The organism is Micromonospora sp. NPDC023814 (assembly GCF_040639595.1).
In the GTDB taxonomy this organism is placed as follows: domain Bacteria; phylum Actinomycetota; class Actinomycetes; order Mycobacteriales; family Micromonosporaceae; genus Micromonospora.
On the sequence record NZ_JBFAAF010000007.1, the window covers coordinates 1 to 55,147 of the forward strand.

58 protein-coding genes and 1 pseudogene are annotated in these 55,147 nt (G+C 74.2%); 33 read left to right on the plus strand and 26 right to left on the minus strand.

What is annotated here, in order from left to right; all coding sequences use genetic code 11:
• The first annotated feature begins 400 nt into the window (after positions 1-400).
• Complete coding sequence (locus tag AB0G14_RS05300) at positions 401-1,282, plus strand: trypsin-like serine protease (RefSeq protein WP_357693951.1); 882 nt, start codon at positions 401-403, stop codon at positions 1,280-1,282.
• A gap of 163 nt (positions 1,283-1,445) precedes the next feature.
• Here AB0G14_RS05300 and AB0G14_RS05305 read toward each other — a convergent pair whose 3' ends face one another.
• Positions 1,446-2,045 carry an ATP-dependent Clp protease proteolytic subunit gene (locus tag AB0G14_RS05305; protein WP_357693953.1) on the minus strand — a complete coding sequence of 200 codons (600 nt, stop codon included), beginning with the start codon at positions 2,043-2,045 and terminating at the stop codon, positions 1,446-1,448.
• 135 nt (positions 2,046-2,180) lie between these two features.
• On the minus strand, positions 2,181-2,705 hold the full coding sequence (locus AB0G14_RS05310; protein ID WP_357693956.1) for a helix-turn-helix transcriptional regulator: 525 nt from the start codon (positions 2,703-2,705) through the stop codon (positions 2,181-2,183).
• A gap of 259 nt (positions 2,706-2,964) precedes the next feature.
• Between AB0G14_RS05310 and AB0G14_RS05315 the strand changes: the two genes are divergently transcribed.
• Both AB0G14_RS05315 and AB0G14_RS05320 read left to right on the plus strand, forming a co-directional pair.
• Positions 2,965-3,978, plus strand: a complete 1,014-nt coding sequence (locus tag AB0G14_RS05315; RefSeq protein WP_357693958.1) for an NAD-binding protein — start codon at positions 2,965-2,967, stop codon at positions 3,976-3,978.
• A gap of 437 nt (positions 3,979-4,415) precedes the next feature.
• Positions 4,416-6,215, plus strand: a complete 1,800-nt coding sequence (locus tag AB0G14_RS05320; protein ID WP_357693960.1) for a trypsin-like serine protease — start codon at positions 4,416-4,418, stop codon at positions 6,213-6,215.
• 126 nt (positions 6,216-6,341) lie between these two features.
• Here the strand turns inward: AB0G14_RS05320 and AB0G14_RS05325 are convergent, their stop codons facing one another.
• The 3 genes from AB0G14_RS05325 to AB0G14_RS05335 all read right to left on the minus strand — a co-directional run bounded on the left by AB0G14_RS05325 (position 6,342) and on the right by AB0G14_RS05335 (position 10,931).
• Positions 6,342-7,376: a 2-oxoacid:ferredoxin oxidoreductase subunit beta gene (locus tag AB0G14_RS05325; RefSeq protein ID WP_357693963.1), complete on the minus strand. Its 1,035-nt coding sequence runs from the start codon at positions 7,374-7,376 to the stop codon at positions 6,342-6,344.
• Positions 7,369-9,216, minus strand: a complete 1,848-nt coding sequence (locus AB0G14_RS05330) for a 2-oxoacid:acceptor oxidoreductase subunit alpha (RefSeq protein ID WP_357693966.1) — start codon at positions 9,214-9,216, stop codon at positions 7,369-7,371. Before AB0G14_RS05330 ends, AB0G14_RS05325 begins: the two co-directional genes overlap by 8 nt.
• Before the next feature lie 305 nt (positions 9,217-9,521).
• Positions 9,522-10,931 (minus strand): hypothetical protein, encoded by a 1,410-nt coding sequence (locus AB0G14_RS05335; protein WP_357693969.1) that lies wholly within the window; start codon positions 10,929-10,931, stop codon positions 9,522-9,524.
• Positions 10,932-11,055: 124 nt separating this feature from the next.
• Between AB0G14_RS05335 and ndhC the strand changes: the two genes are divergently transcribed.
• Positions 11,056-11,433 carry an NADH-quinone oxidoreductase subunit A gene (ndhC, locus tag AB0G14_RS05340; RefSeq protein ID WP_350678128.1) on the plus strand — a complete coding sequence of 126 codons (378 nt, stop codon included), beginning with the start codon at positions 11,056-11,058 and terminating at the stop codon, positions 11,431-11,433.
• 89 nt (positions 11,434-11,522) lie between these two features.
• On the opposite strand, the gene folP is transcribed toward ndhC, so the two are convergent.
• Positions 11,523-12,392 carry a dihydropteroate synthase gene (gene folP, locus AB0G14_RS05345; RefSeq protein WP_357693973.1) on the minus strand — a complete coding sequence of 290 codons (870 nt, stop codon included), beginning with the start codon at positions 12,390-12,392 and terminating at the stop codon, positions 11,523-11,525.
• Between the two features lie 221 nt (positions 12,393-12,613).
• Between folP and AB0G14_RS05350 the strand changes: the two are divergent.
• The 4 genes and pseudogenes from AB0G14_RS05350 to AB0G14_RS05365 all read left to right on the plus strand — a co-directional run.
• Positions 12,614-12,973, plus strand: a pseudogene (locus AB0G14_RS05350) (DivIVA domain-containing protein); the annotation flags it as partial.
• A 455-nt stretch (positions 12,974-13,428) separates the two neighbouring features.
• Positions 13,429-13,926: an SRPBCC family protein gene (locus AB0G14_RS05355; protein ID WP_357693976.1), complete on the plus strand. Its 498-nt coding sequence runs from the start codon at positions 13,429-13,431 to the stop codon at positions 13,924-13,926.
• 175 nt (positions 13,927-14,101) lie between these two features.
• The gene (locus AB0G14_RS05360) at positions 14,102-14,683 is read left to right on the plus strand and encodes a DNA-3-methyladenine glycosylase I (protein WP_357693978.1); all 582 of its coding nucleotides are present in this window, start codon (positions 14,102-14,104) and stop codon (positions 14,681-14,683) included.
• Positions 14,684-14,696: 13 nt separating this feature from the next.
• Positions 14,697-15,320 carry a hypothetical protein gene (locus tag AB0G14_RS05365; protein ID WP_357693981.1) on the plus strand — a complete coding sequence of 208 codons (624 nt, stop codon included), beginning with the start codon at positions 14,697-14,699 and terminating at the stop codon, positions 15,318-15,320.
• Positions 15,321-15,424: 104 nt separating this feature from the next.
• Here the strand turns inward: AB0G14_RS05365 and AB0G14_RS05370 are convergent, their stop codons facing one another.
• Both AB0G14_RS05370 and AB0G14_RS05375 read right to left on the minus strand, forming a co-directional pair.
• Positions 15,425-16,216 carry an enoyl-CoA hydratase-related protein gene (locus AB0G14_RS05370; protein WP_357693983.1) on the minus strand — a complete coding sequence of 264 codons (792 nt, stop codon included), beginning with the start codon at positions 16,214-16,216 and terminating at the stop codon, positions 15,425-15,427.
• Positions 16,213-17,037 carry a PaaX family transcriptional regulator C-terminal domain-containing protein gene (locus tag AB0G14_RS05375; protein ID WP_357693986.1) on the minus strand — a complete coding sequence of 275 codons (825 nt, stop codon included), beginning with the start codon at positions 17,035-17,037 and terminating at the stop codon, positions 16,213-16,215. The genes AB0G14_RS05370 and AB0G14_RS05375 overlap by 4 nt, the downstream gene beginning before the upstream one ends.
• Positions 17,038-17,227: 190 nt before the next feature.
• Here AB0G14_RS05375 and AB0G14_RS05380 point away from each other — a divergent pair, with 190 nt between their 5' ends.
• Both AB0G14_RS05380 and AB0G14_RS05385 read left to right on the plus strand, forming a co-directional pair.
• Complete coding sequence (locus tag AB0G14_RS05380; RefSeq protein ID WP_007455245.1) at positions 17,228-17,395, plus strand: DUF3117 domain-containing protein; 168 nt, start codon at positions 17,228-17,230, stop codon at positions 17,393-17,395.
• 129 nt (positions 17,396-17,524) lie between these two features.
• Entirely contained in the window at positions 17,525-18,997 is a 1,473-nt protein-coding gene (locus tag AB0G14_RS05385; RefSeq protein ID WP_357693988.1) for a leucyl aminopeptidase family protein, read from the plus strand.
• A gap of 38 nt (positions 18,998-19,035) precedes the next feature.
• On the opposite strand, the gene AB0G14_RS05390 is transcribed toward AB0G14_RS05385, so the two are convergent.
• Complete coding sequence (locus AB0G14_RS05390; protein ID WP_357693991.1) at positions 19,036-19,623, minus strand: O-methyltransferase; 588 nt, start codon at positions 19,621-19,623, stop codon at positions 19,036-19,038.
• A 284-nt stretch (positions 19,624-19,907) separates the two neighbouring features.
• Between AB0G14_RS05390 and AB0G14_RS05395 the strand changes: the two genes are divergently transcribed.
• Positions 19,908-21,248 (plus strand): trypsin-like peptidase domain-containing protein, encoded by a 1,341-nt coding sequence (locus AB0G14_RS05395; RefSeq protein ID WP_357694240.1) that lies wholly within the window; start codon positions 19,908-19,910, stop codon positions 21,246-21,248.
• Positions 21,249-21,323: 75 nt separating this feature from the next.
• Positions 21,324-21,746 (plus strand): preprotein translocase subunit TatB, encoded by a 423-nt coding sequence (locus AB0G14_RS05400; protein ID WP_357693994.1) that lies wholly within the window; start codon positions 21,324-21,326, stop codon positions 21,744-21,746.
• A gap of 211 nt (positions 21,747-21,957) precedes the next feature.
• Here the strand turns inward: AB0G14_RS05400 and AB0G14_RS05405 are convergent, their stop codons facing one another.
• The 3 genes from AB0G14_RS05405 to AB0G14_RS05415 form a co-directional block, all read right to left on the minus strand.
• Positions 21,958-23,106, minus strand: coding sequence for an Mrp/NBP35 family ATP-binding protein (locus AB0G14_RS05405; protein WP_357693996.1), 1,149 nt, complete (start codon positions 23,104-23,106; stop codon positions 21,958-21,960).
• A gap of 156 nt (positions 23,107-23,262) precedes the next feature.
• Positions 23,263-23,880: a DUF1003 domain-containing protein gene (locus AB0G14_RS05410; protein WP_357693998.1), complete on the minus strand. Its 618-nt coding sequence runs from the start codon at positions 23,878-23,880 to the stop codon at positions 23,263-23,265.
• A complete protein-coding gene (locus AB0G14_RS05415; RefSeq protein ID WP_350701507.1) occupies positions 23,873-25,156 on the minus strand; it encodes a CBS domain-containing protein in 1,284 nt (427 codons plus the stop codon). The genes AB0G14_RS05410 and AB0G14_RS05415 overlap by 8 nt, the downstream gene beginning before the upstream one ends.
• 33 nt (positions 25,157-25,189) lie before the next feature.
• On the opposite strand from AB0G14_RS05415, the gene AB0G14_RS05420 reads away from it, so the two are divergent.
• Positions 25,190-26,059 (plus strand): PhzF family phenazine biosynthesis protein, encoded by an 870-nt coding sequence (locus AB0G14_RS05420; protein ID WP_357694001.1) that lies wholly within the window; start codon positions 25,190-25,192, stop codon positions 26,057-26,059.
• Positions 26,060-26,151: 92 nt separating this feature from the next.
• A complete protein-coding gene (locus AB0G14_RS05425; RefSeq protein WP_357694003.1) occupies positions 26,152-26,661 on the plus strand; it encodes a hypothetical protein in 510 nt (169 codons plus the stop codon).
• 40 nt (positions 26,662-26,701) lie between these two features.
• On the opposite strand, the gene AB0G14_RS05430 is transcribed toward AB0G14_RS05425, so the two are convergent.
• Positions 26,702-27,484 (minus strand): HAD-IA family hydrolase, encoded by a 783-nt coding sequence (locus AB0G14_RS05430; protein WP_357694005.1) that lies wholly within the window; start codon positions 27,482-27,484, stop codon positions 26,702-26,704.
• Positions 27,485-27,590: 106 nt separating this feature from the next.
• Here AB0G14_RS05430 and AB0G14_RS05435 point away from each other — a divergent pair, with 106 nt between their 5' ends.
• The 4 genes from AB0G14_RS05435 to AB0G14_RS05450 all read left to right on the plus strand — a co-directional run bounded on the left by AB0G14_RS05435 (position 27,591) and on the right by AB0G14_RS05450 (position 32,873).
• Positions 27,591-28,550 (plus strand): DMT family transporter, encoded by a 960-nt coding sequence (locus AB0G14_RS05435; protein ID WP_357694007.1) that lies wholly within the window; start codon positions 27,591-27,593, stop codon positions 28,548-28,550.
• Positions 28,551-28,686: 136 nt separating this feature from the next.
• Positions 28,687-30,888, plus strand: coding sequence for an APC family permease (locus AB0G14_RS05440; protein ID WP_357694009.1), 2,202 nt, complete (start codon positions 28,687-28,689; stop codon positions 30,886-30,888).
• 54 nt (positions 30,889-30,942) lie between these two features.
• A complete protein-coding gene (locus tag AB0G14_RS05445) occupies positions 30,943-31,467 on the plus strand; it encodes a SigE family RNA polymerase sigma factor (RefSeq protein WP_357694011.1) in 525 nt (174 codons plus the stop codon).
• The gene (locus AB0G14_RS05450; RefSeq protein ID WP_357694013.1) at positions 31,464-32,873 is read left to right on the plus strand and encodes a hypothetical protein; all 1,410 of its coding nucleotides are present in this window, start codon (positions 31,464-31,466) and stop codon (positions 32,871-32,873) included. Before AB0G14_RS05445 ends, AB0G14_RS05450 begins: the two co-directional genes overlap by 4 nt.
• A 57-nt stretch (positions 32,874-32,930) precedes the next feature.
• Here the strand turns inward: AB0G14_RS05450 and AB0G14_RS05455 are convergent, their stop codons facing one another.
• On the minus strand, positions 32,931-33,425 hold the full coding sequence (locus tag AB0G14_RS05455; protein ID WP_357694016.1) for a GNAT family N-acetyltransferase: 495 nt from the start codon (positions 33,423-33,425) through the stop codon (positions 32,931-32,933).
• Positions 33,426-33,436: 11 nt separating this feature from the next.
• Complete coding sequence (locus AB0G14_RS05460; RefSeq protein WP_357694018.1) at positions 33,437-34,261, minus strand: SDR family NAD(P)-dependent oxidoreductase; 825 nt, start codon at positions 34,259-34,261, stop codon at positions 33,437-33,439.
• Positions 34,262-34,390: 129 nt separating this feature from the next.
• Between AB0G14_RS05460 and AB0G14_RS05465 the strand changes: the two genes are divergently transcribed.
• Positions 34,391-35,347, plus strand: coding sequence for a CoA ester lyase (locus AB0G14_RS05465; RefSeq protein ID WP_357694021.1), 957 nt, complete (start codon positions 34,391-34,393; stop codon positions 35,345-35,347).
• A 54-nt stretch (positions 35,348-35,401) separates the two neighbouring features.
• Here AB0G14_RS05465 and AB0G14_RS05470 read toward each other — a convergent pair whose 3' ends face one another.
• The gene (locus AB0G14_RS05470; RefSeq protein WP_357694023.1) at positions 35,402-35,923 is read right to left on the minus strand and encodes a DUF4190 domain-containing protein; all 522 of its coding nucleotides are present in this window, start codon (positions 35,921-35,923) and stop codon (positions 35,402-35,404) included.
• A 120-nt stretch (positions 35,924-36,043) separates the two neighbouring features.
• Here AB0G14_RS05470 and AB0G14_RS05475 point away from each other — a divergent pair, with 120 nt between their 5' ends.
• Positions 36,044-36,949, plus strand: a complete 906-nt coding sequence (locus AB0G14_RS05475; protein ID WP_350701482.1) for an SDR family NAD(P)-dependent oxidoreductase — start codon at positions 36,044-36,046, stop codon at positions 36,947-36,949.
• A gap of 19 nt (positions 36,950-36,968) precedes the next feature.
• Here the strand turns inward: AB0G14_RS05475 and AB0G14_RS05480 are convergent, their stop codons facing one another.
• Positions 36,969-37,502, minus strand: a complete 534-nt coding sequence (locus AB0G14_RS05480; protein WP_357694026.1) for a DUF4190 domain-containing protein — start codon at positions 37,500-37,502, stop codon at positions 36,969-36,971.
• 174 nt (positions 37,503-37,676) lie between these two features.
• Here AB0G14_RS05480 and AB0G14_RS05485 point away from each other — a divergent pair, with 174 nt between their 5' ends.
• Positions 37,677-38,873: an acyl-CoA dehydrogenase family protein gene (locus AB0G14_RS05485; protein WP_357694029.1), complete on the plus strand. Its 1,197-nt coding sequence runs from the start codon at positions 37,677-37,679 to the stop codon at positions 38,871-38,873.
• 12 nt (positions 38,874-38,885) lie between these two features.
• Here AB0G14_RS05485 and AB0G14_RS05490 read toward each other — a convergent pair whose 3' ends face one another.
• The 4 genes from AB0G14_RS05490 to AB0G14_RS05505 all read right to left on the minus strand — a co-directional run bounded on the left by AB0G14_RS05490 (position 38,886) and on the right by AB0G14_RS05505 (position 41,791).
• Positions 38,886-39,281, minus strand: a complete 396-nt coding sequence (locus AB0G14_RS05490) for a hypothetical protein (protein WP_357694032.1) — start codon at positions 39,279-39,281, stop codon at positions 38,886-38,888.
• 278 nt (positions 39,282-39,559) lie between these two features.
• Positions 39,560-39,967, minus strand: a complete 408-nt coding sequence (locus AB0G14_RS05495) for a CoA-binding protein (protein WP_350701476.1) — start codon at positions 39,965-39,967, stop codon at positions 39,560-39,562.
• A 22-nt stretch (positions 39,968-39,989) separates the two neighbouring features.
• Positions 39,990-40,718 carry a hypothetical protein gene (locus AB0G14_RS05500; protein ID WP_357694034.1) on the minus strand — a complete coding sequence of 243 codons (729 nt, stop codon included), beginning with the start codon at positions 40,716-40,718 and terminating at the stop codon, positions 39,990-39,992.
• 23 nt (positions 40,719-40,741) lie between these two features.
• Positions 40,742-41,791 carry an Rv2578c family radical SAM protein gene (locus tag AB0G14_RS05505; RefSeq protein WP_357694242.1) on the minus strand — a complete coding sequence of 350 codons (1,050 nt, stop codon included), beginning with the start codon at positions 41,789-41,791 and terminating at the stop codon, positions 40,742-40,744.
• Between the two features lie 101 nt (positions 41,792-41,892).
• Between AB0G14_RS05505 and AB0G14_RS05510 the strand changes: the two genes are divergently transcribed.
• The gene (locus AB0G14_RS05510) at positions 41,893-42,312 is read left to right on the plus strand and encodes a DUF393 domain-containing protein (RefSeq protein WP_357694036.1); all 420 of its coding nucleotides are present in this window, start codon (positions 41,893-41,895) and stop codon (positions 42,310-42,312) included.
• On the opposite strand, the gene AB0G14_RS05515 is transcribed toward AB0G14_RS05510, so the two are convergent.
• From AB0G14_RS05515 to trxA, 3 genes are all read right to left on the minus strand, one after another.
• Positions 42,276-43,193 (minus strand): HTTM domain-containing protein, encoded by a 918-nt coding sequence (locus tag AB0G14_RS05515; RefSeq protein ID WP_357694039.1) that lies wholly within the window; start codon positions 43,191-43,193, stop codon positions 42,276-42,278. The two genes, AB0G14_RS05510 and AB0G14_RS05515, sit on opposite strands and share 37 nt — an antisense overlap.
• Positions 43,190-43,630, minus strand: coding sequence for a hypothetical protein (locus tag AB0G14_RS05520; RefSeq protein ID WP_350701469.1), 441 nt, complete (start codon positions 43,628-43,630; stop codon positions 43,190-43,192). Before AB0G14_RS05520 ends, AB0G14_RS05515 begins: the two co-directional genes overlap by 4 nt.
• A gap of 135 nt (positions 43,631-43,765) precedes the next feature.
• Positions 43,766-44,128, minus strand: a complete 363-nt coding sequence (gene trxA, locus AB0G14_RS05525; protein WP_357694042.1) for a thioredoxin — start codon at positions 44,126-44,128, stop codon at positions 43,766-43,768.
• A 547-nt stretch (positions 44,129-44,675) separates the two neighbouring features.
• On the opposite strand from trxA, the gene AB0G14_RS05530 reads away from it, so the two are divergent.
• The 11 genes from AB0G14_RS05530 to AB0G14_RS05580 all read left to right on the plus strand — a co-directional run bounded on the left by AB0G14_RS05530 (position 44,676) and on the right by AB0G14_RS05580 (position 53,500).
• Entirely contained in the window at positions 44,676-45,191 is a 516-nt protein-coding gene (locus tag AB0G14_RS05530) for a MaoC family dehydratase (protein ID WP_091098336.1), read from the plus strand.
• A 61-nt stretch (positions 45,192-45,252) separates the two neighbouring features.
• The gene (locus tag AB0G14_RS05535; RefSeq protein ID WP_357694046.1) at positions 45,253-45,777 is read left to right on the plus strand and encodes a hypothetical protein; all 525 of its coding nucleotides are present in this window, start codon (positions 45,253-45,255) and stop codon (positions 45,775-45,777) included.
• Between the two features lie 275 nt (positions 45,778-46,052).
• A complete protein-coding gene (locus AB0G14_RS05540; RefSeq protein WP_357694048.1) occupies positions 46,053-46,676 on the plus strand; it encodes an RNA methyltransferase in 624 nt (207 codons plus the stop codon).
• Positions 46,677-46,771: 95 nt separating this feature from the next.
• On the plus strand, positions 46,772-47,458 hold the full coding sequence (locus tag AB0G14_RS05545) for a TFIIB-type zinc ribbon-containing protein (protein ID WP_357694050.1): 687 nt from the start codon (positions 46,772-46,774) through the stop codon (positions 47,456-47,458).
• Positions 47,459-47,591: 133 nt separating this feature from the next.
• Positions 47,592-47,750 carry a hypothetical protein gene (locus tag AB0G14_RS05550; protein WP_007455302.1) on the plus strand — a complete coding sequence of 53 codons (159 nt, stop codon included), beginning with the start codon at positions 47,592-47,594 and terminating at the stop codon, positions 47,748-47,750.
• Positions 47,751-47,756: 6 nt separating this feature from the next.
• Complete coding sequence (locus AB0G14_RS05555) at positions 47,757-48,632, plus strand: PH domain-containing protein (RefSeq protein ID WP_350678039.1); 876 nt, start codon at positions 47,757-47,759, stop codon at positions 48,630-48,632.
• A 102-nt stretch (positions 48,633-48,734) separates the two neighbouring features.
• Positions 48,735-49,670, plus strand: coding sequence for a SigE family RNA polymerase sigma factor (locus tag AB0G14_RS05560; protein ID WP_357694053.1), 936 nt, complete (start codon positions 48,735-48,737; stop codon positions 49,668-49,670).
• 56 nt (positions 49,671-49,726) lie between these two features.
• On the plus strand, positions 49,727-50,953 hold the full coding sequence (locus AB0G14_RS05565) for a hypothetical protein (protein ID WP_357694056.1): 1,227 nt from the start codon (positions 49,727-49,729) through the stop codon (positions 50,951-50,953).
• A gap of 47 nt (positions 50,954-51,000) precedes the next feature.
• On the plus strand, positions 51,001-51,867 hold the full coding sequence (locus AB0G14_RS05570; protein WP_357694058.1) for a PHP domain-containing protein: 867 nt from the start codon (positions 51,001-51,003) through the stop codon (positions 51,865-51,867).
• 40 nt (positions 51,868-51,907) lie between these two features.
• Positions 51,908-52,522, plus strand: a complete 615-nt coding sequence (locus AB0G14_RS05575; RefSeq protein WP_357457187.1) for a MarC family protein — start codon at positions 51,908-51,910, stop codon at positions 52,520-52,522.
• Positions 52,523-52,564: 42 nt separating this feature from the next.
• Complete coding sequence (locus AB0G14_RS05580) at positions 52,565-53,500, plus strand: PD-(D/E)XK nuclease family protein (RefSeq protein WP_357694060.1); 936 nt, start codon at positions 52,565-52,567, stop codon at positions 53,498-53,500.
• A 5-nt stretch (positions 53,501-53,505) separates the two neighbouring features.
• Here the strand turns inward: AB0G14_RS05580 and AB0G14_RS05585 are convergent, their stop codons facing one another.
• A complete protein-coding gene (locus AB0G14_RS05585; RefSeq protein WP_357694062.1) occupies positions 53,506-54,363 on the minus strand; it encodes an oxygenase MpaB family protein in 858 nt (285 codons plus the stop codon).
• A gap of 165 nt (positions 54,364-54,528) precedes the next feature.
• Positions 54,529-54,957, minus strand: coding sequence for a Fur family transcriptional regulator (locus AB0G14_RS05590; RefSeq protein WP_350701451.1), 429 nt, complete (start codon positions 54,955-54,957; stop codon positions 54,529-54,531).
• Between the last annotated feature and the right edge of the window lie 190 nt (positions 54,958-55,147).

Consider the following 55,147-nt stretch of genomic DNA (forward strand, 5'->3'; position numbering starts at 1 on the left):
CTAGACAGCTCCACTCCACAACCGGAGGCCTTCACCTGCCTACGACATCAGATCGTGTCGTCACACAATCTCGACCAACGTCCCTGGGCAGTACAGCTAGGCCGCCGGACGGGGCGTGGGCGTGTCGGGGAGGGCGGGCCGACGGCGCGGGCGACAGCCGGAGTCGGTGTTTCGCCGGCGCCACGAGAAGGCCAGCCCACCGGGAAGGCCGGGCCTCCGGATGTAACGAGATTCGCTGGCAAGACGCTGCGCTTGCAGCCCGCGAATATTCCCAGCCCCGGGAATAGGCTCCGCATATCGACGGCCGCCACCTGCGGCCATCGCGTACCGCGGGTCGGACGCGGATCGAGGGGGCGCGTCCGGCGCCGGTGCCGCTTCCCGTTTCACACCGGAGGACCCTGTGCGTCGTACCGCACTCTTCGCCACGCTGACCACCGCGGCGCTCGCCGCGGCCGTCCTCGCCGCCACACCGGCATCCGCGATCAACACCTACAACGCCCTGCCCGCCCCGGAGCGCACCGAGGTCGGCGCCCTGATCGTGCAGTGGGACCGCGACGGCGATCCCGGCACGCCGGACGTCGTGGACTGGTACTGCTCCGGCACCATGATCGACCGCGACGTCTTCCTGACCGCGTCGCACTGCACCACCGACTGGTCGCCGGGCGCCCGCTTCTACGTCTCGCTCGCCCAGGACGTGGAGGCGGAGCTGGCCGCTGCGAAGGCCGCCGGGCTCAGCCCGGCGCAGGTGGCCGCCGCCGTCGGCGTCGAGGGCACCGAGCACGTCCACCCCGACTACCCGGGCAACTCCGCCGACTCGCACGACATCTCCGTGGTCACCCTCGACGTCGCGCAGGCGGCCGAGCTGGACCGGCGCTGGGACTTCACCCCGGCCACCCTGCCGGCGGCCGGCCAGCTCGGCGCGCTCGGCTCCCGGGCGCTCGACGCGGCCCGCTGGGAGGTCATGGGGTACGGCACGGCGGAGGCCCAGCGCGAGCCCGGCGGGCACGTCCACCCGGGCGGCGGGGTGCGGATGAAGGCGGAGGTCGGCTTCAACGCGCTCAACAGCACCTGGGTACGGCTCGCCATGAACGAGAGCCGCGACTACGGCGGGGCCTGCTACGGCGACTCGGGCGGCCCGAACTTCCTCACCATCGGCGGGCAGCGGCTCCTCGCCGCCACGACGATCACCGGCGACGCCCCCTGCTACGCCACCAACGTCACCTACCGGCTGGACAGCGACAGCGCCCGAGACTTCCTGGACGACTTCGTCGATCTGCCCTGACGGCGGAACGCGGCGGCGGCCGGCGGGACCATCGTCGGCTGCCGCCGCGCGTCACCGCCCGGCCGCCCCCGTCGCCGCGGTGCCGGCCGTCGGTGCCGGCCGATCCGGCTGCCGTGCCGGCTCGGCCCCGCTCGCCCGGCCGCCGCCCGACCCGGCCGGGCGGTCAGCCTTCGGGCAGCTGGGCGACCTTGGTGAGCACCTTGTCGATCAGGCCGTACTCGCGGGCCTGCTCGGCGGTGAACCACCGGTCCCGGTCCCAGTCCTGCTGGATCTCGTCGAGGGTGCGCCCGCTGTGCCGGGCGATCAGCTCCTGCATGGTCCGCTTCACGTGCAGCATGTTCTCGGCCTGGATGGTGATGTCCGCAGCCGTGCCGCCCATCCCGCCGGACGGCTGGTGCATCATGATCCGCGAGTGGGGCAGCGCGTAACGCTTCCCGGCCGTCCCGGCGCAGAGCAGGAACTGCCCCATCGAGCCGGCCAGGCCGAGCGCCAGGGTGGCCACGTCGTTCTTGACGTAGCGCATGGTGTCGTAGACGGCCATTCCCGCGCTCACCGAGCCGCCCGGCGAGTTGATGTAGAGGAAGATGTCCCGGTCGGCGTCCTCGGCGGCGAGCAGCAGAATCTGGGCGCAGATCCGGTTCGCCGACTCGTCGGTCACCTCGGTGCCGAGGAAGATGATCCGCTCCTTCAGCAGCCGGTTGAACACCTGGTCGTCGAAGGACGGATGCCCACCGTCCAACATGCGTACGCCCGTAGCGATCATCGCGCGCCCTCCCACAGTGCCGGCGGGCGACCGGAGGCGCCCGGGGGACCGGCCCCTTCAGACTGCCCGCTGGACGGCGCGTCGCCGTAACAATTCTGCCCGCGGCAGATCCGCTGAGGGCGGAAGCGGCCGGGCCTAGACGACAGCCAGCCGCCGTCGGCCCGACCGGCACCGTCCGCAGCCGAGCACCGCACTGGTACGCGGCCCGGGGTGACCGCCGCGCGCGGAGGCGGAGCGTCCGACCCGGACGGTCGGCCCGCCGGCCCGGGGAGCCAGGTGGAGCAGCGGCCTGCCGGTCCGGAGACCGACTCGGGCGACCGGCCTGGCGTCGGGGGCGTCCGCCCGCTCCGGCCCGACCGATTCGGGGCCGGCCGGCGCGGCTGCGGCGGAGGCCAGTTCCGCCCGGGGCGCCGCCGGGATGCGCGGCTCGACGCGGCGCAGGTCGTCGCGCGCCTCTTCGAGCAGGTCCGACAGGTGGATGCCGAGCGCCCGGCAGATCGCCGCGAGCACCTCCGAGGAAGCTTCCTTCCGACCGCGTTCGACCTCGGACAGGTAGGGCACCGACACCCCGGCGGCCTCGGCCACCTCGCGCAGCGTGCGGCCCTGCCGCAGGCGGAGCCGGCGCAGCACCCCGCCGATCACTCGTCGCAGCAACGACATGCGGGCCTCACTCTCGTGGTCGCCGTCGGGGACACCACCCCCATCATGCCCTGTCCCGGCCCCGAGAACCGGCCCGGTCGGCGCGCCGCCGTACGGGAGCCACCGCGGCGGACCAGCGCGTCCAGGTTGCCCGCCCGCCGCCACCGCCGCATCCGGGCGCCCGACCGGTTGCCCCGTCGGCGACCCCGCCGTGCGGATTCCCGTCGGGCCGCTATGTTGTGGGCGTGCAGGCGACGACGGAGTCGGGGCAGGTCAACAAGTGATCCACTTTCCCGCGCAGCGACGGGGCCCACTGAGCGCGCTGAGCCTCCGCCTTGCCGCCGCCATCGGCCTGGTCTTCGCCACCGTCGCCGTGGTCTACCTCGACCGGGACGGCTACCGCGACGTCAACGAGGACGGCATGACCCTCCTCGACTGCTTCTACTACACGGTGGTCACCCTCTCGACCACCGGCTACGGCGACGTCACCCCGGTCAGCCAGACGGCCCGGCTGGTCAACGTCGTCTACATCACGCCGGCCCGGGTGATCTTCCTGATCATCCTGGTCGGCACCACCCTGGAAGTGCTGACCGAGCAGTACCGCACCGGGCGCCGCCTGTCGCGGTGGAGGAGAGCCGTGAAGGACCACGTCATCATCTGCGGCTACGGCACGAAGGGCCGCAGCGCGGTCTCCGCCCTGCTGGAGAACGGGCTGGACAAGTCCCGGATCGTGGTGGTGGAACGCAGTGGCCCGGCCCTGCGGCAGGCCACCTCGGCCGGCCTGGTGGCGATCGAGGGATCGGCGACCCGCTCGTCCGTGCTGAACGAGGCGCACGTCCGCAACGCCAAGGCGGTGATCATCGCGACCGACAGCGACGACGCCTCGGTCCTGGTGGCGCTGACCGTACGGCAGCTCACCGCCGGCCAGGTGCGGATCATCGCCGCCGCCCGCGAGGCGGAGAACGCCCCGCTGCTCAAGCAGAGCGGCGCGCACCACGTGATCGTCTCCTCGGCCACCGCCGGCCGGCTGCTGGGCCTGTCCACCTCGGCCCCGCCGCTGATCGACGTGGTGGAGGACCTGCTCACTCCCGGCCAGGGCATGGCGCTGGCGATGCGCTCCGCCGAGCGGGCCGAGGTGGGCCGCTCCCCCCGGGAGCTGGACTCGCTGGTCATCGCCCTGGTCCGGCGCGGCAAGGTGGTGACGCTGGCCGACAAGGCCGGCGCGGTCATCGAGACCGGCGACATGCTCGTCCACGTCCGCGACGACCGCCCTCAGGCGACCACCGCGCCCTGACCGGCCCCGCGCCCTGACCGGCCCCACGCCCTGACCGGCCCCACGCCCTGACCGGCCCCGCGCCCTGACCGGCCCCGCGCCCTGACCGGCCCCGCGCCGGCCGACGCCGGGCTGGCTGGGTGTGCCGGCATCGCCGGCGGTCGTCGCTGGACGGCCGCCCCGGTCCGAGCCTTTGGGCTGACCAAGAATCGTCTTCGCGGATCTTTTTCCGCGCCGACTCGTTTGCTACGGTTTGGCGGCTTGGAATCGCCGGTGAGCGTTATCGACCGCAGTCGACGCGCCGTCAATGGCACAGGCACGACGGGGGCTTCATCTTTCGCACGTGGGCCGACGCCCCGCGCGTCGATCGTCGTCTTCCCGTCCGGTCGGGCGCATCTCCGCCGAGCCGTTCCGAGCACCTCGTTAATCGAACGACGGGAAATCAATCAGTGGCTGAAGTGGCAACATCCGCAGGAGCCAGGCGGCGTTGGTCGGCCGGCGTCGTCGGCCTCGCCCTCGCCGGTGCGGCGTTCGTCGCACCCGCTACCGTCGCTCAGGCCGCCCCCGCCGGGGACGGCGTGTACGACGCGGCCAGCGAGTCCGGGACCAGGAACCTGGACAGGCTGCCGAACCTGCACAAGGGCAAGCTGGAGCTGCCCTCGCCGGGCGCCAAGGGACCTCGGTTCCAGACCGGCACGGGTCCGTCGCCGCGCATCGTGAAGGGGGAGTTCGCCAGCGCGTCGGAGTTCCCCTACATCGTCGGCGTCGTGACCAGCTTCGAGTACGCCGGAGATTTCTACTGGTACTGGTGCACCGGCACGATCATCGCCCCCAACAAGGTGCTGACGGCCGCGCACTGCACCGCCGACGGCCCGGGCACCACCCGTGTCATCGCCGGTAACGACCAGCTGGTAGACAGCAACGGCAACATCGTCGGCGGCAGCGGGTTCGTCGCCGACGTCGGTTCCACCTGGACCCACCAGAGCTGGAACATCAGCGCGGTCTACAACGACCCGACGATTCCGATCAAGCACGACGTCTCGGTGCTGACGCTCAAGCAGAACCTGCCCGCCGAGTACACGCCGGTGACGCTGAGCACGCAGGGCGACTCGACGCCGTACCAGGAGGGCACGAGCGCGGTCATCGCCGGCTACGGCGTGACCGACTCGGACGAGGAGAACCCGGACAGCCGCCTGCGCAAGGGGACCGCTCCCATGCGGTCCGACTCGGTCTGCAGCACCTACGGGTACGACCCGAACGCGATGACCTGCGCCGGGGCGGGCACGCCCAGCGTGCCGAGCACCGACACGTGCGGCGGTGACTCCGGCGGTCCGCTGATGGTCGGCGGCAAGCAGGTCGGCATCACCAGCTGGGGCTTCGAGCCGTGCGGCACGAGCCCGGGCTACTACGTCCGGCTGAACAACTACGTGAACACGGTCAAGGAGGACCTGACCCGTCCGCCGCTGATCAACGCCGACTGGGCCGGTGACGGTCACACCGACCTCATCGCCCGGGACACCGCCGGCAACCTGAAGCTCTTCGAGGGCGCCGGGTTCGCCAACAACGGGTACGGCGGCTTCTACTACGCGCCGAAGCAGCTCAACTCGGGCTGGGGCAGCTTCAAGCGGGTCTTCCGCGTCTACAACTGGAACGGCGACAAGCGGCCGTCCATCATGGCGATGAAGACCACCGGTGAGCTGTACATCTACAACACCGACGGGGCCGGCAACTTCGTCGGCGGCGGCAAGCTGATCGGCACCGGCTGGGCGAACTTCACCGCGCTCATGGTGACGAACAACTGGATGGGCAACAACCGCCCGAGCCTGCTGGTCCGCAAGTCCAACGGTGACCTCATCCGCTACACCAGCAACGGTGCGGGCGGCTGGGAGAACCCGTCGGGCACCCGGATCGGCACCGGCTGGAACGGGTTCAACCTGTTCCTCACGCCGGGCGCCTGGAAGGGCGACGGGCTTGAGGTGATCATCGGTCGCACCTCGACCGGTTACCTCAAGATGTACCAGTCCGACGGCAAGGGCGGCTGGACCAACCCGGCCGGCACCCAGATCGGCAGCGGCTGGGGTGGCTTCAAGAGCATCATGACGCTGGGCGACTGGAACGGCGACAACATGATGGACATGCTGGGCGTCAACAGCAGCAACCAGATGCGGCTCTACACGACCAACGGCAAGGGCCAGTGGATCGACGCGAGCGGCAAGGTGATCTCCAGCGGTTGGGGCAGCTACAACCTGATCTTCTGATCAGGGGAGCCACTCCCGCGCAGTAACGAAAGGGGCCCGCAACCGACCGGTTGCGGGCCCCTTTTCGTCCTTGGCGTTGCGGCGGCCGGTCGCTCCCCCTCGCGGGGCGGCGACCGGCCGCGCCGGTCAGAGGATGGTCCAGGTGTCCCCGCTGGCGAGGAGACCGGCGAGCTGCTGCTCCGGGGTCTCGGTCACCGTCGCCCTCGCCGCGGCGAGCTGCCCCTGCACCACGCTGTCGTAGGACGGGCGGTCGACCGAGCGGAACACCCCGATCGGGGTGTTCCGCAGGTCGAGGCCGGGCAGCCGGGACAGCGCGAAGGCGTACGCCGGGTCGGTGACCGTCGCGTCGTGCACGACGATCTCCCCGGGGCTGACCGAGGCGGTCTCCCGGACCTCCAGGCCGAACCCGCCGGGCGGGTGCACGACGCAGAACTGCCCGTCCTTGCCGAACGTGATGGGCTGCCCGTGCTCCAGCCGGATCAGGTAGTCGTCCCGGGTGGCCGGCTCCTTGAGCTGGTCGAACGCCCCGTCGTTGAAGATGTTGCAGTTCTGGTAGATCTCCACGAACGCCGAGCCCTGGTGCTCCGCCGCGGCCCGCAGCACCGACTGGAGGTGCTTGCGGTCGGAGTCGATGGTGCGGCCCACGAAGGTGGCCTCGGCGCCGAGGGCGAGCGAGAGCGGGTTGAACGGGGCGTCGGCGGAGCCGGCCGGCGTCGACTTCGTGACCTTGCCGACCTCGGAGGTCGGCGAGTACTGCCCCTTGGTCAGGCCGTAGATCCGGTTGTTGAACAGCAGGATCTTCAGGTTGACGTTGCGGCGCAGCGCGTGGATCAGGTGGTTGCCGCCGATGGAGAGGGCGTCACCGTCGCCGGTGACCACCCAGACCGACAGGTCGGGGCGGCTGGCCGACAGGCCGGTGGCGATCGCCGGGGCGCGGCCGTGGATCGAGTGCATCCCGTAGGTGTTCATGTAGTACGGGAAGCGGGACGAGCAGCCGATGCCGGAGACGAAGACGATCCGCTCGCGCGGGATGTTCAGCTCCGGCATGAACTGCTGGATCGCGGCGAGGATCGCGTAGTCGCCGCAGCCGGGGCACCAGCGCACCTCCTGGTCGGACTTGAAGTCCTTGGCGGTGAGCTTGAGGGCGACGGGCTCAGACATTCTTCAGGACCTCTTCCAGCATCGTCTCCAGCTCGTTGGCCGTGAACGGCAGGCCGCGGACCTGGTTGTAGCCGATCGCGTCGACCAGGTACTTGGCCCGGATCACGTGGGCGAGCTGGCCGAGGTTCATCTCGGGGATGACCACGCGGTCGTAGGAGCTCAGCACCGTGCCGAGGTTGGCCGGCATCGGGGCGAGGTGCCGCAGGTGCGCCTGGGCGATGGAGTGGCCGCGCTGGCGCAGGCCCCGGCAGGCCGCGCCGATCGGCCCGTACGTCGAGCCCCAGCCGAGCACCAGCACCCGGGCGTCACCGTTCGGGTCCTCGACCTCGACGTCCGGCACCGGGATCGTCTCGATCCGGGCCGCCCGGGTGCGCACCATGAAGTCGTGGTTCGCCGGGTCGTACGAGATGTCGCCGGTCTTGTCGGCCTTCTCCAGGCCGCCGATGCGGTGCTCGAGCCCGGCGGTGCCCGGGACGGCCCACGGCCGGGCCAGGGTCTCCGGGTCGCGCAGGTACGGCAGGAAGGTGGTGCCGTCCTCGCCGTTGGGCTTCGTGGCGAACTCGACCCGCAGGTCGGGCAGCGACTCGACGTCGGGCAGCAGCCACGGCTCGGACCCGTTGGCGACGTAGTTGTCGGACAGCAGGATGACCGGGGTGCGGTAGGTCAGCGCGATCCGGGCCGCCTCGATGGCCGCGTGGAAGCAGTCCGCCGGCGACCGCGGCGCGACGACCGCCACCGGGGCCTCGCCGTGGCGGCCGTAGAGCGCCATGTTGAGGTCGGCCTGCTCGGTCTTCGTGGGCATGCCCGTGGAGGGGCCGGCCCGCTGCACGTCGACGATGACCAGCGGCAGCTCCAGCGCCACGGCGAGGGAGATCGTCTCGCTCTTGAGCGCCACGCCCGGGCCGCTGGTCGTGGTGACGCCGAGCGAGCCGCCGTAGGACGCGCCCAGCGCCGCGCCGACCGCCGCGATCTCGTCCTCGGCCTGCATGGTGAGCACGCCGAAGCGCTTGTGCTTGCTCAGCTCGTGCAGGATGTCCGAGGCCGGGGTGATCGGGTAGGCGCCCAGGAAGACCGGCAGCCCGGAGCGCACGCCGGCGGCCACCAACCCGAGCGACAGGGCCGCGTTGCCGGTGATGTTGCGGTAGGTGCCCGGCTGCATCTTCGCCGGCTTGACCTCGTAGCGGACCGCGAAGTCCTCGGTCGTCTCGCCGAAGTTCCAGCCGGCGCGGAACGCCGCGACGTTCGCCGCGACCAGCTCCGGGCGGGCGGCGAACTTGCGCTCCAGGAAGCGCAGCGTCGACTCGTAGGGCCGGTTGTACATCCAGGAGAGCAGACCGAGGGCGAACATGTTCTTCGCCCGCTCGGCGTCCTTCTTGGACACGTCGTGCTCGGCGAGCGCGCCGACCGTCATCGACGTCAGCGCCACCGGGTGCACCACGTAGCCGGCGAGCGTGTCGTCCTCGAGCGGGTTCGCCTGGTAACCGACCTTGGCCAGGTTGCGCTTGGTGAACTCGTCGGTGTTGACGATGATGTCCGCCCCGCGCGGCAGGTCGACGAGGTTGGCCTTGAGCGCCGCCGGGTTCATCGCCACCAGCACGTTCGGCGCGTCGCCGGGGGTCAGGATGTCGTAGTCGGCGAAGTGCACCTGGAAGCTCGACACGCCCGGCAGGGTGCCGGCGGGGGCCCGGATCTCCGCCGGGAAGTTCGGCAACGTGGAGATGTCGTTGCCCAGCTGCGCGGTCTCCGAGGTGAACCGGTCGCCGGTGAGCTGCATGCCGTCGCCGGAGTCGCCGGCGAACCGGATCACCACCCGGTCCAGTTGACGGATCTGCTTGGTCACGCCTGCACCTCGCTTCGCTGTGCGCGGTCGCGTGGGCGGCTGAACATGATGGTGACCTCGCCTAGCCCGGCCACGTGACCTCCTTGACGCACCGCTGCACCGGACCCGCGCGGGGCAGGCCCGGTCCGCCGTAGTTCCTCACCTGAGAGCCTACGTCGGATGGCCCTTCCAACTTTCTCGTAGGCCGCCCTGTGGGATGCGATCGGGCGGGGTTCCACACCGGTTTGCGGTGTTTCCGCCCGCCCGCCGTAATCCAGATCACCGGGGCGCCCGTCGATCCGGGCCGGGCGACCGGCTTCCCCGGGTCAGTCCGTCGGCGCGGGCGCCGTCGTCGGCTCCGGCACCGGGGCGCCCAGCCGCCGCCGCAGGGAGGTGGTGGCCAGTGTGAGGGCCAGCACCACCAGCAGCGTGGAGACCGCGATCAGGATGATCGCGGTCTGCCGCACCGACCCGCTCCCGCCGGCGCGCAGGGCGGGGGCGTCGGCGGCCAGCACGCCCTGCGAACCGGTCGGCGCGGGCGGCGAGACCACCGGGGTGGCCAGGGCGGCGGCCGCGGTGATCCGGAAGCTCATCTGCACCTGCCGGGCCCGGCCGCTGCGCGGGTCGAGCTTGCCGAGCACCGCGCCGGCCAGTGGGGCGATCCGCTGGGCCTCGGGCGTCGCGGACACCGGCAGCCGCAGGTGGGCGGCGCGGCCCGCGGGGACCGTGCCCAGGTCGCAGCGGGTCCGCGTCGGGCCGGCGGCGGTGCAGGCCGCCGGGGGCGTCGGCACGGTCACCCCGGCCGGCAGGACCACCTCGATCCGGCCGTCGGCGTCCACCCGGCCGGTGTTGCCCAGGCGTACGTCGAGCCCGCTCGCCCCGCCGCTGATGTCGAAGGCGACCTCGCCGGCCTCCAGCCTGATCCCGGGCGCCGGAGGGCCGGGCGGGAAGAGCACGGCGAAGCCCTCGTCGTCGCGCCCCGGCTCCGCGCCGGGGGCGGTCGCGGTGACCTGGACGGAGCCGCTGAGGGGCATCTGCCGCCAGGCGTCGCCGCCGACGCGTACGCGGATCAGGGTGCTGAACCGGGCGCCCGGCGCGCTCGTCCACTCGCCGCAGCGGTGTGCCCCGCCGCCGACGTGGGCGCAGCCCCGGGTGCCGGCGTCGGTCAGCCCGGCCGGGAGCGTGTAGGCGAGCCGGATCCGGGCGGGCGCCGCCCCGGTGTTGGTGACGGTCACCCGCAGCGTGGTCACGGTGCTCGGCGCGTTCCAGTAGGCGGCGGTCAGGGTGATGTCGTCGGTGGTGACGCGGACCCCGGCCGAGGGAGCCGCCGGGCTGCCCGGGGCGGGCGCGCTCGGGCGCACCGGTGGCACCGACGGCGCCGTCGGCGGCGCGCTGACGGTCGGTGCGGCGGTGGTCGGCGCCGGTCCCTCCGGGGCCGTGGTCGTCGGGGTCGGCTCGGTCGTCCCGGCCGGCGGCGTGGACGCCGGCGGCGGAGAGGTGGTCGACGGCGCCTCGCTGGGCACCGGTCCGGTGTCCGTCGGGTCCGCCGTCGACGGCTCCGCGCCGGGCTCGCCGACCGGGTCCGTGGCGGCGGCGACCCGGGCGGCGGTGGGGGCCGCAGCCGCCCAGCCCGGCACCGCGGCGACCGTGAGCCCGACCGCGAGGGAGATCGCCAGCAGGGGAGCCGTACGCCGGTCACACGCCCGTCGGCCGGGCCGTACGTCCACGCGGGCCATCTGTCCTCCGTGACGATGAGTGAGGGTTCCAATGTTCGGCAACTCTTGTCCACTGGCACTAGTCCCGCCCGGAAACAAGTCCGTAACGCTCGGCCGGCCGCGCGGGGCGGTAGGCTGATCGACCGTGACCGGTTACCTGGGCTCGTACGCGACGCTCGGGCTCCTGCTGCTCGCCAGCGTCCTCTTCTTCGTTACGGCGTTCTCGGCCAATCGGGTGTTACGTCCTGCCCGTCCGGCCGATCCCTACGGCAAGCGGGCCAGCTACGAGTGCGGCCTCGACCCGGTCGGTGCCGACTGGGCGCAGATGCAGATCCGTTACTACGTGTACGCGTATCTCTACGTGTTGTTCGCCGTGGAGTCCGTGTTCCTCTTCCCCTGGGCGGTGGTCTTCGACCGGCCGGGGTTCGGGATGGTGACGGTCGTGGAGATGGCGGTCTTCGTCGCGGTGCTGGCGCTGGGCATCCTCTACGCCTGGCGGAAGAACATCCTGCGCTGGACCTGACCCGAACCCGCCCGGCGCCGGCGATCGTCCGGCTCCCACCGCCCGCGCCGGCCGCCGTGGTCAGGTCGGGCCGCGCGAGGTCGTCGTGGTCAGGCCAGGCCGCGCCGGGTCGCCGCGGGCGGGCGGTCACCGCGGATCGACGCGACCATGTCGAGCACCCGGCGGGTGGGGCGGACCTGGTGCGCCCGGAACACCCGGGCACCCAGCCAGGCGGAGACGGCGGTGGCCGCCAGTGTCCCCTCCAGCCGCTCGGCCACCGGGAGGTCCAGCGTCTCGCCGACGAAGTCCTTGTTCGACAGGGCGACCAGCAGCGGCCAGCCGGTGTCGGTGAGCTCGTCGAGCCGGCGGGTGATCTCCAAGGAGTGACGGGTGTTCTTGCCGAAGTCGTGCGCCGGGTCGATCAGGATCCCGTCGGCCCGTACGCCCAGCCCGACCGCGCGCTCGGCGAGCCCGGTCACCGTCGCGACCACGTCGGCGACCACGTCGGGGAAGGCCGCCCGGTGCGGCCGGGTCCGGGGCGCCAGACCACCGGCGTGCGAGCAGACCAGCCCGGCGCCGGTCTCCGCCGCCACCCGGGCCAGGGCCGGATCGGCGCCGGACCAGGTGTCGTTGAGCAGGTCGGTGCCCGCGGCCACCGCCTCCACCGCGACCTCGGCCCGCCAGGTGTCGATCGAGATCACCACGTCGGGGAAGGCGGCCCGGACGGCGGCGATGGTCGCCACCGTGCGTCGGATCTCCTCGGCGACGTCGACCTCGGCGCCCGGGCCGGCCTTGACCCCGCCGATGTCGATGATCTCGGCGCCCTCCTCGACCGCTCGCTCCACGGCGCGCAGCGCGCTGTCCTGGGCGAAGGTCGCGCCCCGGTCGAAGAACGAGTCCGGCGTCCGGTTGACGATCGCCATCACCACCAGCTCGCCCGGGCCGAACGTCCGCCCACCGAGCCGAAGCGCCCCGGCCATACCGCCTCCTGAAGGTCCGCGCCGTCGTCCCGTCCCCGTCGCCGGCCGATCACGACGCTATCCGGTCCGCCGCCGCCGGGCCCGGCCGGTCGGTCGTCGCCGCGTCGTCGCGCTCCGCCCGTCGCCGCCGCCCCGCCGGGCGGCGGGCCGGCGCCCCGGTTCCGGTGCGCCGGTGGGGTGGTGGGGTCGCTCCGGCCCCTTCGACATGCCACGATCTGTGTATGGATCAGGTTCTGCTCCTGCTTGTCGTCGCGCTGACCGTCGCGGCCGTGGTGTTCGGTGTGACCGTGCTGGTCACCGGCCGGGATCCCGGCCTGACGCCGGCCGAGCCGGACGGGCGCGCCGTGCCGCTGCCGGCCACCCGCCCGCTTCGCGAGGCCGACGTGGGTGAGGTCCGGTTCGACACGGCGCTGCGCGGCTACCGGATGGACCAGGTCGACCAGGCGATGCGCCGGGCGGCCTACGACATCGGCTACAAGTCCGAGCTCGTCGGCGTGCTGGAGGCGGAGGTCGCCGCGCTGCGCGAGGGGCGGACCGCGGACGCCGACGCCCTGCGCCGCGCCCGGGAGCAGGCGGCCGGGACGACCGCCGCCGAGGCTTCGCCGCAGGCCCGGGGGACGGTGCCGGTCGGGGCCGACCGGCCCGACGCCGCCGGGGAGCGGGACCTGGTCGTCGAGCCGATCCCCGCGTTCGTGGGCCCGGGCACCGGACCGGCGACGGGTGACGCGGCGCCGGCCGGGTCGACCGGGTGGGCGGCGCCGGCTCCGGGCGCCGACTCCGCCGGGCGCTCCGACGACGCGCCCGCCGCCCCGGCGGGCGGCGACGGCACCGGGGACCGGACCGGCCGCGTCGCCGCCGGACACCCCGCCGGGGGAGAACCACGTGAGCCCGGGCGCGAGGACCTGACCGGCGACGACGACCAGGCCGTGTCACCGTCGGGCGACGACCGGGTGACGGCACCTTCGGGCGACGACGAATCGACGGCGCCGGCGGGCGACGCCGGGCGGCAGGGGTCGGTGGTCCGGTCGGAGTCGGCGTGACCGGGCCCGTGGGCGGCGACAACCTGCGCGAGGCGGCACAGCCCGGCGCGGGCGAGGTCACCGCCACGGTGATCGTCGACGCGCCGGCGGAGCGGGTCTTCGCGGCGCTGACGGCCTGGGAGCGGCAATCGGACTGGATCCCGTTCACCACCGTCCGCGTGGTCGAGGGGGACGGCGGCGAGGGCAGCCTCGTCGAGGCGGTCACCGCGCTCGGCCCGGCCGTGCTGCGCGACGAGATGCGGGTGGTCCAGGTGGACGCGCCCTACGAGGTCCGCGTGGTGCACTGCGGAAAGCTGCTGCGCGGCCCCGGCGTGCTGCGCTGCACACCGCTGGCGCGGGACCGCACCCAGGTGGTCTGGCACGAGTGGTTCCACCTGCCCGGCGGCCCGGCCGGCCGGGTGACCTGGCCGGTGCTGTGGCCCGGCTCGAAGTTCGGCCTGACCCAGGCGCTGAAGAAGTTCGGCCGGCTGGTCGAGCAGGGCCGGCTGCCCTGACCGTCGGCGATTGCGTGATCGACTCGACGTCCCTGACAGTCGGGGCGTCGACCCGGCCGGGACGCCCCGATCTCATTGACCTCGGCCTGACCGAGCCGTGCCCGCGGTGCGCGACGGACGCCGGAAGGCGGCCGCAGGCGACGGGGCCGTCGGGCCCGTGCCCTAGCGTGGACGCGTGACTGACCTGGTGATCGGCGCCGACGGGCTGCCGCGCTGCGGCTGGGGGACCAGCACCCCGGACTACGCCGCCTACCACGACACCGAGTGGGGCCGTCCCCTGCACGGCGACGACGAGCTCTACGAACGGATCACGCTGGAGGCGTTCCAGTCGGGGCTGTCCTGGCTGACCATCCTCCGCAAGCGCCCGGCGTTCCGGCTGGCCTTCGACGAGTTCCGGATCGAGACGGTGGCCGGCTACGGCGAGGCCGACGTGGCCCGGTTGCTCGCCGACGCCGGCATCGTCCGCAACCGGGCCAAGATCGAGGCGGCGATCGCCAACGCCCGGGCGGCGCTGGAGCTGCCCGAGGGGCTCTCCGCGCTGCTCTGGTCCTTCGCCCCACCGCCCCGATCGGCCCGGCCCACGTCCTTCGCGCAGGTGCCCGCGCTGACCGCCGAGTCCACCGCGATGGCCAAGGCGCTCAAGAAGCGCGGCTTCCGGTTCGTCGGCCCCACCACGGCCTACGCGCTGATGCAGGCCACCGGGATGGTCGACGACCACCTTGCGGGCTGCCACGTCGTGGCGGCGCGGGCGGCGTGATGGGATGGAGGCCATGACGACCGACACCGCGCACCGGGTGGACGGGGCGACCCACGCCGACGGCACGGGAGCCTGGGCCGTGCTGCTGCCCGGCGGGCGCTACGAGGCCGAGCGGCTCGTCCACCACGACACGCTCGAACTGACCGGCCTGGCCGACGCCGACCGGCCCCGCCCCGGCGACCGGGTGGCGGTGCTGGCCGACGAGCCGCCCCGGCTGGTGGCGCTGGGTCGGGTCGCCGCGGCCAGCGGCCAGGAGCGGGAGGACCCGGAGGATCCGCTCTCCGACCGGAGCGAGGCGCCGCTGGTGGTGGCGTACACCCGGCGTGCCTTCGACGAGCCGGTGCCGGCCGAGGCGGTGGCGCTCGACGGGCCGGTGACCGCGCTCGACCCGACGGTGTTCCGGGAGTTGGCCGACAAGCTCGGCCCGCCGCCGCAGCGGCGTTCCTGGCTGGTCAGCCTCGACCTGCCGATCGAGGCCGCCTCGCCCGCCGAGGCGGTCCGGCTGTTCTGGGCGTACGTGCAGGAGCTGGGGCCGCGTGAGCTGCCCGCCTTCGTCTCGCCCTCCGGCGACGAGCTGGCCATGCAGGCGTTCGTGCTCGGCGCGGAGGCCAACCAGGATCCGGAGGAGGACGACTGACCTGACCGGGCGACGTCACCGCGGCGGCGCCGGGCCGGGGCGGTTGCGCCGATGCCGGGCCACCCGGGCGGTCGCGACGCGACGCCCGGGCGGAGCCGGAGGCGTCAGCGGCCCTCGAAGACCGGCTTCTGCTTGTTGACGAAGGCGACGGTGGCGGCCTGGTGGTCGACGGTGCCCCCGCAGATCGCCTGCGCCTGCGCCTCGGCGGCGAGGGCGTCGGCGAGGGTGCCCGCGTCGGCGATGGAGAGCTGCCGCTTGATCGCCCCGTACGCGACGGTCGGACCGGCGGCCAGCCGGGCGGCCAGCTCCTGTGCGGTCGGCAGCACCTGCTCGTCGTCCACCACCAGGCGGTTGAGCAGCCCGAGCTGACAGGCCTCCGCCGCGTGCACCGGCTCGGCCAGCATCAGCAGCTCGACCGCCTTGGCGTGGCCGACCAGCCGGGGCAGCGTCCAGGAGGCGCCGGTGTCGGCGGCGAGCCCGACCCTGGCGAAGGCCATCAGGAAGCTGGTCGACGGCCCGCCGATGCGGATGTCGGCCAGGAAGGCGAGCGAGGCGCCCGCCCCGGCGGCCATCCCCCGCACCGCCGCGACCACCGGCTTCGGCAGGTTGGCCAGCCGGGCGGCGATCGGGTTGTAGTGCGCCCGGACGGTGTGCAGCGGGTCGCCGTCGTTGGACTCCAGCGTCTGCACGTGCTCGCGCAGGTCCTGGCCGGCGCTGAACGACTGGCCCGCGCCGGCGAGCACCACGGCCCGGCAGGAGCGGTCGGTCTCCAGCTCCGCCAGGGTGTCCCGCAGCGCCTCCTTGAGCGCCACGTCGAGCGCGTTCATTGCCGTCGGGCGGTTCAGCGTCAGGGTGACGACGGCGTCGGTGCGGTCGACGAGCAGGGGCTCGGTCACGTCTCACGACCCTTCTGTCGGGCGAGGCGGTTGCCGGCGTCGAGGCACTGCTCGACGTACCGGTCGGCGGCCGGCCGCAGCCGGGCCGCGTGCCGGTCGAAGAAACTGGCCGCGGCGGTGCCGGGCCAGCGTTCGGGGAGCAGCGCCGGCGGCAGCTGCGGGTCCCGGAAGAGGAAGGTACGCCACGCGTGCACGAGCCGGAACCGGGCGGCGTACGCCTCCTCGTCCTGGCTGCGTACGGTGACGCCGGCCAGCAGCGGCCGCTGCTCGGCGACGAACTGCTCGTACGCCTGGCCGATCTCGGTCAGGTTCCAGGCGCGGCGCACGACGCCCATCGCGCCGGGGGTGCCGGAGGTGTGCGCGGCGGTGAACCGTTCGTAGCGCACGCCCGCCTCGTCGAGCAGCACGTCCACGTCCTCGCCGGGGCGGGTGGCCACCCAGGTGCAGTCGTCCAGGGCCCCGTAGCCGAGGAAGGTCAGGTTGGCGGCGAGGCGTTGCCGTTCCCGCCGCGCGGTGGGCGCCTCCAGCACCAGCAGGTCGAACCGGCCGTCCCAGGTGATCCGGCCGGTCCGGTAGATCCGGGCGGCTGCCTCGTCCAGTCGGCGGGCGGCTTTCGGTGTGATCGAATATCCCGGTCCGGAGGTGAGCCGGCACGGGTCCAGCCACCCCTGGCGGACCATCCGGGAGACCGCCGTACGCACGGCGGGCGGGGCGATCCCGAGCGGCGCCAGCAGCTTGACCAGGGCGGCGACGGGTGCCCGGCCGCCCCTCGCCCGGAGGTGGTCGCCGTACAGGTCGAAGAGTGCCGACCGTGCCTGCATGACCGCACATTGTGACAGGCCTTCTCAGGATAAGCTAGATGCTGTTACATCAATGCTGCTTCGGTTTGGGTCCGGCGGTGTTCATCAGGGAAAATCGTTGGTCGACACCCCCGCGTACGTTGCGGGTGGTCAAGACGAAGTGGCTGTGGGGCAACCCACCGACCCTGGTGTAGGTCTGAGGGGAGACAACATGGCGGCGATGAAGCCGCGGACGGGCGACGGTCCGCTGGAAGTCACCAAGGAGGGCCGGGGCATCGTCATGCGGGTCCCGCTGGAGGGCGGTGGCCGGCTCGTCGTCGAGATGACTCCCGACGAGGCCAACGCGCTCGGTGACGCGCTCAAGGCGGCTGCCGGCTGACCGAGGAGCGGTCCGCGCGCCCGCGCGGGCGTTTCGTCAACCCCTGAGCCACCGGCCCGGCCGGTGGCTCAGGGTCTTCATTCCCCGCGGAGCCCGGCTCCGCGAGCTTTCCTGGAGGTACGGCTCCGCGTGCTCGCCATTCGTCTGCTCGTCGAGCCGCAACGGCCCGACGTCCTCGTGCTGCCCGTGCGGCCCGCCGCGGCCGACGACGCCCCGGCCCGGCCGGTCCCGACCGACGTGGCGCTGCCCGACGGCGTGGCCGAGGAGACCGCCGCCCTGGTCCCGGCCGCGCGCGCGACCGGGCGGCCCGGCGAGGTCCAGGCGCACCTCCGGCCCGGGCGCGACCCCGGCCGCCTGCTGCTGCTCGGGATCGGCGAGGGCGACGAGGCGGAATGGCGGACGGCCGGCGCGGCGCTCGCCCGGGCCGCCAGGGATGAGACGCGCGTCACTCTGGCCATGCCGGCCGGGGTCACCCCGGCGGCCGTACGCGGGCTGGTCGAGGGGCTGCTGCTGGCGTCGTACCGGTTCCGGCTGACCGAGGCAGGCGCCGCCGCGGCGCTGGCCGGGGTCGACGTCGTGGTGGCCGACCCGGAGGCGTACGCGCCGGCCGTGGAGGCTGCCGGCACGACCGCCCGGATGACCAGGTTCGCCCGCGACCTCACCAACACCCCGTCGTCGGTCAAGAACCCGGAGTGGTTCGCCGGCCAGGTCGCGCTCGCCGCGGCCGAGGTCGACGTGCCGGACCTGCACCTGCGGGTACGCGGCCCGGAGGAGCTGGCGGCGGAGGGCTTCGGCGGGATCCTCGCGGTCGGCGGCGGCTCGGCCAGCGCCCCGCGACTGGTCGAGCTGGACTGGCGACCGGCCGGCGCGCGTACGCACGTGGTGCTGGTGGGCAAGGGGATCACCTTCGACACCGGCGGCATCTCGATCAAGCCGGTGCCGGCGATGAAGCTGATGCGCAAGGACATGGCCGGCGCGGCGGCGGTGGTCGCGGCCACCCTCGGCGCGGCGGCGTTGCGCCTGCCCGTCCGGGTCACCACGCTCGCGCCGCTGGCGGAGAACATGCTCAGCGGCTCGGCGTTCCGCCCCGGCGACATCGTCCGCCACTACGGCGGCACGACCAGCGAGACCACCAACTCCGACGCCGAGGGGCGGCTGGTCCTCGCCGACGCGCTCGCCTACGCCGTCGCCGAGCTCAAGCCCGACCTGCTGGTGGACCTCGCCACGCTGACCGGGGCGAACGCGGTCGCGCTGGGCAAGCGGATGGGCGCGCTCTACAGCGAGAACGACGCGCTCGCCGCCGACGTGCTGGCCGCGATCGGGGCCGCCGGCGAGGCGGCCTGGCGGATGCCGCTGCCCGCCGACTACACCGAGCACCTCGGCAGCGAGCTGGCCGACCTGCACAGTTCGCCGGACCGGGGCGCGGGCTCGGTGATGGCCGCCCTCTACCTGCGGGAGTTCACCGGCGAGCTGCACGACCGGTGGCTGCACGTGGACATGTCCGCGCCGTCGTGGGCCGAGGGCGACGACGCCGAGCTGACCAAGGGTGCGACCGGCTGGGGCGTACGCTCGCTGCTGCGCTGGCTGGGGACGCTCGGCTGACCGCCGGGTGGCGCCGGCCCCGACGGGCCGGCGCCCGGTCAGCACTTGACGGCGGCGAGCAGCCCGTGGCCGACCGGCAGCAGCGCCGGGGTCCAGTGTTCCGACTCCCGGACCGCCTTGATCGTCTCGCGGATGGTGACCGTCTCGACGTCCCGGGCGGCGGGGTCGGCGATCCGGCCGTCGGCCAGCATGCCGTTGAGCGCCAGCACGCCGCCGGGCCGCAGCAGCCGCAGCGCCGCGTCCACGCAGGCGGCGAACCCGGTCGACTCGGCGTCCACGAAGACCAGGTCGTACGCGCCGTCGGCGAGGCGGGGGAGCACGTCCAGCGCCCGGCCGGTGATGATCCGGGTCCGGCCGGCGGCGAAGCCCGCCTCGGCGAAGATCCGGCGGGCGATGCGCTGGTGCTCCACCTCCACGTCGATGGTGGTGAGTACGCCGTCGGCGCGCATGCCGCGCAGCAGCCAGACCCCGCTGACCCCGGTGCCGGTGCCGATCTCCACCACGGCGCGGGCGCTGCCGGCGGCGGCGAGCAGCCGCAGCGCCGCGCCGGCGCCGGGGGTCACCGCGTCGAGGCCGACCTCCCGGGCCAGGCTGCGGGCGGTGCGCAGTACGAGGTCCTCGGTCACGTAGGACTCGGCGAACTGCAGGGCCTGGGTCGTCGAACTGCCGGAACCGGCGACCGTGGCGATGGGACACCTCCGGGCGGCGCGAGTGGTGCGGGGGCGGGTGGGCACTGTGAGCCTAGAGGCGACGTCGAACGGACGCAGCCGCGCGTCCGCCACCCGACGATCACGGCCGGCAACCGGTGACTGAGTCCGTGGCATCCGTGTAATCCTGGAAGCGGTATTCCGTCGATCGCGACCGGGCGGCCCCCTCGCCGGTTCCGTGGCGCGCGGGATCCGGGGAAGGACTGGGAGGCACCGACGTGACCGACGGCTGGGACTGGCGCCAGCCCGGGGGGACTCCGGCACCGGCGCGACCGCCGGGGCCCGGGTACCCGCCGGCGGGGTCGCCACCGGCGCTCCAGGGCGCCGTGGGCGGCACGACATCGCCCTGGTGGTCCGACGCGCTCGCCGACCCGTGGCGCGACCCGGCCGCGCCGGCCGCCGTGGTGGTGCCGGCCGCCCCGAGCCCCGGCACCGAGCCCGAGCCGGTCAGCGACCCGGACGCACCGGGCCGGCCGACGCTGCGCCAACTGCTGCTCATCCCGCTGATCACCGCGCTGCTCGCGGGCAGCCTCGGCGGCGCCCTCGGGTACGCCTTCGCGGTGCGCGGCGGCGCCGGGGGCGGGCCGGTGCTCGGCGCCGACCCCCAGGCCCCCGGCCTGGCCCAGCGCCGGCCCGAGTCGCTCGCCGGGGTCGCCGAGCGGGTGCTGCCCAGCGTGGTGACCGTCCGGGTGGCCAGCCTCGGCGGCACCAGCGAGGGCTCCGGCTTCGTCGCCAGCGCCGACGGGCACGTGATCACCAACGACCACGTGGTGGCGGGGGCGACCGGCGGCAAGGCGTCGGTGATCTTCAACGACGGCAGCTCGGCCCCGGCCACCGTGGTCGGGCAGGACCCGGAGTCCGACATCGCGGTGATCAAGGTCTCCCGGACGGGCCTGCGCCCGGTCGAGTTCGGCGACTCCGACGCGCTGGCCGTGGGCGACCCGGTGCTGGCCATCGGGTCGCCGCTCTCGCTGGCCAACACGGTCACCGCCGGCATCGTCAGCGCGCTGGACCGGACGATGCAGGCCGGCGAGCCGGGCGGCCCCACGCGCTACTACGCGGCGATCCAGACCGACGCGGCGGTCAACCACGGCAACTCCGGCGGCCCGCTGGTCGACGGGGCCGGTCGGGTGATCGGCGTCAACTCGACGATCAAGTCGCTGGTCTCGGACGGGCAGGAGGCGGGCAACATCGGCCTCGCCTTCGCCATCCCGATCAACCAGGCCAAGCGGGTCACCCAGGACATCATCGGCACGGGCAAGGCCCGGCGGACGGTGATCGGCGCCCAGGTGGGCGGGCAGGGCGCGGGCACGGGCGGGGCCGGCGTACGCCTCGCGGCCGTCGAGCCGTCCGGCCCGGCGGCCGGCGCGGGGCTGCGGGCCGGCGACGTGATCCTCAAGCTCGCCGGGCGGCCGATGACCGAGCCGACCGACCTGATCGCCCTGGTGCGGAAGTTCGCGCCGGGTTCGGTGGTGACGGTGGAGTACCGCCGGGGCTCCGACCGGCAGAACGCCTCCGTGACGCTGGCCGCAGACGCCAAGTAGCAGCCGGTCACCCCCTCCCCGCGCGGCGTCCGACGTGCGTAGTCTTGCTGCTGACGCGGAGAGGAGGCCCGTGCAGTGTTCGACAACCTGAACTGGTGGGAGATCGGTGGGCTGCTGCTCCTGGCGCTGCTGATCTTCGGCGACCGGCTGCCCGCCGTGATCAGTGACGGCCTGCGGATGGTGCGCAACCTGCGCAACATGGCCCGCAGTGCCACCACCGACCTCAGCCGGGAGCTGGGCACCGACATCCAGCTGGAGGATCTGCACCCCAAGGCGTTCATCCGCAAGCACCTGCTCAGCGAGGAGGACGAGCAGGCGATCCGGAAGCCGCTGCAGGGCGTCTACGACAACCTGCGCGCGGACGTCACCGGCGTGCACAACGAGCTGAAGGACGTCGCCTCCGCCGCGGACGTGCGGTCGAAGGGCACCCGCCCGGGCACCGCCACCGGCGGCGCGCCGGCCCCCGCCCCCCGCGTCAGCTACGACGACGCCACCTGACCCCGCCCGACCGCTTCGGCCTGACCAGCGCCCCCGGCCTGCCCGACATCGTTCGTGACGGGGCGCTGGGCCCGGCGGACCGCCCGACGCCCGCGGGTCGCCGGGCCGGTGCCGCGCCGTACGCCCCGTGGGAACGGCGACCGGGGCGGCGCTCCCGGGGGAACGCCGCCCCGGTCGGGTGGCGACAGCGCCGGCGGGGCCGGCGGGCGAATCAGCGGCCGGCGGGCTTGAGGCCCAGCGGCTTGCCGAGCAGCGACTCCCGCCGCAGGGCGAGCCGGTCCGCGACCTGGCCCAGTGCCTTCGCGGCCGGCGACTCCGGCTCGGCCAGCACGATCGGCGTGCCCTCGTCACCGGCCTCGCGGACCCGGGTGTCGAGCGGCACCTGCCCGAGCAGCGGCACCTGCGCGCCGATGGTCTTCGTCAGCGACTCGGCGACCGTCTGGCCGCCGCCTGCGCCGAAGACCTCCATCCGCGAGCCGTCCGGCAGCTCCAGCCAGGACATGTTCTCGATGACGCCGACGACACGCTGGTGCGTCTGCAGGGCGATCGCGCCGGCCCGCTCCGCCACTTCGGCGGCGGCGGCCTGCGGCGTCGTGACGACCAGGATCTCGGAGTTGGGCAGCAGCTGGGCCAGCGAGATGGCCACGTCGCCGGTGCCCGGGGGCAGGTCGAGCAGGAGAACGTCCAGGTCGCCCCAGTAGACGTCGGCGAGGAACTGCTGCAACGCCCGGTGCAGCATCGGGCCGCGCCACACCACGGCGGCGTTGCCGGCGGTGAACATGCCGATCGAGATGACCTTCACGCCGTGCGACTGCGGCGGCATGATCATGTCCTCGACGCGGGTCGGGCGGCCGTCCGCGCCGAGCATCCGGGGCACCGAGTGGCCGTAGATGTCCGCGTCGACCACGCCGACGGAGAGCCCGCGGGCGGCCAGCGCCGCGGCCAGGTTGACCGTCACGCTGGACTTGCCGACGCCGCCCTTGCCGCTGGCGACCGCGTACACCCGGGTGCGGGAGCCCGGCTGGGCGAACGGGATGACCGGCTCCTGGGAGGCACCGCCGCCACGTAGCTTCGCCTGGAGCTCCTGGCGCTGCTCGGGGCTCATCACACCGAACTCGATCTCCACGCCGGTCACCCCGGGCACCGCGCCGACCGCCGCCGTGATGTCCGCGCGCAGCTTGTCCTTCAGCGGGCAGCCGGCGACGGTGAGCAGCAGCTCTACCCGTACGACGCCGTCGTCGCCGACCTCGGCGGAGCGGACCATGCCCAGCTCGGTGATGGGCCGGCGGATCTCCGGGTCGTTGACGGTGGCCAGCGCGGCCTGGATCGCGTCGGAGACGGTGCTGACGGGTGCTGACATGCCCGCAATGCTACGTCGGGGGTGACCCCGCGCCGCCGCCAGCGGGGCCCGGTGTGAGCGAATCGATGACGACGGTTGGGGGTCGACCGCCCACGGCGCGAAATGGGACGATCAACGCGAACGCCGCCCGCCCGGCCCCTTGCGGCGGGCGGCGTCTCACGCGTCCCGGGCCTCCGGCCGGCCGTCCCGGGCCCAGTCGCCGTCCAGTTCGTCGCGGGGCTCGTCGAGCCCGTCCCCGCCCTGCTCGCGCTGCGCGGACCGCTCCTGGTGGCGGCGCTCCAACCGCTGCCGGCGCTGGCTTGCCTCGTCCAGCTCCTCGGCCAGCCGGGCCAGCTCGGAGCGGAGGAAGTCCCGGGTCGCCACCTCGCCCATCGCGTTGCGCAGCGCGGCGAGCTCCCGGGCCAGGTACTCCGTGTCGGCCTTCTGTAGGGTCGCCCGCCGGCGGTCCTCCTCCAGCGCCACCCGGTCCCGGTCCGCCTGGCGGTTCTGCGCCAGCAGGATCAGCGGGGCCGCGTAGCTGGCCTGGAGGGACAGCACCAGGGTCAGGAACGTGAAGGTGTACGGGTCGAAGCGCAGGTGCGCCGGGGCCAGGGTGTTCCAACCGAACCAGAGCGCGATCACGACCGTCATGTAGACGATGAAGTTCGCGGTCCCCATGCCCCGGGCGATGCCCTCCGACCACCGCCCGAACGCCTCCGGGTCGAACCGGGGCAGCTTGACGCCCCGGGGCTCGCGCGGCTGGTCGAGCCGCGGCGCCCGTCGTTGGTCAGCCATCCGCGCCGCCCACCGGCTCGGTGGCGGCCGGGCTCGCGGCGGCGTCCCGGTCCCGCCAGTCCCGGGGGAGCAGGTGGTCCAGCACGTCGTCGACCGTGACCGCGCCCACCAGCCGGTTGTTGCGGTCGACCACCGGCATGGCCACCAGGTCGTACGTGGCCATCCGGCGGGTGATCTCCGGCAGCGGGGTGGTGGCCCGCAGCGGGTCGATGTCGTTGACCACCACCCCCCCGAGCAGGTCGGCCGGCGGTTCGCGGAGCAGCCGCTGGAAGTGCACCATGCCGAGGTAGCGGCCGGTCGGGGTGGTCATCGGCGCCCGGGACACGAAGACCTGCGCGGCGATCGCGGGCGAGAGCTGCGGCTCCCGGATCCGGGCCAGGGCCTCGGCGACCGTGGCGTCGGGCGGCAGGATCACCGGCTCGGAGGTCATCACGCTGCCCGCCGTGCCGGGCGTGTACTTGAGCAGCTGACGCACCGGGTCGGCCTCGTCCGGCTGCATCAGGTCGAGCAGCACGTCCTGCTCCGGGGGCGGCAGCTCGCTGAGCAGGTCGGCCGCGTCGTCCGGGTCCATCTCCTCCAGGACGTCCGCGGCCCGCTCCCGGTCCAGCGCGGCCAGGATCTCCACCTGGTCGTGCTCCGGCAGCTCGCTCAGCACGTCCGCCAGGCGCTCGTCGTCCAGCGCGGCGGCGACCTCGTTGCGCCGGGCGTCGGGCAGGTCCTGGAGGGCGTTGGCGAGGTCGGCCGGGCGCATGTCCTCCAGTACCGCGAGCAGGTTGGCGGTGCCCCGGCTGTCGGCGATGCCGCTGAGCCCGCGTACCCGCTCCCACTCGACCTGGTGCAGGTGACCCCGGCGGCTCAGCCGGCCCGTCTGCTCGCGTACGGCCACCCGGGTCAGCGACCACTCGCCGCCCCGGCTGCACTCCATCGCCACGTCGACCACCGAGCCCGGCTGCCCGCCCGGCTCGACCTGCACCCGCCGGTCGAGCAGCTCCTGGAGCACGAGCAGCTCGTTCGGGCGCTTCTCGAAGCGCCGCAGGTTGAGCGTGCCGCTGCCGAGCACGACCGCGTCGGCGTCGATGGAGGTGATCCGGTTGATGGAGAGGAAGATGCGCCGCCGCATCGGCATCTCGGCGACCAGCCCGACCACCTCCGGCGGGCGCTGCGTCGGCCGCAGCCGGGCCACCGCGTCGCGGACCCGGCCCACCTGGTCACCGTTGGGGTCGAAGACGGCGACCCCGGCGAGCCGGGCGATGTAGATCCGGGTCGGCGTGCTCACGGGCACCAGCCTAAGCGCCTAGTGTTTATCAACATGTCGACCTTGGCCTACGAGATCGTGGACGTCTTCACCGACCGCCCGTTCGCCGGCAACCCGCTGGCCGTGGTGTTCGGCGCCGAAGCGCTGGCCACCGAGCAGATGCAGGCGCTCGCGTGTGAGTTCAACCTCTCCGAGACGGTGTTCGTGCTCCCGCCCACCCAGGTCGGCGCCACCTACCGGGCCCGCATCTTCACCCCGGCCGAGGAGCTGCCCTTCGCCGGGCATCCCAGCGTCGGCGCGGCGGTGACCGCAAGGCGCCGGGGACTGTTCCCGGCGGGGCAGGTCACCCAGGAGTGCGGCGCGGGCGTGCTCCCGATCGAGGTGACCGCGACCGGGGCCACGCTGACCGGCGGCGTCCCCACCCTCGGCCCCGAGCTGGACCCGGAGCCGCTGCTGGAGATGGCCGGCCTGACCGTGGACGACCACGTCGGCCCGGCGCCCCGGGTGGCCGGCTGCGGGCTGGAGTTCCCGTACCTCCCGGTCTGCCCGGACGCGGTGGCCCGTGCCCGGGTGAACGCGGCGGCGGCACAGCGGTACGGAGTGGAGCATGTCAGCGTCTTCTCCTGGGACGCCGCCGCGCAAACCGCGCACGCCCGGGTCTTCGTTCCCGGGCTGGGCGTGCCGGAGGACCCGGCCACCGGCTCGGCCGCCCTGGGCCTCGGGGTGTGGCTGGTCGCCAGCGGCCTGCTCCCCGCCGACGGGCGCGCGGAGTACACCGTCCACCAGGGCATCGAGATCAACCGGCCGTCCGTGCTGGCCTGCACGGTGACCGCCGCCGGCGGCCAGGCGGTGGGTGCCACCGTGGCCGGCCACGTCATGCCGGTGGCCCGGGGCGAGATCATGGTCCCCCCGTTCGTCGGCTGATTTGCGCGACCCGTGCCGCCACGCCCACCGGCCACGCGGCCGGACGCCGGGCGGCGCTGACGGGACGGGGGCGGGTGCGGGAGGATGCCGGTGTGACCGACGCGGACCGGACCAGCACGCCGCTGGTCGACGAGGCGATGAAGAAGGCCGCCGTGGCGTGGGTGAGCGTGCCCGGTGGGCCGGCGCTCGCCCTCTGGTGCGTCCCCCTGGAGGGGGCGCTCTTCGTGGTCAGCGGCCCGGGGGAGCAGTCCGCGCCGGGGCTGGCCGACGCCACCGACGCCCAGGTCACCCTGCGCGGCGACCACGGTGGGCGGATCGTCACCTGGCCGGCCCGGGTGAGCCGCCTCGTGCCGGGCACCGAGCACTGGGAGACCACGGCCCCGCTGGTGGCCGCGAAGCGGCTCAACGCGCCCGGGCCGACCGCCGAGCTGGTTGACCGCTGGGCAGCCGACGGCTGCGCGGTGAACCGGTTGGCCCCGGCCGGGGAGCCGCTCGCCGGCGCCGCGCTGCCTGCGGGCTCGCTGGCCGAGGTGCCCCGGGAGGCGCCGGTGGTCCGGGCGATCCGCAAGCCGTTCCGCCTGCACCGGGTCCGCCGCCGCTGAAACCGGGCCGGTCACGCCGTGGGCCGCGGGCACGGCCGGGTCAGGATAGGCAGCCCGCCGGCACGGGTGCCTCCGCCGGCACGGGCGCCCCCGCCGGCACGGGCGCCCCCGCCGGCACGGGTGCCCCCGCTGGCATCGGCGACCGGTCGACCAGGTCGACCACCTCGTCGAGCGAGCGCAGCACCGGCCCGCGCCAGGCCGCGTCGGCGTTGAACACCATGTGCTCGGCCAGGTCCGGCGCGGCCAGCCGCACCGCGGTCATGCCGGCCCGCTCCGCCCCGGTCAGCTCCTGGCTGCCGCCGTCGCCCACGTAGAGGCAGTCCGCCGCGGCCACGCCGAGCCGCCCGCACGCCGCCTGGTAGAGCGCCAGGTCCGGCTTGCAGCGCCCGACCTGCACCGAGAAGACCCGCACGTCGAGCAGCGGGGCGACCGGCAACTGCGGCAGGAACGCCGGCAGCTCGTGGGTGCAGTCGCTGATCACCCCGGTCCGCAGGCCGCGCCGGCGCAGCGCGGCCAGCGTGGGCACCGCCTCGTCGCGCAGCCGCGTGTCGGCGCGTACGGCCCGGTGGCGGGAGGCCACCGCCGACCGGACCGCGTCGTCCGAGGGGTGCACACCGGCCTGCTCGCAGACCCAGCGCAGAGTCGCCTCGGCGTTGCCGTACCGGCCGCAGGCCCGCTCGTAGAAGGTGCGGTCGAGCACGTCGACGAGCGTGCGGGGCGGGCAGCCGAGCAGCTCTGCGGTCGACCGGTGCGCCGCGCCCCGCTGCACGGAACGGGTCAGCGTGCCGAAGAAGTCGAACAGCACCGCCTGGTACGTGGGCATGGGAGCGCCTCCGGGCGGTCGAGGGGGGTCGCCGGCGTGGACAGGCATGATCGTAACCGAGCGTTGACCGTCCGTGGTGGCCCGTGCCGTGTGAGGATTGCTCCCCGTGTCCGCCGCACCGCACCGCCCGACGCTCGACCCGGTGACCACCGGGGCGCTCGTCCTGGCCGTCGCCGCCGTCTCGTCGTCCGCCCCGCTGGTGGCGTTCGCGGCGGCGCCCGCCCTGGCTGTCGCGTTCTGGCGCAACACGCTCTCGGTCGCCGTGCTCGGCCCGTACGCGCTCGGCCGGCGGCGCGCCGAGTTCCGGTCGCTGACGGTCGGCGCCGGGCGGCGCGAGGGCCTCTACTGCGTCCTGTCGGGGGTCGCCCTCGCCGCCCACTTCGCCACCTGGATGCCGAGCGCCCAGCTCACCTCGGTCGCCGCGGCGACCGCGCTGGGCGCCACCCAGCCGGTCTGGCAGGGCCTGATCGCCCGCGGCCAGGGCCGCCGCCTGCCGGTCGCGGTGTGGGTCGGCATCGGGGTGGCGGTCGCCGGGGCGGCCCTCGCCACCGGGGCCGACTTCGGCGTCTCGGGCCGGGCCTTCGCGGGCGACCTGCTGGCGGTGGTCGGCGGAATGTTCGCGGCGGTCTACACCGCGTTCGGCGAGCGGGCCCGCACGACGATCAGCACGACCACGTACACCACCATCTGCTACGGGGTCTGTGCGCTGCTCCTGCTGGTGGTCTGCCTGGTCGGCGGGGTGCCGCTGACCGGCTTCGACACCGGCACCTGGGCCGCCGTGCTGGCCCTGGTGGCCGGCGCCCAACTGCTCGGGCACTCGATGTTCAACTACGCGCTGCGCCGGGTCTCGGCGACCACGATCAGCGTGCTGGTCCTGCTGGAGGCCCCGGGCGCCGCCCTGATCGGCTGGGCCTGGCTGGGGCAGCTGCCCCGGGCCACCGCCCTGTCCGGGCTGGCCCTGCTGCTGGCCGGCGTCGCGGTGGTGGTGCTCGGCGGCGCCCGCGCCGCCCGCCGCGTCCCGGCGTCCGCCGCCGTCCCGGCCGACGCGGGCCCGCTGCGCGACTGACCCCGCCACACCGTGGCCCCGGGCACGGTCGGCCCGCCGCCGGCCACTCTTTGCCGCGAGAACCGCCGTTCCGCCCGCCACAGGCGGCCGCGTCCATGAGAGTGCGGGGGAGGGAAGACACGGGACGGGACGGCGGATGACGAAGCGGAACGGCGGCAAGGACGAGCGCGGCACGGTCGTCACGCCGTCGGCCGAGTTCCCGCCGCTCGACCCCGACGAGCTGCGCGCGCTGCGCCGGATCGGCGACCGCTGGCGGGCCGCCCGGCCGGGCCGACCACCCGGCGGGGACATCCTGCCCGTCGATCCGACGCTGCGCCGTCACCCCGGCCAGCCGGCCCCGACCCGGTTCGGCCGGCTCGCCCCGATCGCGATGTTCCGGGTCGGGGAGCCGGACGAGCTGGTCGCCGCCGAGCCGGCCAACCTGCCCGGCACCCGCCTCGGCCGGGCGGGCACCCGGTTGCGGCGGGTGCTGTTCGGGCCGCCGCTGAGCAGCGCCGCCGTGCTCTACGAGCGGATGCGCAAGCTGGTCGCCCTGCCGGTGCTCTCCTCCGACCTGCTCAGCTCGGTGGCGTACGGGCCGGAGGCGATGCTGGCCGTGCTGCTGCTCGCCGGCAGCGGCGCGCTCGGGCTGTCCCTGCCGCTGGCCGCCGGGCTGGCGCTGCTCATGGTCGCGGTCGGCGTCTCCTACCGGCAGACCGTGGCGGCCTACCCGCACGGGGCCGGCTCGTACATCGTGGCCGGCGACAACCTGGGCGCGGGGGCGGGCCTCGCCGCGGCGGCGGGTCTGATGATGGACTACGTGCTGACCGTGGCGGTGTCCGTCTCCGCCGGCGTCAAGGCGGTCACCTCGGCGGTCCCGGGGCTGACCGGCTGGACGGTGCCCCTCGGGCTGGCCGTGGTCGGCGTGCTGCTCGCGGGCAACCTGCGCGGCGTCCGCACCGCCGGCAACCTCTTCGTGCTGCCCACGTACGCCTTCGTGGCCGCGCTGCTGGCGCTGCTCGCGGTCGGCTGGTTCCGCGTGGCCGAGCGGGGGTTCGTCCCGGTTGACCCGCCGCCGGTGCCGGCCGTCGAGGGGTTGGGGCTGCTGCTGGTGCTCCGCGCGTTCTCCTCCGGCGCGGTGTCGATGACGGGCATCGAGGCGGTCTCGAACGCGGTGCCCGCGTTCCGGCCGCCGGAGTGGCGCAACGCGCGCACCACGCTCACCTGGATGGTCGCGATGCTGGTGCTGTTCTTCCTCGGACTCATCGGGCTGATCCACCTGTCCGGGCTGGTGCCCACCGCCGAGCAGTCGGTGCTCTCCCAGTTGGCCCGGGTCACGTTCCCCAGCGGTCCCTGGTACGGGCTGGTCCAGGCCGCGACGGCGATGATCCTGCTGTTGGCCGCGAACACCGCCTTCAACGACTTTCCCCGCCTGCTGTTCTTCATGGCCCGGGACGGTCACGCGCCGCGCCGGTTCCTGCACATGGGCGACCGGCTCGCCTTCAGCAACGGGCTGGTCGCGCTGACCGCCGCGGCGGCGGTGATCCTGGTGGCCTTCCGGGGGCGCACCGAGTCGTTGATCCCGCTCTACGCGGTCGGGGTGTTCCTGGCCTTCACCCTGTCCCAGACGGGGATGGTGGTGCACTGGCGTCGCCGGCGCGGGCCCGGCTGGCGACGCCGGGCGACGATCAACGCGGTGGGCGCCGTCTTCTCGGGGCTGGTCCTGGTCACCGCGGCGGTCGCCAAGTTCACCGAGGGCGCCTGGGTGGTGGTCGTCGCCGTGCCGCTGCTGGTCCTGCTGTTCCGGGCCATCCAGCGGCACTACCGGATGCTGCACCGGTCCCTCGCGCTGCACCCGCCGCCGGCCGGCCCGGTGCCCGGGCCGCCGGTGGTGCCGGCGCGGCCGACCACCGCCGGGCCCGCCGCGCCCGAGGACGAGGAACTGCCCGAGCAGGTACGCCACCTCGTGGTGGTGCCGGTCGCCCGGCTGAACCGGGCCTCGCTGCGGGCCCTGGCGTACGCGGCCTCGCTCGGGCAGCCGACGCTGGCCGTGCACATCGCCCCCGAGGAGCCGGAGTCGGACCGGTTCCGGGAGCAGTGGCGGGCCTGGGGCGACCACCTGCGGCTGGAGACGATCGTGTCCCCGTACCGGGCGGTGATCGGGCCGCTCGCGCACTACCTGGAGGCGCTGCACGCCTCCCGCGCCGACCTGGTGCTGACCGTCGTCGTGCCGGAGGTGGTGGTACGCAGCCGCTGGCACCGGCTGCTGCACAGCCGCACCGAGCAGCGGCTCCGCGCGGCGCTGCGCCGGCTGCCCGGGGTGGTGGTCACCAGCCTGCCGGTGCACCTGGACGAATAGGTTCCCTCCGCGGCGGCCCCGGTCGGCGTCTGTTCCGGTGAGGAGGGCGATCCTTTGACCACTGAAGACCGCGCCCGGGCCGGCTTCGCCGAGTTCGTACGCGCCGAGACGGCGAGGCTGACCCGGTTCGCGTACCTGCTGACCGGCGACCGGCACCACGCCGAGGACCTGGTGCAGGTGGCGCTGGCCCGGGTCGCCGTGCGCTGGGAGCGGCTCGACGAACCCGGGGCGTACCTGCGTCGGGTGCTCTGCACACAGGCGGCCAGCTGGTGGCGGTGGCGCAGGGCGCGCCCGCCCGAGCGGCTGGGTGCGACACTGCCCGAGCGGGCCGGCCCGGCCGACGACCCCGACCTGCGGCTGGCGCTGCGGGCGGCGCTGGGTCGGCTGACCGTCCGGCAGCGGGCCGTGCTGGTGCTGCGCTACTACGAGGACCGTACCGAGGCCGAGACCGCCGAGCTGCTCGGCTGCCGGGTGGGCACGGTCAAGAGCCAGACGCGGCACGCCCTCGGCAGGCTGCGCGCCCTCGCCCCCGAGCTGGCCGAGCTGGTCGGCCGCACTCCGCAGGAGGTGAACCGATGACGGTCCGACTCGGCGCGGCGCTGCGCGGCCTGGCGGACGGCGTGCCGGCCGCCGTCGTACCGGCGGATCTCTTCGACACGGCGCGGCGCCGGCACCGGCGTCGGCGGGCCGCCGCGGCGGGCGCGCTCGCCGTCCTGGTGCTGCTCCTCAGTGTCGGGTACGCGCTGCGCCCGGTCGCCCTGCCGGCTCCCGCGGCCTCCCGTCCCGAGGCCCCCGGCCTGCCCACCCGCCTGGTCACGCCGGGAGTGCTCACCGCGCCCGTCGACGGGTCGCCGCCGGGCCCGGTGGCGGTGCTGTTCGGCGGGCCGGCGGTGCGCAGCGACTGGCACGAGAACCGGATGGCCGTGGTGGCCGCCGAGACCGACCGCTACCGCCGCCTCGACGTCGGCCCGGTCACGCCTGGGTTCGACGCGCTGCTCTCCCCGGACGGCCGGTACGTCTGGGCCGGCGGCCTGCTGTTCGATCTGACGTCCGGGGAACACCGGCGCGCGGGGATGGCGGGGCACCCGCTGGCCTTCGCGCCGGACGGGAATCGGCTCGCCTACGCGGCCGAGGACACCTTCACCGCGCCGAACACCTACGCCACCCCGCACGTGGGCCTGTACGACCGGGATCGTGGGGCCGACGTGCTGCGGGTCCCGGTCGGCACCGCCTGGGTGCCGCCCGGGAGGGCCGCCGTCGCGCCGGACGGGGGCGCCCTCGCCGTCCAAGTGCGCGACGAGGTGTGGCTGGCCCGGGTCGCCGACGCGGGCGCCGACGGCACCGCCGAGCCGTACCGGAAGCTCCCAGTGGGCAACGGACGCTTGGCCGGGCCGGGCGCGTGGTCGCCCAACGGGTGGCGGGTGGCCGTGCTGGAGCGGTCGACCTGCGAGAACTGCCCGGTGCCGTCCTACCCGCGCAGCTGGCAGTTGGTGACCCACAACCTGACGGTGTTTCCCGTGGGCGACGGCCCTGCCTTCCCGGAGGTGCGCTCCGCCACCTTCGTGCAGGTGCTCGGCTGGCGGTCGGCGGACGAGGCGGTCGCGCTGGTGGGCGTGCCCGGCCCGGACGCGGTCGACCGGCCGGACGAGCACGACATCGCCCGAAGCCCCTACTTCGAGCCGGGCACCACGGCCGTCCAGCTCGTGCTGCTACGCCGGGGTGCCGCCGCACCAGAGGTGCTGTTCCGTACCCCGGCCGGCGTCACCGAGCTCGCGGTCGCCGCCGACCTCGCGGTCGACGGTGCGGTCCGGAAGTCCGGTGAACCCGACTTCGGCCCACCCCCACCCTGGCTGGTTGCTCTCGGTCTGGCCGGCGTGGCGCTGCTGGTCGCCGTTGCATCCGTCCTGGTGGGGGCGAGGCGGCGCCGGGCGACGGCGATCCCGCCCGGCGGTGCGGGGACGACGGCGGCTCCGCCGGGCGGGTGACGGGACTGGCGTGCCCCTGCCGGGCGACCAGCCGTGCCGCCGCCCGGCGGACCGGCGTCAGACCTCGTGGACCTCCAGCACCCGGGCGGCCGGGGCGGCGTCGCCCAGCGCGGCCCGCAGGGCCACCCGCTCCGGGTCGGCCAGGAAGGCGTCGTAGCCGTCGCGGGTGTCGAACCGGATCAGGTGCACCTCGGTGTGCCCGTCGCCGGTCCGCAGCCGGCGCTCCAACCGCCCGCCGTGCCGCCCGAGCAGGCCCAGCACCGTGTCCTCGTACCGCCGATCGCCCTCCGCCTCGGGCAGCTCCACCAGGGCGACCACGCGCAACGCCGCAGCCGGATCGGTGACCAGCGACTTCCAGAAGTGGTGGTCGACGTGGCCGCCCGGGATGCCCTCCCGACGCCCGGTGTCGACGTAGCCGTTGCGGCGGTAGAACTCCGGCGCCTGGAACGAGAACGAGGCGACCGACATCTGGGTGCAGCCGCGCCGGCGGGCCTCCTCCTCGGCGGCGTGCAGCAGCCGGCATGCGGCGGAGTACGGCAGCGGGGCGGCCACGGGCGACACCGCTATCCCGCGACGCCGACCGCCTCGGCGCTGGCCGCCCAGAGCCGGGCGGCGAGCTGCGGGTCGGCCGCCTTGCGCAGCGGCCGGCGCGGCTGCCGGTCGGCGTAGTAGCCGCCGGTACGCAGCCGCGACGGGTCCTGGTTGGCGAGCCAGACCAGCGTCTCGGCCCCCTTCTCGGGGCTGCGGAACGGCAGTAGCCGCATGCCCAGGGCGACCAGCCGGCTGTCGTTGCCGAACCGGGTGCGCACCACCCCGGGGTGGAGGCAGTACGCCGGGATCTCCGGCCAGCGCCGGGCCGCCTCGGCCGTGAAGAGGATGTTCGCCTGCTTGCTGGTGCCGTACGCCTGCATCGGCCGGTAGCGGCGCAGCGGGGCGTTCAGGTCGTCCGGGTCGAGCGCGCCGCTGCGGTGCGCGGCGGAGGCGGTCACCACCATCCGGCCGATCCGGTCCCGCAGCAGGTTGCTGAGCAGGAACGGGGCCAGGTGGTTGGCCTGGACCGTCAGCTCGAAACCGTCGACGGTGGTGAGCGGCTGGAGGACGATCGCGCCGGCGTTGTTGGCCAGCACGTCGATCCGGTCGTACTCGGCCCGCAGCTTCTCCGCCAGCCGACGGACGTCGTCCAGCACCGCGAAGTCGGCCCGGAACAGCTCGGGCCGCTCGCCGGACGCCTCGCGCACCTGCTCCGCCGCGGCCTGGAGCCGGGCCGGGTCCCGGCCGACCATTACCACCTGGTCACCGCGGCGCGCCAGGTCGACGGCGGCCGCCAGCCCGATGCCCGAGCTGGCCCCGGTCACCACCACCAGCCGACGCCCAGTGAAATCTTCCACAGGTCCATTCACCCCGGTCACGGCACGAGGTTACCGTGGCGTCACAAAGCCCCTTTGGGATCGTTAAGTTCTCGCCTTTCTCGTCAGGTGGCGTCGGCGTGCCCGCCGCACGCTGGAAGGAGCGCATCCATGGCCGCAGTCGGTCGCCCCCGCCGGTCCTGCCTCGCGGTACCCGGCTCCAGCGTCAAGATGCTCGGCAAGGCCCAGGGCCTCCCCGCCGACCAGGTCTTCCTGGACCTGGAGGACGCGGTCGCCCCGCTGGCCAAGCCCGACGCCCGGAAGAACATCGTCGCGGCGCTCAACGAGGGCGACTGGTCGGGCAAGACCCGGGTCGTGCGCGTCAACGACCTGACCACCCCGTGGACCTACCGGGACGTCATCGACGTGGTCGAGGGGGCCGGCGCGAACCTCGACTGCATCATGCTGCCGAAGGTGCAGAACGCGGCCCAGGTGCAGTGGCTCGACATGACGCTGACCCAGCTGGAGAAGACGCTCGGCCTGGCGGTCGGCCGGATCGGCATCGAGGCGCAGATCGAGAACGCCGCCGGCCTGGTCAACGTGGACGCCATCGCCGCCGCCTCGCCCCGGGTCGAGACGATCATCTTCGGCCCGGCCGACTTCATGGCCTCCATCAACATGAAGTCCCTGGTGGTCGGCGCCCTCATCCCGGACTACCCGGGCGACCCCTACCACTACATCCTCATGCGCATCCTGATGGCCGCGCGGATGCACGACAAGCAGGCCATCGACGGCCCGTTCCTGCAGATCCGCGACGTGGACGCGTTCCGCGAGGTGGCGAAGCGCTCGGCGGCGCTCGGCTTCGACGGCAAGTGGGTGCTGCACCCGGGCCAGATCGACGCCGCGAACGAGGTCTACTCGCCGGCCCAGGCCGACTACGACCACGCCGAGCTGATCCTCGACGCGTACGAGCACTACACCTCGGAGGCGGGCGGGCGGCTCGGCGCCGTGATGCTCGGCGACGAGATGATCGACGAGGCGTCGCGCAAGATGGCGCTGGTCGTCGCGGCGAAGGGCCGGGCGGCCGGGATGACCCGGACCTCCACCTTCACCCCGCCGGCGGAGTGACCCCGCACGTACGATCCGTGCCGCCCCGGCCCGCGCCGGGGCGGCACGGTTGCGTCAGTAGCTGCTGCTGGAGCTGCTCTGGGTGATCGCCAGGACGATGATCCCCACGTAGAAGAGGATCGCCAGCACGAGCAGGCCGGTGAGGATCCAGCCGATGATGATGGCGGCCTTCGCCATGCCCTCGCCGCCCTCGCCGGTCTGCTGGATCTGCTTGGCCGCGACGTGACCGAGGATCGCGCCGACCGGCGCGGTGATGCAGGACGTGAAGCCGACCAGGGAGAGCACCAGGGCGGCGATCGCCATGCCGTTGGTCTTCTGCGGGGCGCCGTAGCCGTAGGTCGGGTAGGCCGGCGGCGGGTATCCGGCGGGCGCGGACAGGCCCGCCTGCTTCATGCCGGCGTACGGGTCGCCGCCGGCGTACGGGTCGCCGCCCGCGTACGGGTCCGCCGGGGCGTACGGGTCGGCGGTGGGTTGGGTGGGGATGGGCTGGCCGCTCGCCGGGTCGGCCGGCGGGCTCGACTGCTGGCCCGACCACGCCGGGTCGCTCCAGCCGCCGGGCGGCGGGGGATATGTCATTCGTCTACTCCGTTGGGTGCGGGTGCGCCCGTCAGGGTAGTCACGCCGGCGCAAACCCCGGGGGGCCGCCACCGGGTGTGCCGCGTTGCCCGGGCCCCGGGAAGCGGGCAGGATCCTGGCATGGTGATTGACGCGCGAGCCGCGGACCGCTCCGGAAGCCGACCGAGACGGGACGTGAGCCGCCCCGGCCTGGCCCGGCGCACCCGGGCCGCCGCCGCGGCGAGCCCCGCCGGCACCGACGAGCCGGCGCCGCTGCCGGACCCGGTGACGATGCGGCTCGACGGGAAGGTCGCCCTGGTCACCGGGGCGGGCAGCCCGGACGGCATCGGGTACGCGACGGCACGCCGGCTGACCGATCTCGGCGCCCGGGTGGCCATCGTCTCCACCACCCGACGCATCCACGAGCGGGCCAGCGAGCTGGGCGTCACCGGTTTCGTCGCCGACCTCACCGACGAGTCGGAGGTCGGGGCGCTCGCCGACGCGGTCACCGAGCAGCTCGGCGACGTGGAGGTGCTGGTCAACAACGCCGGGCTGGCCAGCCGGGCGAGCCCCGAGGTGCTGCGCCCGGTCGCCCAGCTCAGCTACGACGAGTGGCGCGGCGAGATCGACCGGAACCTCACCACGGCGTTCCTGTGCAGCCGGGCCTTCATCGGCGGCATGGCCGAGCGGGGCTGGGGCCGGATCGTCAACCTCGCGGCCACCGCCGGGCCGGTCAACGCCCTGCCGACCGAGGCGGCGTACGCGGCGGCCAAGGCGGGCGTGGTCGGGCTGACCCGGGCACTGGCGATGGAGATGATCGCCGACGGGGTGACCGTCAACTCGGTCGCCCCGGGCACCATCCACACCGCGGCCTCGACGGTCGCCGAGATCAAGCAGGGCCTCGGCACCCCGGTCGGTCGCCCCGGCACGCCCGACGAGGTGGCCGCGGCGATCACCTTCCTCTGTTCGCCGGCCGCGTCGTACATCACCGGGCAGATGCTGGTGGTGGACGGCGGCAACAGCGTCCGCGAGGCACAGTTCCGCTGAGCCGGGCCGACGGCGGGCGTCAGTAGGTGGTGCCGTGGTCGCCGGCGGCGATGACCAGGGCGATCCAGCCGCAGCAGGCGACCAGGCCCAGCCCGGTGAAGACGTAGCTGAGGACGAGGCCCCAGGTGGCGAGCTGGTCGCCCTCCTCGCCCGTGGTGCGGATCTGCCGCTTGGCCAGATGCCCGAGCACGATGCCGGCCGGGGCGAACACGAACGCGAGCACCAGCGACAGGATGGCCAGCACGTTGGTGCCGCCGCCAGGGCGGGGGCCGGACGGCGGGCCGTACTGCCCGTAGGGCACCTGCGGGGCGTACGGCGGCTGGTGCCCCCACTGCTGGCCGTGCGGCGGCTCGCCGGGCTGCTCGTAGGAGGGCTGCCCGTACGCCGGCTGCCCGTGGGACGGCTGCTCGTAGGTGGGCGGCTGCCCGTACGGCGGCGGCTCGGACCACGACGGTGGTGGCTCGGACCGCGACGGGTCGTGGCCCGGCGGGGGCTCCCAGGGCGACGGCGGCCGGTCTGGATCGGGCGGGCCCGGCGGCGGTGGCTGGCTCACGGTCTCCTCCTGCCGGTGGCGGATCACGTCCCCTCTTGCCGGACGCTACCCGCAGCGGTGAACCTTTTCACAGCGGTTGTGTGGACTGGTCACCTTGGCCTCGCCCGCCAGGCGGCTGATACTGACCGAGCGTTCAGTTACCCATGAGTAAGGCGCCGACCCCCGGAGGCTGAGATGGCCCGACTCGCCCAGACGCCCGGCCTGACCGATGTGCAGCGGTCGATCCTGGAAACGGTCCGGGAGTTCGCCGACAAGGAGATCATCCCGCACGCGCAGCGGCTGGAGCACGCCGACGAGTACCCGACCGACATCCTCGACGGGATGCGCGAGATGGGCCTCTTCGGCCTCACCATCGACGAGGAGTACGGCGGGCTCGGCGAGTCCCTGCTCACCTACGCCCTGGTGGTCGAGGAGCTGTCGCGGGGCTGGATGTCGATCTCCGGCATCGTCAACACCCACTTCATCGTGGCGTACCTGATCTCCCAGCACGGCTCCGCGGAGCAGAAGGCCCGGCTGCTGCCGCAGATGGCGACCGGCGAGGTACGCGGCGCCTTCTCGATGTCGGAACCGGAGTGCGGCTCCGACGTCTCGGCGATCAGGTCGAAGGCTGTCCGCGACGGCGACCGGTTCGTCATCAACGGCCAGAAGATGTGGCTGACCAACGGGGCGTACTCCTCGGTCGTGGCGACCCTGGTCAGGACCGACACCGGCGCGGACTCGGTCTACGGCAACATGAGCACCTTCCTGCTGGAGAAGGAGCCCGGCTTCGGCGAGACCGCACCCGGCCTGACCATCCCCGGCAAGATCGACAAGATGGGCTACAAGGGCGTCGAGACCACCGAGATGGTGCTCGACGGGGTCACCGTCCCCGAGACCGCCGTCCTCGGCGGCGCGGAGAAGGTCGGCCGCGGCTTCTACCAGATGATGGACGGCATCGAGGTCGGCCGGGTCAACGTCGCCGCCCGCGCCTGCGGCATCTCCATCCGCGCCTTCGAACTCGCCGTCGCGTACGCCCAGCAGCGCCGCACCTTCGGCCAGCCGCTCGCGAAGCACCAGGCGGTCGCCTTCAAGCTCGCCGAGATGGGCACCAAGATCGAGGCCGCGCACGCCCTCATGGTCAACGCCGCCCGCCTCAAGGACGCCGGCCAGCGCAACGACGTCGAGGCCGGCATGGCCAAGCTGCTCGCCTCGGAATACTGCGCCGAGGTCGTCCAGGAGGCGTTCCGCATCCACGGCGGCTACGGCTACTCCAAGGAGTACGAGATCGAGCGGCTGATGCGGGAGGCCCCGTTCCTGCTCATCGGCGAGGGCACCTCGGAGATCCAGAAGACCATCATCTCCCGCGGCCTGCTCAAGGAGTACAAGCTCTGACGGGCGCGCCGGTCACCCACCGGCCGGCTCGACGGCCGGTTCCGGTGCGGTGACCGGCCCCACCGCCAGCGCCTGCGGTCGTTCCCGGTACGCCTCGATCGCGGCCACCAGGCGCTGCTCCGGCACCGCCACGTCCCGGCCGCCGACCACCGGCGCCGGCTCCAGCGACCGCCACACCCTCGGCCGCAGCCGCACCCCGGCGAGCCGGCCGTCCCTCCGGTGCAGGCTCACCCGGTCGATGTTGGACCAGTCGTACCGCCGGCGGCCATGCCGGATCCCGCTCGCGGTCAGCGCCAACCGCCCGGTGAACCGCAGGCCGGAATAGGCGACGCCTCCGGTCGCCGCCGCCGCGACCAGGAGCACCAGCCGTACGACCCGGGCCCACTGCGGGTCGGCGGGTAGCAGCATGGTCACCACCAGCGCCGCCGCCGTCGCCCGGGCCAGGTCGGCGGCCAGGTCGACCCGGCCGGCCAGGGACCGCCGAGCGACCAGACAGTGCCGCGGCCACCGTCACCGTCACCGCTGCGGCCACCGTCGCGGCCAGCAGCCTGCGGGACCAGAGCCCGTCGTCGCGCTTCGGCAGTCGGCCGAGCCGTCGGGGAGACACGGCCGCAGGGTACGGGCCGCGGGCAACCGCCACGGCGGGCGTTCCTTGCCGTTGCGGCGCGACCCTTTCCCGAGCCGGGTCAGCTCAGTCGGGTGAGGCCGCCGGCGGCGCGTTCGACGATCAGGCAGCGGTCCTCGACGTAGTCGATGCCCGCCTCGGTGGCGATCCGCCGCGCCTCGGCCGAGACGATGCCGAGCTGCAACCAGACCGCCGGGGCGCCGATCGCCACCGCCTCGCGTACCACCTCGACCGCGTCCTGCGCCGGCCGGAACACGTCGACCAGGTCGACGGGGTGCGGGATGTCGGCCAGTGACCGGTAGACCCGCTCGCCGAACAGCTCGTCGGCGGTCGGGTTGACCGGGATGATCCGCCAGCCGTACCGCTGCATCTGCAACGGCACGCTGTGCGCGGCCTTGCGCGGGTCGCGGGAGGCGCCCACGACGGCGATCACGGCGGAGTCGGCGAGGATCTGCTGAGCGGAGCGCACCCGCCGACTCTAACCCCGCCGCTCAGCCGCCGCCCCCGAGTACGCGGCGCAGCCGGGCGTGCTCCTCGGGCGTGCCGATCGCCGCGCGGTGCTCGGGGTGGGCAACGTAGTGCGCGACGGCGGCGGCCAGCAGCTCCGGCGCGACGTCCAGCTCCCCGGTCTCGACGACCGTACGCCGGCGCGGAACGATCCCCCGGTGGCGGACCAACTCCGGGCTCCGCACCGACAGCCGGAGGAAGCCGGACTGCCGTGGCGAACCGACCGGAGCCGCCGGGTCGAGGGCCCCCCACGGGACGAAGGTGTGCCGTAGCGGGTCGCCTGCGGTGATCCCGGCCGGGGTGAACGCGAGCTTCGGGACCTGTCGCCAGAGGGCGACCGACAGCATCACGGTGAACGCGCCCGAGAGGCCCGCGAAGAACCACGACAGTACGTCCCGATCGGAGAGGGACTGGTAGGTCAGCTGGTAGGCGAGGAAGGCGAGCAGGGCGCAGCGGTAGCTCGTCCGGGTCTTGGGCGGCCCGAAGAAGGCGCGCTCCCGCTCGTCCACCCGCAGCTCGGCGTCGCCGGGTCGGCCGAAGACCCGGACCAGGCTCCAGATCAGGAGGAGCAGCGGCAGCAGCGTGAGGACGGGGGCGGAGCCGTCCGCGCGCACCGCCCATCCGGCGGCCACGCCCCACAGCAGCCCGACGGTCAGCGCGACCGTCACCGCGATCCGTTGCCGGCGCAGTGCCCGGTCGATCGTCTCCCGCACGGCGGCAGGGTATCGGCCGGCGTCTACAGCAGACTGAGCTGCTCGGCGGCCGGTGGCGTGGGTGTCGGGTCGGGCAGGCGACGGTTGTCCCCGCGCTCGCCCCGGTGCAGCCCGTGCCGGCGCGACGCGATCCGCACCCGCGCCGTCAGCTCCCGCTGGTAGGACTGCGGGGCGTACGCGCCGGAGTGGTAGAGCTCGCGGTAGCGGGGGACCAGGTGGGGGAACTCGCGGCCGAGCCAGCGTGCGTACCACTCCCGGGCCCCGGGGCGCAGGTGCAGCGCCAACGGGGTCACGCTGGTCGCCCCGGCCGCCGCGATCGCCGCCACCGTGGCGTCGATCGAGGCGTCGTCGTCGCTGAGCCCGGGCAGGATCGGCGCCATCAGCACCCCGACGTCGAAGCCGGCGTCGGTCAGTGCCCGCACCGCGTCCAGCCGCCGCCGCGGGCTGGGCGTGCCCGGCTCGACCGCGCGCCAGAGCCGCTCGTCGACGAAGCCCACCGAGAAGGAGACGCCGACCCGGGTCACCTCGGCGGCCTGGCGCAGCAGCGGCAGGTCCCGCAGGATCAGCGTGCCCTTGGTGAGGATCGAGAACGGGTTGGCGAAGTCGCGCAGCGCCGCGATGATCTGCGGCATGAGATGGTAGCGACCCTCGGCCCGTTGGTAGCAGTCCACGTTCGTGCCCATCGCGACGTGCGCGCCCCGCCAGCGCGGCGCGGCCAGCTCCCGCCGGACCAGCTCACCCGCGTTGACCTTGACGATCACCTTCTGGTCGAAGTCCGCGCCGGCATCGAGGTCGAGGTAGGTGTGAGAATTTCTCGCGAAACAGTAGCGGCATGCATGGGAGCAGCCACGGTACGGGTTGATCGTCCACTCGAAGGGGACGCGGGACGCGCCGGGCACCTTGTTGATGATCGACTTGGCCCGGATCTCGTAGAACGTCATGCCGGCGAAGCCCGGGGTGTCGAAGGTGCGGGCGATCGCGCCGGGCAGCGCCAGCGGCAGGGGTGGCGTCGCTGGCGCTGCCCGATCGGGGACCCCCTCGTCCGGGGGAGCGGAGAGGTTGTCCCAGCGCATGGCCTTCATTCGAACGCGCGTACGAGCGGAGCGCAAGCGACCCGCCGTGTTCCCGCCCACCTCGGCGTTCGGTCCGTGGCCGGCGGGTGGAGGATGGAGGCATGGAGAGGTCGACGTTCGTCTACGACGGGGACTGCGCGTTCTGCACCCGGTGCGCCGAGTTCATCGACCGGCGGATCCCCACGGGTGTGCACGTGGTGCCGTGGCAGTTCGCCGACCTCGACGCGCTCGGCCTGACCGAGGCGGAGTGCGAGGAGGCGGTGCAGTGGGTCGGGGCGGACGGCTCCCGCGCGGCCGGCCCCGACGCGATCGCGAAGCTGCTCCGCGACAGCGGCCCGCTCTGGCGGGTGGCCGGCACCGGCCTCCGGTTCCCGCCGGTACGCGCCGCCGCCTGGCCCGCGTACCGCTGGGTCGCCCGCAACCGGCACCGGCTCCCGGGCGGAACGGCCGCCTGCGCGCTGCCCCAGGAGGCGCGGGAGCGCCTCTACGGCCCGTCCGGTCGGCCGGCGGCGGACGCCTGACCGGCGAGTGACGGCGCGGGGCCGCCCGCGTCGACGGGCCGTCCGCCGTCCCCCTCCCGGCGGGTGAGCAGCCGGCGCGCCCAGACGACCGGCCGGACCCGTTCCAGCGGCAGGAAGCTGGTCATCGCGGCCAGGTGCGGGGCGAACGAGATGGTGATGGTCGCGACGGTGACCAGGTGGAACGAGTAGAAGAAGCCCACCGTCGCCAGCCGCCAGCGTTCCCGCAGCAGGAAGACCACCGGGCTGAGCAGCTCGAACGCGACGATGCCGAACTGCGCCACGATCAGCAGGTACGGCACCGAGGCGATCAGGTCGGCCAGTTCGGTGCCGCGCCGCAGGATCGCCCGGGCCAGCACCGAGCCGGTCAGCCAGTCCAGCCCGCCGAAGCGCAGCTTGGCCCAGGCGGCGAGGAAGTACGTGCAGATGACGGCGATCTGGGTGACCCGCAGGGCCCAGCCGCCGGCCTCGGTGCGGGTGGCGTCGCCGTGCCGGGCCCGACCGGCGGTGGGCAGCACGGCCAGCGCGACGAGCAGGCCGAACCGGTCGTGGTCGACCTTGCCGTAGCTCATCGCGACGATCATCCACTCGAAGTAGAGCGCGAAGACGGCCCAGCCGAGCAGCCGGGGCGCCCGGCCGGTCGCGGCGAGCAGGGCGAGCAACAGCAGGGCCCAGAAGATCACGGCGACCAGCGCCGGGTTGGGCGTGGGCAGCGGCAGCACCCGCCCGATGAGCAGCGGCTGGTAGAGCTCCCCGGGCACGGCGACCCGGGTGCGGATCCACGGGGTGAACACGACCAGGTCGGCGGCGACGAAGAGGTAGATCAGCGTCCGGAAGGCGGCCACCCGGCCGCGGGGCACCGGCTCGGTCAACCAGCGGCTCATCGATCCGCCTTCCAGGAGACCACCGTCTCGTCGGTCCAGCGGCCGGTGGGCCGGCCGTCGCGGATGCCGTGCCAGCGGATCACGATGCGGACCTCCACCAGCTCGGCCGCGTCGGGGTGGCGTTCGGCGTACGCGTCGGCGACCTCGGTGAGCAGTTCGGGGTCGGCGGCGTAGCGGTCCTGCTGGCCCTCGATCTCGGCCCGGCGGATGCCGGTCGCGCGCTCGCCCAGGTCGACGACCGCGCCGGTGCTGTCGACGCCCTCGACCCGGGTGTCCGGGGCGGGGGAGTTCGGCGGGTTGGAGGTCGAGTACATCCGGAACGGGCCGAACGGGAAGTGGTCGTCGGTGCCCCAGACGGTGCCGGCGAGCAGGACGGCCAGGCCGAGGGCGGTGGCGGCGAGCCGGATCGCGCGTCCACGGCTGGTCAAGGTCTCCATCGGGTCGTGACGATACGGGATGTACCGCCCGCTCCGGGTCCCTCCGACGGCCACTTGTCGCCGCCGGGCGGACGGGGTCGCGGACACGACGACGGCCGGGCCCGTGGGGGTCCGGCCGTCGTGGAGCGGGTCGGCTCAGTGCTGGTGACCGGCCAGCTTCTGCCGGACGTCGTTCATGTCGAGCGCCTGGACCTGCTCGATCAGGTTCTCCAGGGCGGACTCGGGGAGGGCGCCCGGCTGGGCGAAGACGATGACGCCGTCGCGGATCGCCATGATGGTCGGGATGGAGCGGATGTCGAACTTGGCACCCAGTTCCTGCTGCGCCTCGGTGTCGACCTTGCCGAAGACGATGTCGGGGTGCTTCTCCGAGGAACGCTCGTAGACCGGGGCGAACCGCTTGCACGGGCCGCACCACTCGGCCCAGAAGTCGACGAGCACGATGCCGTCGCTGCCGGCCACCTCGTCGAAGTTTGCCGTGGTCAGCTCTACGGTTGCCATGAAAGTCTCCGATCGGCGCGGAATAGCTACGTCTGGTGGAACCAGGGCGTACCGCGTGGAATTCCCGACAGTTGCGCGCCGAAACGCGCGCTCACCGCCCGTGCGGGTGGTCCCGCTCCCATCGACGGAGTTGGCTTTGCCGGGGGTGCTGATCGCAAGTGCACGACGCATTTGCGTGACCAGCGGTGATGGGAGCGCTTCCAGTAAGATCGACTCAACGGGTCGGCGCAATTCAGCAATCTGGCGGTTGACAAGCGGCTACCCGATGTGCGGAGATCGCCGAAGACTCCCGATGCGATGACGCAGAGTAGTGTTACAAAAAGATAAATGTGACCTCGGTCTCTGTTCGGTCCTCGTTGTCGTACGGCAGAATCTTCCGCATCAGAGCGTGGGCGGCGGGTGCCGGGGAGGGCCCCGCCGCTCATTGCGTCTCCCCTCGGTAGCGCCGGTGTGACATTTCCGCACGGCCCGCGCCCCACCCGTCGCCTTAACACTCCATAAGGCATGCTGTGCCGAACTCCATCGCCGCCCGTCGAAGGGGACAAGGATGCAGTTCGGCCGCTACTACGAGGAGTTCGAGGTCGGCGCGGTCTACCGGCACTGGCCCGGCAAGACGGTCACCGAGTACGACGACCACCTCTTCTGCCTGCTCACCATGAACCACCACCCGCTGCACATGGACGCGCACTACGCCGAGTCCGCGAGCCAGTTCAAGCGCAACGTGGTGGTCGGCAACTACATCTACTCCCTGCTGCTGGGCATGTCGGTGCCCGACGTCAGCGGCAAGGCCATCGCGAACCTCGAGGTCGAGTCGCTGCGGCACGTGGCGCCGACCTTCCACGGCGACACGATCTACGGCGAGACCACGGTGCTGGACAAGCGCGAGTCGTCATCCAAGCCCGACCGGGGCGTGGTCTCGGTGGAGACCCGGGGTTACAACCAGGACGGCACCATGGTCTGCGTCTTCCGCCGCCGGGTGATGGTCCCCAAGAAGGAGTACGCGGCCACGACCGTGCCCGAGGGCGTGGACCCGGAGCGGCCGAGCTTCCCCGAGCCGCGCTGACGTCGACGGCCCCTTCCCGCCGGGTTCGTGTGGAAGGGGCCCTTTTCCCCTTCCGGGGCATATGCTGGCGCCGGAGGTCCCCATGAGCCACTCCGTCGCCGGAGAGCCGCCCTCTGCCGGCCGCCGTGCCGCACCGCTGACCACCGCCGTCTACTCCGCCGCCGAGTGGGATCTGCTGACCAGCCTGCCCGGTCGGGTGATCGTGGCCGCCGCCGCGCCCGGCCCCGGCCGGCCCCGCCGGGGGGTCTCCGCCGGGCTCGCCGGCCTGGACGCGGTCGCGGCGGGTCGGGCCTTCGACAGCGATCTCGTCCGCGCGGTGGTCGCCGCCATCTACGCCCGCCACGACGGGGCCTCCCCGTCGGTCGACCGGCTCGCCGACCTGGTGGACCTGCTGGCCGCCTGCCGCGCGGCGACCCGGGTGCTGCGGCGGGCCGACCCCGCCGACTCGGCGGCGTACCGGCAGTGGGTGCAGTCCGTGGCGGCCCGGGTCTGCCGGGCGGCGACGCCCGGGGCCGAGGCGCTGCCGCCGGCACCCGCCGACCGCCGCTTCCTCGACCGGCTCGGCGGCGCGCTGGGGCTGGGCTGAGCCGCCGCCGGCACCCGCCGACCGCCGCTTCCTCGACCGGCTCGGCGGCGCGCTGGGGCTGGGCTGAGCCGCCGCCGGTCGACCCCGTCGGCGCCCCGGGCCCGGCGACCCGCCGAGCCGGCCGCTGTCGGCCGCCCCGCGCCCGGTGGCCCGCCGATCCGGCCACCACCGGACGCCCCCGCGCCCGGCGACCCGCCGATCCGGCCACTACCAGACCGGGCCGCCGTCGGGGGTGCGGCCCGGGGCCGGGCACGTGGGCCGTACCCTGCGTGACCGTGACCGGAGACCAGCTCGACGTCGGCGTGGGACCGTGGCCGGGGGACCCGCCGGACGACCCGCGGTACGACCCCGAGCTGCTCGCCGAGGGCGACCGGCGCAACGTGGTCGACCGGTACCGCTACTGGCGGCGCGAGGCCGTGGTGGCCGACCTGGACCGGCGCCGGCACGACTTCCACGTGGCGATCGAGAACTGGCAGCACGACTTCAACATCGGCACGGTCGTCCGCAACGCCAACGCCTTCCTCGCCGCCGAGGTGCACATCGTCGGCCGCCGTCGGTGGAACCGGCGCGGCGCGATGGTGACCGACCGCTACCAGCACGTGCGGCATCACGAGACCATCGAGGAGTTCGTCGCCTGGGCGGTCGCGCGGGAGTTGCCGGTCGTCGGCATCGACAACCTGCCCGGGTCGCGCCCGCTGGAGACCACCACGCTGCCGCGGCGCTGCGTGCTGCTCTTCGGGCAGGAGGGACCGGGCCTGTCCGACCCGGCCCGCACCGCCTGCGACCAGCTCTTCTCCATCGCGCAGTACGGCTCCACCCGGTCGATCAACGCCGGCGTGGCCAGCGGCATCGCGATGCACGCCTGGATCCGCGCGCACGCCGGCCCGCCGCCCGCCTGAGCGGGTCGTTCCCCGCAATGGCCGGCGGCACCGAAACCGGCGCTCCGCTTGACGGGGCGGCGGCGCGGGGCGACGGTGGGAAGGTGAGTGTCGCGGTGAGTTGTCCGAGATGTGGCGGGCCCGTGCGGGCGCCGGACCTGATGCACACCGAAACGCGCTGCCTGGACTGTGGGCCGGTCCCCCCGCTGCACGTGCCCGAGCACATCGGCGCGGAGATCGTCGCCAGCGTGGTGGACCGCATCACCGCCGCCGCCGACCTGCCGCGCCGGCCGGCGACGCCGCTCTGGTGCCCGTGGCCGCTGCCGCCGGGCTGGACCATGACCGGGGTGGCGTACGCCGGGGACGACCGGACCGGCGTGCGCGCCACGGCGGTCGCCCTCGCCGGGCCCGCGCCGCTCGGCGAGGGCCCCGCAGACCTGGTCTTCGTGGCCGAGGAGCCGGGCGTCGGCCTGGGCACCCGGTTCGCCGGGATGGCCGGCCCGGACCCGGGACCGGAACTGGCCGAGGCGTTGACCGACCCCGGGCCCGGCCACCCGGAGCACGTCGGGCAGGCCAGGATCAAGGTGGCCGGCCACCCGACTCCACTGTGGCTTGTGAACTCGCCTACGGATCGAAGCGCGTACGCCGGCGAGGCTCGGGGTTTGTGGCTCCATGCGATAGCCTGGCCGGCGAGTGCGGGTCACCTGCTCGCGGAAGACGTCGTGCTGCACGACCTGACCGAGTGGACACCGCCCGAACTCGTGTACGGCGCACCGTCTCCGTATCTGCACGGGAAGGCTTGACAAGCTCCAGGGCTTGACAGGTCTCCCGGAATGACGGAGAACGGACGCAGATATTCACTGTACGACATCACACTGATACCCTGGGTGCCGCTGCGGTAATGGGACCCGGCGCCGCGCGAGAGGATGGCCCGCCATGGTCAAGAAGGTCCTCACCTGGGCCGGAATCGCATTCTTGATCTTCTTCGTCGCCTACCGGCCAAATTCCGCCGCGGACGTGTTCAAGTCCCTGGGCGGTGGCATCATGGACATCGCACAGGGCTTCGGCGACTTCTTCACCAGCCTCGTCGCCTAGCCGCCGATGGGTAACCCCTCCGGTCCACCGTTCGACCCCGACGACCCCGACCGGGAGCGCCGGGAGCGAGACACGGAGCCGATCCCCCGGCTCGGGCCCGACGACGGGCCGGGCTACGGCACCGGCCCGGGTCTCGGCGACGGCCCCTCCCTTTCGGACGACGCCGGTTTCGGCGACGGCCCGGCGTACGCCGGGGAGGGGCGGTCCGGTCGAGCCTGGATCCGTGATCCCGAGGCCGGCTACCAGCCGCCGCAGATCTCCGAGGACGAGCTGGCCGGCCTGCGGGCCGACGCCGCCGGCATGGCCCCGCGCCGGGTGCTGCCGCTGGAGGACGAGCCCAGCTCGCTGGTCGCGCGCTACCTCTTCCCCACCGAGCGCTACCGGGGCGAGTGGAAGCGGCACTGGATCCACCTCTCCACCCCGCTGCTGGTCGGCATCGCCGCGACGTTCGTGCTCGGCTACCTCTCCGGCTTCCTCGCCGGGCAGGACGTCGGCGCGCTCACCACGATCGCCGTGCTCCTCTGGTTCGCGGTGATGGGATGGGTGGCGTGGAAGGTCGCCGACTGGTGGTACGACCGCTTCATCCTGACCAACAAGCGGGTGATGGTGGTCAACGGCATCATCACCCGGCGGGTCGCGATGATGCCGCTGGTCCGGGTCACCGACATGAAGTACGAGCAGACCCCGACCGGCCGGGCGCTCAACTACGGCACGTTCGTGCTGGAGTCCGCCGGTCAGGAGCAGGCGCTCCGCGAGATCAAGAATCTGCCCAACCCGAACGAGCTCTACCTGCGCGTCGTCGAGGAGATGTACGAGCCGCAGGCGGTCGAGGCGCGGCTGGGCAAGGAGGCCGACGAGGCCAAGGCCGACGACGGGGCGTGAAACTTTTCGTCCGAACATCGGAGGAACAGCGCACCATTCGCCGTCGACCCGACCTGCCCTGCCGTGGCAACCTGCCAAGGAAACGGGGCGCGGAGGTGGCTGATGGCGAGCAGGGATCCCTTGGAGGAGGAGTTCCGCGACTTCGTCGCGGCCCGCTCCGGCGCCCTGCTGCGCACCGCGTACCTGCTCAGCGGGGACTGGGCGACCGCGGAGGACCTGCTCCAGACCGCATTGACCAAGACCTACCTGGCCTGGAAGCGGCTCGGCGGGATCGAGGCGATCGAGCCGTACGCCCGCCGGGTCATGGTCAACACCTCGACGAGCTGGTGGCGCCGGCGCTGGCACGGTGAACGCCCCACCGAGGTGCTGCCGGAGCGCGCCGCGGTCGACGAGATCGAGCATCAGCTCGACCGCGACCTGCTCTGGCGCCACCTGAGCGCGCTGCCCACCCGGCAGCGGGCGGTGCTCGTGCTGCGCTACTACGAGGACATGTCCGAGGCGCAGACCGCCGCCCTGCTCGGCATCTCCCCGGGCACCGTCAAGAGCCAGACCTCGCGTGCCCTGGGCACGCTGCGCCGCCGGATGGGCGCCGAGGCCGCCCTCGACCTGCCGAGCGGGGCCGCGCCGACCCCGCCCCGGCCCCGGCGCGCTCCCGCCGACCGGCCGGCACCCGCACCCGCACCCGCCGATGCCGGACGGCCGCCGGCGTACGGCGCGCCGAGGATGGTGGTGGGCGCGGACGCGGCGGCCGTGGTCGCGGCGACCAACGCCCCACCGCGCGTCGACGCACCGGACGTCGCGCCCGCGCCCGGGCTGCCCGCCTCCGACGCCGGGTTGCCCGGGCCGGACGCCGGGCGCACGCCGCCCGTCGGCGAGCCGGCGGCGGAGCCCGTTCCTGTGCCGTCGGCGGCGGCGCGGGCGGGCCATGGGGAAGGATCTGCCCCGGGAACCCCGGCCGGCCCGGCCGGGGCCGACCGCGACGAGGCGCGAGGCCTGCCGGTCGTACCGGCCGGCACCGGCGTCGGAGAGCGTCGGTGAGCCGTCCGGCGGGCCCTGCTGACAACCGGACCGGCGGCCCGAGGCGTCCATACGGCGTGACCGAGGACGAGCTGGAGCAGGCGGTGCGGGAGACGTTCGCCCGCCGGGTCGCCGTCGCCCACCCGCTCGCCGCCGACCCGGCGGGCCTGGCGATCCGCCGGGCCGACCGGGCCCGGCGCCGGCGCACCGTGGCCGGGCTGGCGCTGGCCGCGGTCACCACCGTGGGGATCAGCACCGGGATCGCCCAGCTGGGGCAGCAGCCCGGCCGGCCCACCCATCCCATCGTCGTGCTCGGTGACCCGTACGCCTCGCCCCTGCCGAACCTGACCCCGACGCTGCCGGTCGCCCCACCGACCGACCCGGCGCAGGGCGCGGGCCGGGGCGAGGTGGACCTGATCCTCGGTGCGGTGCTCGCCACCACGAGCGGGCAGCGGCTGACGCTGCCCGACGTGGGCCCGGCCGAGCGCGCCCAGCGGCTGCCGGACGGCGCCGGCTGGGCCGTGGTCGGCGCCCCGACGGCGGCCGGCCAGGCGCTGTGGGTGGTGCAGCCCCACGGCGCGGTGCACCTGCTCCTGGCCGGGGCGCGGGACATCGCCCTCAGCCGCGACGGGCGTCAGGTCGCCTGGCGGGAGGGTGCCGAGCTGGTCGCCGCGGGGATCGTCGGCACCCAGGTCGTCGCCGCCGCCCGCACGCCGGTGCCGGCCGGGGCGGTGCCGGTCGGCTTCGCCGGCGACGCCGTCCTGGTGCGCCTCGACGCGGGCCAGCCCGGCCACACCCTGTGGCGCCCGGCGCAGGGCCCGCTGAAGAGCGGGGGCGACCGCGCGACCCTGCGGGTCTACGGCACCCGCCCCGACGGCGTGGTGGTCGCGCAGGTGTCCGCGGGCACGCCGCGCCGGCTCTGTCTCGCCCTGCTCGACCCGACCCGAAACCTCGCGCCCGCCCGGACCGGCTGCGGGCCCACCCTCGGCGACGACGGGCGCGGCGGCGTCTCGGCCGACGGCCGGTGGCTGCTGGTCAACGGGCGGGTGGGCGGCGAGGACCGGGCGCTGCTGGTCGACCTGGACCGGCTGGGCGCCACCCGGGCGGTCCGCCCGGCCGGGCCGCCCGTGCACGGGCCGGTGGCGTGGACGCCCGAGGGGACGGCGTACTACTCCGACGCCCGCGCCGGCCTGGTGCGCGTCGACGTGAGCCGGGTGCTCGCGGGCGAGGAGTCGTCGGGCGCCCCGGTCGGCGGCCTGGGCGACGGTCAGCGCCCGATCCCGGTCGGCCGCGACGGTTCCTGACCACGCCCGCCCGCCGGGCGTCGGCGGTGGCCGGTAGCGTCGGGGCGGTGAGCGCGCGCCCGCGGATCGACCTGCACACCCACTCCACCGCCAGCGACGGCACGCTCAGCCCCGCCGAGCTGGTGCGGGCGGCGGCGGAGTCGGGGCTGGACGTTGTGGCGATCACCGACCACGACACCACCGCCGGCTGGGCGCCCGCGCTGCGAGCGCTGCCGGCCGGGCTCAGCCTCGTCCGTGGGGCGGAGATCTCCTGCCGCTGGTACGGCGAGGAGCCGCCGGTGCCGCTGCACCTGCTGGCGTACCTCTTCGATCCGGACGCCCCGGAGCTGGTCGCCGAGCTGGCCCGGGTGCGCGCCGCGCGGGAGGAGCGGGGCGAGCGGATCGTGGCGCTGCTGCGGGCCGACGGGATCGACGTGAACTGGCCGGAGATCCTGGCCGGCGCGGCGGGCGGCTCGGTGGGCCGGCCGCACATCGCCCAGGCGCTGATCCGGGCCGGCCTGGTGGCCACCACCACGGAGGCGTTCGGGCCGGACTGGCTGGGCGAGCGCTACCGGCTGCCGAAGGAGGACATCGACGTCTTCCACGCGGTCCGGCTCGTCCGCGCGGCGGGCGGCGTGCCGGTCTTCGCCCACCCCCGGGCGACGCGGCGGGGGCGGATCGTGCCGGACGCGCTGATCGCCGACCTGGCCGCGGTGGGCCTGGCGGGGCTGGAGGCCGACCACGAGGACCACTCCCCGGCCGAGCGGGCGCACGTCCGCGCCCTCGCCGGCGAGCTGGGCCTGCTGGTGACCGGCTCGTCGGACTTCCACGGCACGCACAAGACGGTCCGGCTCGGCGCGTTCACCACCGACCCGGAGGCGTACGAACGGATCATCGCCGAGGCGAGCGGGGTGACCGGGATCGCTTCCGGCTGATCCGCGTTTCAGTCTCCGGCGGCACGGCTACGTTGATCACGTGGATGCCAAGCTGTTCGGTGAGGTCTTCGTGACCCTGCTGGTGATCGTCGACCCGCCGGGCATGATGCCCATCTTCCTGGCGCTGACCGGCCCGCTCACGGCCCGGGACCGCAACCGGGCGGCCTGGCAGGCCGTCGCCCTGGCGCTCGGCGTGATCGTCATCTTCGCGGTGGCCGGCCAGACGCTGCTCGACTACCTGCACGTCGACCTGCCGGCGTTGCAGGCTGCCGGCGGGCTGCTGCTCATCCTGGTGGCGTTGGAGCTGCTGACCGGCAAGGCCGACGACCCGAGCCAGCAGGTCACCTCGAACATCGCGCTGGTGCCGCTGGGCACGCCGCTGCTGGCGGGTCCCGGCGCCATCGTCGCCACCATGCTCTTCGTCAAGGAGGCCGACGGCGGGTCGGACTACACCGCCATCGCCGCCGCGATCGTCGCGGTGATGGTCGCGGTCTGGGTGGTGCTCCGGTTCTCCGGTGGGATCGTCAAGATCCTGCGCCCGGGCGGGATCGAGGTGCTGACCCGGATCGCCGGCCTGCTGCTCGCGGCGATCGCGGTGCAGCTCATCGCGGACGCGGTGGCGGCCTTCGTGACCCAGTACGCCAACATGGCCTGACCGCCGCCCGGGTTTGTCGGGGCCGGATGGCAGGATCCAGGTGTGCGACGAGCCTCTTCAGCCGGACGGTCCTCCGCCACGGGCCGGGCGCCCCGCCCCCGCGGCGACCAGCCCGAGCAGCTCGGCTTCGAGGGCATGCCGGAACGGCTCTTCGTCTGCACCCCCAGCAAGCTCGGCGCCTACGCGGACTGCCCCCGGCGCTACCGCTACTCCTACGTCGACCGTCCGGCCCCGCCCAAGGGCCCGCCGTGGGCGCACAACTCCCTCGGCGCGAGCGTGCACACGGCCCTGAAGAACTGGTATGCCCTCAGCCCCGAGCGGCGCCGGCCCGAGGCGCTCGCCGCACTGCTCAAGGGCACCTGGGTGCGCGAGGGCTACCGCGACGAGGAGCAGGAGCGGGCGGCCTACCGGCGGGCGCTGGGCTGGCTGGAGTCCTACGTCGAGACCCTGGAGCCGGGGGTCGACCCGCTCGGCGTGGAGCGGGTGGTGGCCGTCAAGACCGGGGTGCTGGCCTTCAACGGCCGGGCCGACCGGATCGACTCCCGCCCCGGGCCCGAGGGCCCCGAGCTGGTCATCGTGGACTACAAGACGGGCCGCACCGGGCTGGACGCCGACGACGCGCGCGGCTCCCAGGCCCTGGCGCTCTACGCGTACGCCGCCGAGCGGGTGTTCCGCCGGCCGTGCCGCCGGGTGGAGCTGCACCACCTGCCCACCGGCACGGTCGCGGCGCACGAGCACACCGTCGAGTCGCTGGCCCGGCAGCTCACCCGGGCCGAGGAGACCGCACGCGACATCATGGCCGCCGAGCGGGCGGTCGCCGACGGGGACGACCCCGACGACGCCTTCCCCACCACGCCGGGTCCCCGCTGCGGCTGGTGCGACTACCGGCGCACCTGCCCGGCCGGGGCGCAGACGCCCGGCAAGGAGCCGTGGGCGGCCGTCGAGCAGCCCGCCGACCGGCTGCCCGGCCGGGACTGAACGGTTCAGGCGGGGGCGCGGGCGAGGCGGGCGGCGCGTTCCTTCGCGGCCTGCTGCAACGGCCCCTCCCGCCAGCGGCGGGGCACCGCGGCGAGGGTCAGCCGCAGCGCCCGCACCGTCAGGTCGGCCGAGAGCGCGGTGGTCGGCAGGCCCAGTCCGCCGTACAGCCGCCGGGCCCAGGCGGGCAGCAGCGCGAACGCGGTGCCGGCGATGCCGAAGTACGCCCAGCGGGCCGGCCCCAGGTTGAGCCCGATCCGGGCGGGCAGGCTGAGCTTCCACGGGATCGGCGGGGCGGTCAGGAAGATCGCCGTCTCGGCCGCCTCGCGGGTGATCCGCAGCTCCGGGCGGATCCGCCGGTAGTAGTCGGCCACCTCGGCGGCGGTGCCGGGGACCGTCTGCGGGTCGAGGCCCACCAGCGCGGCGGCGCGCCGCTGCTCGGTGTAGTAGCCGTCGATCTCGTCGGCGGTCAGCGGCAGCCCCGCCCGGCGGGCCGTGTCGAGGAACGACTCGATCTCGGTGACGTGCACCCAGCGCAGCAGGTCGGGGTCGTCGACGCGGAACTCCTCCCCGGTGGACGGGTCGGTCGCCCGCAGGCGGGCGTGCCGCCGGCGTACCCGCCGCCCGGCGGCCTCCGCCTCCGCGGTGGTGCCGTAGATGGTGGTCGCCACGTAGGTGGCGGTGCGGACCAGGCGACCCCAGGCGTCGGAGCGGTAGTCGCTGTTCTGGGCGACCCCGGCCATCGCGCGGGGATGCAGTGCCTGGAGGTAGAGCGAACGCAGGCCGGCGACGATCAGGATCGGCTCCTCGTGCACCTTCCACGTGACCGAACCCGGACCGAACAGACCGAGGTCATCGGAGTCCACCGACCAAGCGTGCCATGCCCCGCGACCCTCCGCCCCGGGCAACGGACGTCAGCCCCGCGGCAGTCCCCGTTGTCGGTGGGGACGGTCGGTTGTCGGCGGAGCGGCGGAGCCAGGGCCTGCGCGGCGGTCAGGCGTCGGTGGCGCGGCGGATCCGGCGCGGCCGGCTCAGTCGTCGGCGGAGCGGCGGGCCTGGCAGGTGGGGCAGAGGCCCCAGAAGGTCACTTCCGCCTCGTCGACCTCGAACCCGTGGGCGATGTCCGGGTCCAGGCAGGGGGCCCTGCCGACCGCGCAGTCGATGTCGGCGATCTCGCCGCAGCCCCGGCAGACCACGTGGTGGTGGTTGTCCCCGGCCCGCGCCTCGTAGCGGGCGGGGCTGCCGGCCGGCTCGATCCGGCGGGACAGCCCGGCCCGGGACAGCGCGCCGAGCACGTCGTAGACGGCCTGGGTGGAGACGGAGTCGAGGCGCTCGCGGACCCGCCGGGTGATCTCGTCCACCTCGAGGTGGCCGCCGGCGGCCAGTACGTCGAGCACGGCGAGGCGCGGCCGGGTGACCCGCAGGCCCCTCGACCGGAGCAGTTCCTCCCCGCCGGACATCCGTCAATGACAGCACGAGGTGACCGGGTCGACAACCGGCCTCCGGCAGAGGGTGGCCCCGGCCACAGCCGGCCTGCCCGTCGGGGCGGTGAACCGGACCGGTCCGGGGCGCGTGTAGCGGATCGAGTTCTGGGCGGGGCGGCCGGCGCACCGTACGCTGGCAACCCGCGACCGCGTACGCCGGAGGTGT

Coding starts and splice junctions, on each gene's coding strand:
- AB0G14_RS05550 (WP_007455302.1), top strand. CDS start 47,592: ATGGTCAAGAAGGTCCTCACCTGGGCCGGAATCGCATTCTTGATCTTC.
- AB0G14_RS05305 (WP_357693953.1), bottom strand. CDS start 2,045: ATGATCGCTACGGGCGTACGCATGTTGGACGGTGGGCATCCGTCCTTC.
- AB0G14_RS05530 (WP_091098336.1), top strand. CDS start 44,676: ATGCAGTTCGGCCGCTACTACGAGGAGTTCGAGGTCGGCGCGGTCTAC.
- AB0G14_RS05490 (WP_357694032.1), bottom strand. CDS start 39,281: ATGCTGCTACCCGCCGACCCGCAGTGGGCCCGGGTCGTACGGCTGGTG.
- AB0G14_RS05560 (WP_357694053.1), top strand. CDS start 48,735: ATGGCGAGCAGGGATCCCTTGGAGGAGGAGTTCCGCGACTTCGTCGCG.
- folP (WP_357693973.1), bottom strand. CDS start 12,392: ATGGCCGGGGCGCTTCGGCTCGGTGGGCGGACGTTCGGCCCGGGCGAG.
- AB0G14_RS05555 (WP_350678039.1), top strand. CDS start 47,757: ATGGGTAACCCCTCCGGTCCACCGTTCGACCCCGACGACCCCGACCGG.
- AB0G14_RS05450 (WP_357694013.1), top strand. CDS start 31,464: ATGACGGTCCGACTCGGCGCGGCGCTGCGCGGCCTGGCGGACGGCGTG.
- AB0G14_RS05510 (WP_357694036.1), top strand. CDS start 41,893: ATGGAGAGGTCGACGTTCGTCTACGACGGGGACTGCGCGTTCTGCACC.
- AB0G14_RS05470 (WP_357694023.1), bottom strand. CDS start 35,923: ATGACATATCCCCCGCCGCCCGGCGGCTGGAGCGACCCGGCGTGGTCG.
- trxA (WP_357694042.1), bottom strand. CDS start 44,128: ATGGCAACCGTAGAGCTGACCACGGCAAACTTCGACGAGGTGGCCGGC.
- AB0G14_RS05335 (WP_357693969.1), bottom strand. CDS start 10,931: ATGGCCCGCGTGGACGTACGGCCCGGCCGACGGGCGTGTGACCGGCGT.
- AB0G14_RS05325 (WP_357693963.1), bottom strand. CDS start 7,376: ATGTCTGAGCCCGTCGCCCTCAAGCTCACCGCCAAGGACTTCAAGTCC.
- AB0G14_RS05420 (WP_357694001.1), top strand. CDS start 25,190: ATGTCGACCTTGGCCTACGAGATCGTGGACGTCTTCACCGACCGCCCG.
- AB0G14_RS05505 (WP_357694242.1), bottom strand. CDS start 41,791: ATGCGCTGGGACAACCTCTCCGCTCCCCCGGACGAGGGGGTCCCCGAT.
- AB0G14_RS05535 (WP_357694046.1), top strand. CDS start 45,253: ATGCTGGCGCCGGAGGTCCCCATGAGCCACTCCGTCGCCGGAGAGCCG.
- AB0G14_RS05375 (WP_357693986.1), bottom strand. CDS start 17,037: ATGCAGGCACGGTCGGCACTCTTCGACCTGTACGGCGACCACCTCCGG.
- AB0G14_RS05475 (WP_350701482.1), top strand. CDS start 36,044: ATGGTGATTGACGCGCGAGCCGCGGACCGCTCCGGAAGCCGACCGAGA.
- AB0G14_RS05410 (WP_357693998.1), bottom strand. CDS start 23,880: ATGGCTGACCAACGACGGGCGCCGCGGCTCGACCAGCCGCGCGAGCCC.
- AB0G14_RS05380 (WP_007455245.1), top strand. CDS start 17,228: ATGGCGGCGATGAAGCCGCGGACGGGCGACGGTCCGCTGGAAGTCACC.
- AB0G14_RS05365 (WP_357693981.1), top strand. CDS start 14,697: ATGACGACCGACACCGCGCACCGGGTGGACGGGGCGACCCACGCCGAC.
- AB0G14_RS05485 (WP_357694029.1), top strand. CDS start 37,677: ATGGCCCGACTCGCCCAGACGCCCGGCCTGACCGATGTGCAGCGGTCG.
- AB0G14_RS05515 (WP_357694039.1), bottom strand. CDS start 43,193: ATGAGCCGCTGGTTGACCGAGCCGGTGCCCCGCGGCCGGGTGGCCGCC.
- AB0G14_RS05465 (WP_357694021.1), top strand. CDS start 34,391: ATGGCCGCAGTCGGTCGCCCCCGCCGGTCCTGCCTCGCGGTACCCGGC.
- AB0G14_RS05520 (WP_350701469.1), bottom strand. CDS start 43,630: ATGGAGACCTTGACCAGCCGTGGACGCGCGATCCGGCTCGCCGCCACC.
- AB0G14_RS05440 (WP_357694009.1), top strand. CDS start 28,687: ATGACGAAGCGGAACGGCGGCAAGGACGAGCGCGGCACGGTCGTCACG.
- AB0G14_RS05310 (WP_357693956.1), bottom strand. CDS start 2,705: ATGTCGTTGCTGCGACGAGTGATCGGCGGGGTGCTGCGCCGGCTCCGC.
- AB0G14_RS05590 (WP_350701451.1), bottom strand. CDS start 54,957: ATGTCCGGCGGGGAGGAACTGCTCCGGTCGAGGGGCCTGCGGGTCACC.
- AB0G14_RS05405 (WP_357693996.1), bottom strand. CDS start 23,106: ATGTCAGCACCCGTCAGCACCGTCTCCGACGCGATCCAGGCCGCGCTG.
- AB0G14_RS05430 (WP_357694005.1), bottom strand. CDS start 27,484: ATGCCCACGTACCAGGCGGTGCTGTTCGACTTCTTCGGCACGCTGACC.